Consider the following 57,169-nt stretch of genomic DNA (forward strand, 5'->3'; position numbering starts at 1 on the left):
TTCTATAAATATTGATAAGCCGCTTCATGGTCCACGACTCCTTCCAAGCGATGAAGTGGCACTTATCATGCATTTCGCGCATTTCCTTGTTCTCGGGAAGCGCAAGTTTGTGACAAAGCTTTAGGCGCCGCGGCTTTTCTGATTCCCTAAGAATATTGCCCTCGTTGTACTTAAACTCAACAATGCTAAATCTCATGTTGTCATGATAAAGATAATCAGCTCCAGCATCTCTATCTTGCCCGCCCAGCGCATAAGAGGCAACTTTATTGTTAGTTGCGGCGGCTTCTTTCTTAAATAATGCAGTAAAAGCTTCAGCGACGCTTGGTTCATGGCTGGTCATAAGGACACCTTCATAAAGGCAATCAACAGGGAACCGTTTGGGCGGCAAATGATTGGACGCGGCACGTGGCCGGTCACAAGCTTGCTTAAGAACGGTTTTCGCGAAGGTGTCTACTTAAAGAAGTCCCTCCCCGTCAACGTTACAAGCGAGCGTAAGTGCTGAAGAAAACTATGCACCCCGACACACCACGTCGGAAACTCGAACGAATCGCAAGAGGTTAGCTTGGCAAGCATCGTGAACACAATGCACGCCCTTGCGTGGCGGCTTTCACACTCGAGTCAGCAAGTGAAAACCAGCTCAGGGCGCCGCTGTCGGGCATGTTCCTCGACCTTACCGCCGCTGTGCTGGAAAAGTCCCCAGGGTTATAGGAGGCGGAGTAGTAGGATGCTGAACGGAACAGAAGGTGTCGACCTGTCCTGTATGACACCTTGAGGCCGGCTGTCACCACAGGCTATGTAATACAGGCTGTCATACAGGGGATGCCAGATGCCGACACCTCCGATGTCCCTCCGCGTATCTCCAGAACATCAAGGGCTTGTCCGAGACGTGGCGGCCCGGCTGAAGGCCGATCCCGGCTTTGCTGACGCGCTGCGCGCCGCGCTGGGGGAGGGTGTGACACAGCCTGTCACTACAGCCTGTGTTACGGCTTGGATCGCGGGGTGTGTTACAGGCCGCAACACAGGTGGACGGCCAGCCCGCGCACCAGATCCAGCCCGATCCCACACCCGAAGGCCAGCCCGATCCCGCGGCCGGCGCCATAGCCGATGTCCTGCGCCGTGTGGAGGTGCTGGAGGCGCATGTCGCCGACCTCCGGGGCAAGGCCGGGCCGGCAAGCCAAGTGGCCAGTCAACAGCAAAGGCTGATCGCCGCCGCGGACCTGGAAGGCGTCATGACCCGCCTCCAGTACGCCGCGCACATCGGCGTGTCCAACCCGACGCTCACGCGCTGGGTGAAGCGGGGAATGCCGGTGCGGGACGATGGGCTTCTCGATGTCGAGGCGGTGGAGAGCTGGCGGAAGGCGAACGAGTCCCGACTCCTGGCGGAGAGGGTGAAGGGGTAGGGGAGGTTCGGGCCGGCGACACCGGCCCGAGCCTCCACAGCGCCGACGGGGGGCGGGAAGGGTTATATTCGAAGAAATACACTCGCCGTTCCTGCCTGACAAGCTCATGTCTTTCCATTTTTTGTGCAATTCCGCAATATTTGAATTCATAGTAAGCAACAACCGGAGATGATGGCTCCTCAATCTCGTAAGCTTCTAAATATTCATTCATCCTCATTAGAAGACTTGATATTTCGCTAAGTATTTTGTAATTACTATTTTTTTCAATATTTGCTCCGGCTTTCTTGCAAGTTTCCATGAATAAAAGAGCGCTTTCCATTGAATCGGAATAATTTGCAAATCCGTCAAATTTGCAACCTAAAAGAGTCTGTATATCAGTGTCAAGAAGGCCAATAACTTTCAAAATGCTGTTTTTCCGGGATTCGGTCTCAGTATGGCCTAGTTGTTTTTTGACTAGTTTCTCTACTTTGAGCTAGTTCGTCTTTCGTTGCGGCAAGAGTCTCGTTGGAGATGCGCAACTCTTCTGCCTGCATCGCAGTTGTGTAAAGCACGGCGATCAACGTTATGAAGTTGAGAAAAGGCCCAACCACACCGCCTAGGAAGCCACCAGCCTCGTTCATGGCGGTGGTACCGGTGCCCCATCCCCATCCGAACCGGTATAGAGCATAGGCGTTGAAGGCCAAACAGATCGCGCCAGCTGCTACGGCCAGCCATGTGAGTTTGGTTTTCGTCTTCATGGTAGGCTTCTCTGCACGTATGTGAGTGGTTGGCATGATCATATTCAACCAGTTTAAGAGGTGCAGCCGGTTTGTGGAGCCGTGCCGGCGCGCGCAGAGTGTCCGCCCTCCGGTCAATGACGATCCAAACCCGTTAGCTCAAGCCCGGCGGCTTGTGGATGGCTTCTGGGGAGGTGAGCGCTACCAGAGGCCCGTTCGGGTTCGTTGCGCTCTTCGGCCTTCTGGCGCGCTTCCCCGGATGGGGCTGGCCTGCGGTTCCGCCGCCGGCCAGCGGCATCGAGGGGAGGGGATCGGGCCGGCGCTGCGCCCGGCTGGACCGCTGCTTGGTGAGCTGGTGGCCGCGGTGGTGGCTATTGCGCCTGTGGCTGGAAAGGGCAGAACCTGTGCCCACCTTCTCTGGTACGGTGTCAGGTGCCTGGGCGTCCTATCATCGCCTGTGCATTGAGGGAATCTTGCGAGTGTGCTTCAGTCGAGTGTTTGTATTCTACAGATCGTTTTAACTTAGGGGTGTAATATGGCCAAAAAAAAACAAACGTGAAGAAAAAAAATTGAAATCAGACATCAAACGAGAAATGAAAAAAGTGCCTTTAGGTATGATAATCTCTGTTAATTATGATATCGGAAGTAAGAAATGGATATCAACATATCGAGTATATGACGGCTCTCTTCATGAGGGTGTTGGAAATACGGAAAATTTATCGAGGCTGATTGCAATGTTGAAAGCCGCAGATTATGCAGAAAATGGATATCAAACAATAACTCCTGAATTTGAGGACGGAGAAAAAAAGTATCTTCGGTGGAAAAATGAGTTAAGGTACATCTTAGATCAACAGAGGCAGTTAATTGACTATCTTATTCATAATCTTGCTGGAAATGATATCGGCTCATATGCAAATTTTGAAAAGATAAAAGGCAATACCAATGTCATTAGGTCTCTGCTCCTTATGATTCAAGCTGTCGGCGTATCGGAAAGCTCTATATATCAGCTATCTTCTTACACAAGTATGAATATTAGAGATTGTTATTCTATAGGCAGGTCTATATTAGAGACTTGTGTTAATATTTGCCTTCTGCATACATTGGGAATTGATGCGGTTAATAGAGCCGAACGGCACGCTCTTCAGAAATACTTTAGGGACCTAGATAGAAAAGTTCATTTAACTAACGTCAAAGTCAATTTGAAGAGTGAACTAGCCAGTAAGATTGATCCTTCTACAATTCCTGGCCTTAATGAGGCAATAAAAGAATTCTCAAGAAAAGATGGGAGCGAAGTTAGGGACTGGATAGATATGAGTATCGATAAAAAAATAGACATAATAGCTGAATCGCATCCTATTCATTTAGGAACAACTCTTGCTGCGGCAAGGATGTCTCTGTACAGGCATTCCTCAGAGATACTGCATGGGACTTTATTTGGTGTTAGGTACTTTTTCGCGCCTAATATTTTTGTAAGAGGTCCTGCTTCTTCAAGAGAGGAGATGATTGAGAACTTGTATGAGCACTTCCTTTCGTGTTTTACGGCAATTTACTTTTCGATTGATGTTATGATTGAAATGCTCAGTGTTGAGTACGGACTGAATGGCGTTAAGGAACGCCGCTCTGCTCTTTTAAAGCGGTTGCTGAAACTTGAATTCATAAAAGCCGCTGAGAAGGCCGAATAGAATTCAGATAGGCTTTCCCTTCGGATGTCAAATCATTCCCGCTTTACTACCTTGTCGCCGTCCAGCCCGTAGGGGGGCGACAACCCCGATCCCATCGGGTCACTCACCCGCCGGCCTGGAGCTGCTCACCTGCATGGTGATGATCGCCACGCAGCTCGCCAGCCGGGCGGGGAGGGGCGTTGTGCCCCTCTGGCGCTAGGGGGCACCGCGACCGGTGCACCGCTGGCGGATGCCCGACAGATCGCACTCTGGTGGCCTGTGGGTGCGGTCTGCGGGGAGGGGCTAATGTGTGGCCCCTCCACCTGGGTGTGCTCGGTGGCTGAGCGTCAGGCGCGGGCCACTAGCTTCGTTTGGCGCAGGTAAAAAGTGCATTCCAGCGTCGTAGGGCGCCTAGGGCATGCTGGTGAGCTTCCTTAACGTCGATTAGCGTAGCCGGTGAGGCGCATAGATCCTGGATAGCTGGGCTGCGTCGGTGCGGATGTCGTTGTCGGCATGGGAACTCGCCGAAAACTGCCAAAGCGGCAGTCCGTCTTTTTCACCAATGAGGACGGGAGGCGAAACTGAAAGACCGCCGGCGCATGCCGCGAGGGTAAGTAGGCCGACCGCAGAGAGGATGGGGCGATACATTGATGCCTCATAAATGATAAAGGTATCCACTGTTATGGGTAAGCCAGATTGCAATCTAGAGCAATCCCGCATTGAGCAAAATCGCTGAGGGAATTCCCGTCGGCGCCGTTTTGTAATTCGCTGCGTGTTATCACTGGGCGCGTATTGGCACTCTTCTCGACGCATTTCGGCCAGACTACTTACGATCAGCTAGTTATGCATGCTACTGGTGCCTGCCGAACAGATCGTGTCGTTTGTAGAACTGCATACTCTGTATGCTTCTGCCCACTAAGTCTTGATGATACTGTCGGCCAACGACGGCACAGACCGGTCATCATCCTTCGCCGCCCTTCCTCAACCGTACCCCCGCACCCCCGCCATTCTCCGGGATGAACTCAACGCCAGCCGCTTCCATGGCCGTGCGGATAGCGTTGAGGGTGCGCGGCTGAGGTGCTGTATCCCCTTTCTCAAACCGGACAAGGGATCGCTTCGCAACCTCTCCGTTGGTTGCTTCGGCAAGCTCATCTTGACTCCAGTTCAAGAGTCCCCTGGCCGCACGGCATTGGGCTGGTGTTATCGACATGGCACTTTTAGTGACATTCATTGTTGACCGATGTCGTCACGATATGGCACTTTTAGTGACATAGCAAGCGCGGCCGAACCGGGTGTTGGGAGCATCCGGCCCGGCCTGACCACAATCGAGCTGCATGGAGCTACGGATCATGGCTGATTCCGTCAATACCACACCTTTGCCCGGCGCTGGCCGCCGGAAATCGGCTGGCGCCCTGGTGCCGACCAAGCCCGCCGACTTGCCGCCCCTGACCCCCGATCAATTGAACGACCAAGACGGCGAGCCGCGGGTGCTCGACCTGACGATTGCTGAGCGGTTGGGGATGGCTGACCGTCACAAGATTCGCTCCCTCATCGTGAAGAACCGCGCCGAGCTGGAGAGCTACGGCCCGCTCGTCGAGGTGGATGGGGTTTCCGCTCGCCAAGCGGAAACCTACGGGGAGGTTCGGGACACCGTGTCCCAAACCTCCGACAAAGGAGGCCGCCCCGGCAAAGCCTACTACCTGAACGAAGGCCAAGCGCTGGTCATCTGCGCCCTGTCCCGCACCCCGCAAGCCGCCCTGGTGCGCCGGCAGATCATCGAGGTGTTCTTGGCTTACAGGCGGGGCGTGCTGCCCGTGGCCGAGGAACAGCAACAGACCATCGCCCACCTCGCCGCGGAGCTGGCCGACCTGCGCCAGCGCGTCGCCCTGATCGGCGCGGCCCCGCACATCCGGGCGATCTTCAAGGGCGGCTTCCTGCCGGGCTCCACCGCCCTGACGGTGCAGGACATCAGCATGGAATGGGACGAGCCGCGCATCTCCGACCAGCGGCTTGCGGTCCAGCTCGGGCTGCCGGACATGCACACCGTGCGCAAGCTGATCCGTTCCCACCGGAGCCTGTTGGCTGGCCTGGGCCGGATCGTGAACGTCCCGCAGGCGAAGGAGACGGTAGGGAAGGGGGATGCACCGGGCGTCTTCTGGCTGACCGAGTTGCAGTCCCTGGCCGTCTGCGGGCTGGTGAGCGGCAATGTCGCGTCGGCGAACTGTGGGCGCGGCACGGCTGACGTGCGTTTCTCTTTGTCATGGACAAGAACCGGCGTTCGGAGTCCAGTCGCAAAACCTTCATTCCACGGGACGCGTCTGTTCTTCGTCCGTTTTGAATTGTATTCCAATATTGGAGCGGAGAAGGTGCGCCACCTTCTCCGTCACCAGATTACACAGTCACAAACCAGGAGCTTGAGACCGCGGTGATTTGCACACCGACCAAAGTGACCGTATCCGAAGCGCCGAAAACGATCTGTACGTTGCCGCTCACATCGGCGGCCAATGTGTAGGTTTGACCTTCCGCCAAACCGATGAGATCGCCTTGCCCGGCGTTGAAATCTCGCAGGATGTCGTTGCCGCCGCCGTTGGAGAAGACGAACAGGTCGGCACCGCTTCCGCCAACCAACGAGTCGTCGCCGAAGCCACCGATCAACGTGTCGTTTCCGCTGCCGCCGGATAGGGTATCGTTTCCGCCCCCTCCCAAAAGCCAATCGTTCCCGTTGCCGCCGGACAGGGTGTCGTTTCCGTCCCCGCCGTCCAACCAGTCGTTGCCGTTGTCACCGCGTAGGCTGTCGGCATAGGCACCACCCGTGAGCGAGTCGTCGCCATCCCCACCGATCAGTTCCACCGCGGCGGAGGCATTGACCGCCGTCACGGTGTCGCTGCCGACGCTGCCGCTGAACAGTTCGATGGAGGCTGAAAGGTCCAGCGTCACGCCACCGGAGTATCGGGCATAGACCGTGTCATTACCGGCACCGCCATCCAAGGATGCGGTCTGGGTATCAACATACAGGCGATCATCACCAGCGCCTCCGAACAGCACGTTGTCGCCGCTGCCGCCAACCAGCACATCGTTTCCGTCGCCGCCATAAAGCGTGTCGTTGCCAGCGTCACCACGCAGCGTGTCGTCAAAGGCGCTGCCAACGAGCAGGTCATCGCCCGCGCCGCCGTTGATCTCCACCAGCGTGACGGAGCCAGTAGCGGTCAGGATGTCATTGCCGGAGCCGCTGAACACCCGCTCGATGCCGCTGGCGGTAAGGTCCAGGGTGAGGTTTCCGTCCCCCTGGACATAGACGGTGTCGAACCCGGCCCCGCCACTCACCAGAGCATCGTCCGCGTCGATGTACAGCACATCATCGCCGTCTCCAGCGATTAGGGTGTCGCTGCCATTGCCGCCGGTCAATGTGTCGTTGAAAGCGCTACCAAGGATGAGGTCGTCGCCGTCACGCCCGTTGATCGCAAGGCCGAGGAGGGCGCCGGTGCCGATCAGGCTGTCGTCTCCGCCTCCGCCATAGGCCTGTTCAATGCTGCACGCTGCCAGATCGAGACTGGCGCCGACGCTGCCTTGAACGACGGCGGTATCGAAGCCGGCACCACCCTGCAATGGCGCGTCGGCATCGTCGAAGTAGAAGCGGTCGTCGCCATCGCCTCCGATCAGCGTATCAGCCCCTGCTCCACCGGTCAGCGTATCGTTGCCTGAACCACCGACGATCATGTTATCCAGCGTGTTTCCGGTACCGGCGAAGTTACCGGTACCAATGAAGGTCAACCGCTCCAGGTTGGCACCAAGAGTGTAACTGTTCAGCGAGGTCCGCACCTCGTCCACGCCTTCGTTGACCAATTCCCGAACCACGTCACGCACGTTGTCCACAATGTAGACGTCGTCACCGGCACCGCCGCTTAACGTATCCGCCCCTTCGCCGCCATCGAGAGTGTCTCGGGACGTCGAGCCCGACAGCTTATCGTCGCCCTCATATCCGAGGATGTGGTTTTGCAATGGAGTGCCGGTCAGCACATCGGCCCCTGGCGTTCCATGAATCGTGATGAATTCCGGCATGGCTTCTGCCACGGTGAAGCGGCGCTGCATGACGTCGAGGGTGCCGGTGGCCGGGTTGTAACCGCTCCAGGTGGCGATCCAGCCGCCGTCGGCGGTGGCGGCGAAGGCCGGCTCCGCCTGATCGCCCAGCGTCGCCTGGGTGACGGCGATCTCGCCGCCCACCCGGTTGCCCACCGCGTCGAAGCGCTGGGCGTAGATCCCCAGCCCGCTGCCGTCCTGGTTGGCCGACACCCAGCCCACCAGATAGCCGCCGTCGGCCAGGGCGATGACGTCCGGCGCGGTCTGGGCGCCGGCGGTGGTGGTGTTCACCACGACCTCGCCGCCCACCGCCTGGCCCAGCGCGTCGTAGCGTTGCAGGACGATGCCGGAGCCGCTGCCGTCCTGTCCCGCCGACTGCCACGCCACCACCAGCCCGCCGTCGCCGAGCACCGCGACCGCCGGCTGCGACTGATCGCCCGCGGTGGTCGTGTTGATGCGGAACTCCGGCTGCGCTACTCCGGCCGCGGTGTAGCGCCGGGCGTAGAGGCCGTAGCCGCTGCCGTCCTGGCCCTGCGACTGCCACAGCACCAGAAACCCGCCGTCGCCCAGGGCGATGACTTCCGAGTTGTCCTGGTTGCCGGCGGTCGTACCGTTGACCAGGACGTCCCCGGTCACCGCGTTGCCAAACGCGTCGAAGCGCCGCAGATAAACGTCCGAGGTGCTCTGCAGGTACAGGCCGTGCGTCCAGGTCACCACGAAGCCACCATCAGCGAGGCCGGCCATGCTCGGCAGGTACTGGTTGTCGGGGGTGCCGGCGTTGACGCGGAACTCGCCACCGACCCGTGTGCCGTCGGCGGCGAAGCGTTGGCCATGGGTGCCCCAGACGGAACCGTCCTGGCCCTCGGAATGCCAGACGATGAGGAAGCCCCCGTCGGGCAGCGCCGTCACCCGCTCCCCGTGTTGAGCGTTGGCTGTATAGCTGTTCACCCGAACCTCGCCGTCGACCGGAGTCCCATCGGCGCGGTAGAGCTGCGCGTATATGCCATAGCTGGAGCCATCCTGCCCCAGCGAGTGCCACGTCACGACGTGGTTGCCGTTCGGCAGCACCGTCACGTCCGGCGCCCCCTGGCTGCTCGGCGTGTGCGTGTTCACACGGGACTCGGCACCGGCCACCACCGTCGCCCGCGGCGCCGTGGCCGCCAGGGCCGCCGTGTCCTCCGCCCAGGACGTGCCGTCGAAGGCGCGCACACGGATGGTGTCGTGGCCGCCCGTGGTCGCGTTCGCCACATACGTCAGGCGGTGCAGCTGGTCGCCGGCCAGCACGATCGGCGTGTTGGCGGCCTGCGTCACGCCGTCCAGCAGGAAGTGCCCGCCGCCCACGCTGAGATCCGTGAACTCATAGCTCTGGATCACCACGCCCGTGCCGGCGGGCGCGTCGGACGCCACCGAGAACAGCGTCGCGGCGGCGACCGGCTGGCCAACGGCCAGAACCCGGTCGGGCGCGGTCACCGTCACCGTGACCTCCGCCACCGTGAAGCGGCGCTGCATGACGTCGAGGGTGCCGGTGGCCGGGTTGTAACCGCTCCAGGTGGCGATCCAACCGCCGTCGGCGGTGGCGGCGAAGGCCGGCTCCACCTGATCGCCCAGCGTCGCCTGGGTGACGGCGATCTCGCCGCCCACCCGGTTGCCCACCGCGTCGAAGCGCTGGGCGTAGATCCCCAGCCCGCTGCCGTCCTGGTTGGCCGACACCCAGCCCACCAGATAGCCGCCGTCGGCCAGGGCGATGACGTCCGGCGCGGTCTGGGCGCCGGCGGTGGTGGTGTTCACCACGACCTCGCCGCCCACCGCCTGGCCCAGCGCGTCGTAGCGTTGCAGGACGATGCCGGAGCCGCTGCCGTCCTGTCCCGCCGACTGCCACGCCACCACCAGCCCGCCGTCGCCGAGCACCGCGACCGCCGGCTGCGACTGATCGCCCGCGGTGGTCGTGTTGATGCGGAACTCCGGCTGCGCCACCCCGGCCGCCGTGTAGCGCCGGGCGTAGAGGCCGTAGCCGCTGCCGTCCTGGCCCTGCGACTGCCACAGCACCAAAAACCCGCCGTCGCCCAGCGCGACGACCTTCGAATTGTCCTGGTTGCCGGCGGTCGTGCCGTTGACCAGCACGTCCCCGGTCACCGCATTGCCCAGCGCGTCGGCACGCCGCAGATAGACGTCCGTTTGGCTCTGTGGGTTCAAACCGTGCGTCCAGGTCACCACGAAGCCACCGTCAGCCAGAGCAGCGACATCCGGCAAATACTGATTGTCATAGGTCGTGATGTTGATTCGGAATTCGGCACCGGCCCGCGCTCCATTGGCGGAGAAGCGCTGTGCGTACACCCCCCAAGCGTGACCATCTTGCCCTTCGGAATGCCAGACGATCAAATAGCCCCCGTCGGGCAGCGCCGTCACCCGCTGCCCCATCTGCATGTAAGGGGTGTAGGTGTTCACCAGCACTTCGCCACCAATCGGTGTGCCATCGGCGCTGTACAGTTGGGCATAGACACCGCTGGACACGTAGAGCTTGACTGGATTGTCCTGATCCAGCGAGTGCCACATCACGACATAGTTGCCGTTCGGCAGCACCGTCACGTCCGGCGCCCCCTGGCTGCTCGGCGTGTGCGTGTTCACACGGGATTCGGCACCGGCCACCACCGTCGCCCGCGGCGCCGTGGCCGCCAGGGCCGCCGTGTCCTCCGCCCAGGACGTGCCGTCGAAGGCGCGCACACGGATGGTGTCGTGGCCGCCCGTGGTCGCGTTCGCCACATACGTCAGGCGGTGCAGCTGGTCGCCGGCCAGCACGATCGGCGTGTTGGCGGCCTGCGTCACGCCGTCCAGCAGGAAGTGCCCGCCGCCCGCGCTGAGATCCGTGAACTCATAGCTCTGGATCACCACGCCCGTGCCGGCGGGCGCATCGGACGCCACCGAGAACAGCGTTGCGGCGGCGACCGGCTGGCCAACGGCCAGAACCCGGTCGGGCGCGGTCACCGTCACCGTGACCTCCGCCACCGTGAAGCGGCGCTGCATGACGTCGAGGGTGCCGGTGGCCGGGTTATAGTCGCTCCAGGTGGCGATCCAGCCGCCGTCGGCGGTGGCGGCGAAGGCCGGCTCCGCCTGATCGCCCAGCGTCGCCTGGGTGACGGCGATCTCGCCGCCCACCCGGTTGCCCACCGCGTCGAAGCGCTGGGCGTAGATCCCCAGCCCGCTGCCGTCCTGGTTGGCCGACACCCAGCCCACCAGATAGCCGCCGTCGGCCAGGGCGATGACGTCCGGCGCGGTCTGGGCGCCGGCGGTGATGGTGTTCACCACGACCTCGCCGCCCACCGCCTGGCCCAGCGCGTCGTAGCGTTGCAGGACGATGCCGGAGCCGCTGCCGTCCTGTCCCGCCGACTGCCACGCCACCACCAGCCCGCCGTCGCCGAGCACCGCGACCGCCGGCTGCGACTGATCGCCCGCGGTGGTCGTGTTGATGCGGAACTCCGGCTGCGCCACTCCGGCCGCCGTGTAGCGCCGGGCGTAGAGGCCGTAGCCGCTGCCGTCCTGGCCCTGCGACTGCCACAGCACCAGAAACCCGCCGTCGCCCAGGGCGATGACTTCCGAGTTGTCCTGGTTGCCGGCGGTCGTGCCGTTGACCAGGACGTCCCCGGTCACCGCGTTGCCAAACGCGTCGAAGCGCCGCAGATAAACGTCCGAGGTGCTCTGCAGGTACAGGCCGTGCGTCCAAGTCACCACGAAGCCACCATCAGCGAGGCCGGCCATGCTCGGCAGGTACTGGTTGTCGGGGGTGCCGGCGTTGACGCGGAACTCGCCACCGACCCGTGTGCCGTCGGCGGCGAAGCGCTGCCCATGGGTGCCCCAGACGGAACCGTCCTGGCCCTCGGACTGCCAGGCGATGAGGTAGCCCCCGTCGGGCAGCGCCGTCACCCGCTGTCCGTTCTGATTGTTGAGTGTGTAGCTGGTCACCAGCGCTTCGCCACCGATCGGCGTGCCGTCGGCGCGGTAGAGCTGGGAATAGACGCCGTACTTGGAGCCATCCTGATTCAGCGAGTGCCACGTCACGACGTAGTTGCCGTTTGGCAGCACCGTCACGTCGGGCGCCCCCTGGTCGCTCGGCGTGTGCGTGTTCACACGGGACTCGGCACCGGCCACCACCATCGCCCGCGGCGCCGTGGCCGCCAGGGCCGCCGTGTCCTCCGCCCAGGACGTGCCGTCGAAGGCGCGCACACGGATGGTGTCGTGGCCGCCCGTGGTCGCGTTCGCCACATACGTCAGGCGGTGCAGCTGGTCGCCGGCCAGCACGATCGGCGTGTTGGCGGCCTGCGTCACGCCGTCCAGCAGGAAGTGCCCGCCGCCCACGCTGAGATCCGTGAACTCATAGCTCTGGATCACCACGCCCGTGCCGGCGGGCGCATCGGACGCCACCGAGAACAGCGTTGCGGCGGCGACCGGCTGGCCAACGGCCAGAACCCGGTCGGGCGCGGTCACCGTCACCGTGACCTCCGCCACCGTGAAGCGGCGCTGCATGACGTCGAGGGTGCCGGTGGCCGGGTTGTAACCGCTCCAGGTGGCGATCCAACCGCCGTCGGCGGTGGCGGCGAAGGCCGGCTCCACCTGATCGCCCAGCGTCGCCTGGGTGACGGCGATCTCGCCGCCCACCCGGTTGCCCACCGCGTCGAAGCGCTGGGCGTAGATCCCCAGCCCGCTGCCGTCCTGGTTGGCCGACACCCAGCCCACCAGATAGCCGCCGTCGGCCAGGGCGATGACGTCCGGCGCGGTCTGGGCGCCGGCGGTGGTGGTGTTCACCACGACCTCGCCGCCCACCGCCTGGCCCAGCGCGTCGTAGCGTTGCAGGACGATGCCGGAGCCGCTGCCGTCCTGTCCCGCCGACTGCCACGCCACCACCAGCCCGCCGTCGCCGAGCACCGCGACCGCCGGCTGCGACTGATCGCCCGCGGTGGTCGTGTTGATGCGGAACTCCGGCTGCGCCACCCCGGCCGCCGTGTAGCGCCGGGCGTAGAGGCCGTAGCCGCTGCCGTCCTGGCCCTGCGACTGCCACAGCACCAGAAACCCACCGTCGCTCAGCCCAACGACTTCTGAGTTGTCCTGATGGCCGGCGGTCGTGCCGTTGACCAGGACGTCCCCGGTCACCGCATTGCCAAACGCGTCGAAGCGCCGCAAATGGATGTCCGTGTGGCTTTGCGGGTTCAAACCATACGTCCAGGACGCCACGAAGCCACCTCCGGCCAAGCCGGCCACGCTCGGCAGGTACTGAGTATCAGGAGCATTGGCGTTGACGCGGAATTCGTCACCGATCCGCGAGCCGTCGGCGGCGAACCGTTGGCCGTAGGTGCCCCAGCCCGAACCATCCTGGTTCTCGGATTGCCAGACGATGAGGTAGCGGCCATCGGATAGTGCCGTCACGCGTTGCCCATACTGGGCGTAGAGGGTGTAGGTGTTCACCAGCGATTCGCCGCCGATTGGCGTGCCGTCGGCGCGGTAGAGCTGGGAATAGACACCGCAGGATGTGTTGGGGTTGACCGTGTTGTTGTCCTGCCCCAGCGAGTGCCACGTCACGACGTAGTTGCCATTCGGCAGCACCGTCACGTCCGGCGCCCCCTGGCTGCTCGGCGTGTGCGTGTTCACACGGGATTCGGCACCGGCGACAATCGCGTTCATGACTGATCCTCAATAATTTCTAATATATCAAGAAAATGATACGTTAAATCAATCAGCAATTGCAAAAATTTAAAGCATGTTTGTTTTTTGGTGCGCCGTTATGTCGCCATTCGCGTTCGGGAAGCGCTACGCGTCAATCGGCATTGCGACCGACCTCCAGTAGCCGGTCGAGTTTGGCTAGTTGCTGGTCAGTAGGGTTGGCAAGCAAAGCATCCTCCGCCCGCTTGCGGACGGGCGCGCCCGGCGGAGCCGGTGCGCTCAATCACCGCCAAATCAGGCAGGATGACGATTTCGGAGCGGAGACGATGGCGGTAACGATCGGTTTCGGCTTGCTCCTATTCCAGGCAGCCCGGTGTGTGCGCTGCGCTGAATGGCTGATCGCGACGAGAACTTCCCCACCGCAGCGCGACGCATGGGGCTGCCCTGGTAGGAATGTCGCGAAGGGGCTCGCTTCACGACGGGTAGAACTGGTCGGTTGCAGCACACAACGCGCCAGACCGGGACAGCGCGCAAAGTCCGACGTTCGGTCTGTAGCCTTCGCTGCTTAGAGCGCCTAACAGAACCATCTTTGGACGAAGCGCCAGCAGATGAGGCTGGCGGCGATGTGGTGAAAGGCGGTGAAGATGTCGGCGCGCCGTTCGTATCGGACGGCGATGCGGCGGAAGCGGGCGAACCATGCGAGCGTCCGCTCGACCACCCATCGGTGTCGGCCAAGACGCTCGCTGCTCTCGACGCCACGCCGGGCGATCCGCGGAATGATCGCTCGTTGGCGCAGCGCCCGCCGGCAGTGTGCAAAGTCGTAGCCCTTGTCGGCGTGCAACTTGGCCGGGCGGCGCCGTGGCCGGCCCGCACACTGGCGGATCGCCGGCACGGCATCGACCAGCGTCTCCAGCAGCTTGCTATCGTGCCGGTTGGCCGGCGAAATCTTCAGGGCGAGTGGGATGCCATTGGCATCGACGAGGATGTGACGCTTGGAGCCCGGCTTGCCGCGATCCGTCGGGTTCGGGCCAGTCTCCTCGCCCCCCTTTTTGCTGGAACGCTGGCGCTGTCCACCGCCGCCCGATCCCAGTTGATGGCGTTGGCATAGCCGAGCCGGTCGAGCAGCACGCGATGCAGTCGCTCCCATACCCCGGCCCGATGCCACTCGTGCAGACGCCGCCAGCAGGTCATCCCCGAGCCGCAGCCCATCTCCACCGGCAGAAGCTCCCAAGGGATGCCCGTGCGCAGCACGAACAGGATGCCGGTCAGCGCCGCACGATCGTCCAACCGGGGCCGTCCGCCTTTTGGCTTGGGCGGCTCCGGCGGGATCAGCGGTTCGATGATCGCCCACAAGGCGTCGGAAACAAGAGGGGCTGCCATGCCCCTACCAACCGTTCCTGGCCGGTTTTGTTACGCACTCTTATAAGGCATAGGATTTGTTCTCGCGCAATGCACGCATTGCGTTTGCCAAAACCCGCACCGCCGATGACTTTCAGAGGGTTTCGGTGATGTCCGGCGGCTTCGGGGATCGGTTTGCTAAACTGTTCAGCGGTGACCGGTTTGCCCAAAGAAGGCTATTCCGGTGCTCACCTCCCGAAGGGCCTTGATGGACGCGGCGTTTGCACTGACGCCAACTGCTCAACAGGGTGGCGATGAGGGAATTCCTTGATCCGGCTTCCGACTGGAGGGGCTTCCAAGTTTCCCACCTCCATTGCAAGTCATTGATATTCCATACGTGCACGAACACAGAACAAGTGGGAAAAGCCTTGGATTTCCAACAATGTCATAGTTTTCGTAATCAGTAGGTCCGGGGTTCAAATCCCTGCTGCGGCACCAGTTTTCCCACCGCCCTTCCCATCCGTTTCCCACTAGCGAACGGTCGGAAGGGCGGTGGCACCCTCCCAAGCCCGTCTGATCAGCGCTTCGGCTTGCTAAGCCGCTGGCGCTTTTTTTGTGCCGACTCCGCCATTCGCCCATCGGGCTGTACATAGACGGCCACCACTCCACGCGATCTGTGCCCGGTGACGGATCGGATCTCGTCATCGGTAGCGCCGGCAGCGCCCAGTTCCGTCGCCGCCGTCCGCCGCAAGTCGCGGAACTGGAGATCGGTCGGCAGCCCCGCCAGGGCGCGCACGCGCGAAAATTCGTGTACGAAATGAAATTTGGCGTAGGGCCGCCCGGTCGCTTCCGACACGATGACCTGCACAGCGTCCCGCTTCACGGTCGACAGGAGCTTCTGCATCTGCGCCGTGACAGGAACCCTCACCGGCTGCTTCGTCTTCCCCTGCACGATCGCGAAGGCCGTGCCGTCGTAGTCGCTCCACTTCAGCGCCAGGATGTCCCCCTGCCGCTGGCCGATGTCGAGGGCCAGCCGCACGGCGAGCGCCAAGGACGGCCGGCCGTGCTTCTCCGCCGCCGCGCAGAACGTCTCCACCTGGTCACGGGTCCACACCTGGGTTCGAGCCGCGGTGCCGATCAGGCGCATGCCGTCGGCCGGCGAGAAGTCAATCATGCCGCGGTCGCAGGCGTGCCCCAGCAAAATCCGCCAGACCCGCATCACGGCGTTCGCCGTCGCCAGCCCGGATTTGCCCTGAACCACTTCATAGCCCTGCACCAGCCACGCGCGCGTGATTGAGCTGACCAGCTTCGACCCCGCGACCTTCTCAATTCTGCGGAGCAGCAGCCGGTAATCCTGTTTGGTTTTCGGCGCCAGCTTCGCGAACTGTGGCGAAGCTTCGTATTTGCCAATCAGCTCCGCCACACTGCCGGGAATGATGGAGGGCTCCAGGCCGGCACGCCGCGTGCGTTCGGCCTCGACCTGTGCGTTCAGGTCCCGCGCTCGGGCGATCGCTTTTTCGGTGTCGTCGCCGAGTGGCTCGTCACAGAAGCCAAGCGCTTTCACGGTCGGGGTGGTGCGCCAGTACCACCGCCCGGCCACTCGCTTCATGCGAGGGACGTTCAACTCCACTTTGCCCATTCCGACGTGCCCGCTCCCGCCGCCGGCATGGATTGTTGCACAAGGCCGCTGCGTTCGTCCTGCCACTTGTCGAGTAGCACGCGGTCCCAAAGGATTCGGCCGCCGCGCGTCTCGCCGGATGGCCAGATCCCGTCGGCCACTTCCTGATCGAACTTGCCAGGACTCACACCGACATACGCCGCTGCCTGATCCCTTGAGAGGCAGCGCGGCCAATCTGGCAGGCCGGCCATGTCGCTTAGCCTTGCAGCCATGCTCACCTCCGCCCCTGCCCTTGATCCAGTTCGTCAACCGCGACTCGGTGGCCATGCTCAAGCACACCACGAGCCTTCAGGCGTTCGTATAGGACGAGATCCTGGACGTCGGCGACATAGGGCAGGGTCACCGGCAGGAAGGGCCGGCGCGATGCCCGCGCCCTCTCCCGCATGTGTTCGTCGGGATGGCTCTCCACCGTGGGCGGCAGGTCCACCAGCTCGGCGGGGCGATAGGTCTCCTCCGCCTCGTTCCAGCGGTACAGCCGGTACCGGACCACCTCCGGATACGCGACGCGCCCGTCGGCCCGGCGCACGGCCCGGATGCGCCGGGCGCCGGGTGGTGGAGCCATGGTCGCGCAGGCATCGCGGTGGCGGGCGGCGTGGCAATCCGGAAGGCGGATGGTTGCCGATCCGGCGGCAATCGGCACGGGTGGGTGCGCCATGCTGTGTGTGATGGATGTCATACGTCGACTCCGCAGGATTTCAGAGCACGCAGGGCGCGCCGGGAGGCATGGGGAGCGGTACGGCACGAGATGGAGGACAATCCGACGGCGGAGACTGCCGCGGAAGGATCGGGCGTTTTCAGCAGCGGCCCGGCCTCGCCTTCGATCTGCACGACGAAGAGGCCTTCGCGTGGCTGAAAGCCGAGCAGCACGCGGGGTAATTGGTCGCTCATGCTGCCCTGGCCCCGCTGTTCAGGTGGCTCATATCCGGGAGGCGGATGCCCTCATTCGGCAAGACCGGGCTGGCCGACATCCGCTCCAAGCCGATGCGGGTGCGTTGGACAGATGGATTGGCGCAAGTCATACTTAGAGACCGGAGGGTCTTCCCATGCCTGATACACGGCTCTACGACAGCGACTTCTTTGCCTGGACGCAGGATCAGGCCGGTCGGCTTCGGCGGCTGGCCGCGGAGCGCAGCAATGTCGATCTGGACCTGGAGAACCTTGCCGAGGAGATCGAAAGCATGGGGCGGAGTGAGCAGCAACAACTGGAGAGCCGGTTGACCGTGCTGTTGCTCCATCTGCTGAAATGGCGTTTCCAGCCCGGCCTCCGGGGGAACAGTTGGCGCCTGACGATCAAGGAGCAGCGCAACCGGATCGAGCGCCACCTTCGGAAAAATCCAAGCCTGAAGGCCATGCTCGACGAAACCATCGTCGATGCCTACAGCGACGCGCTGATCGGCGCGGAGCGGGAAACCGGTCTGCCGGAAACGACGTTTCCAAAGGATTGTCCGTGGTCGTTTGATCAGATGATGGACGACGGATTCCTGCCCGAAGCGTGAACCGGCGTCCCCGGCTCCGTTTTCTCTTCCGTCGCTCGAACAGCGCAGGGCAGCGAGGGCGTTCCTAACATCGTCCGCATCGATCTGACCGGCTGCATGAGCGACATGCAGCCGGTCCACGAGGCTATCCAGATCGTCCGTTAAGGCGGTGAAGTCGGAGCAGTGCATAGAGTCTAAGGGGAGAGGCATGGTCGGACCTTCCTCAAACCGGCATCGGGCGACGCGCTCTTACAAGCGCCTCCAATGAGCGGTACATTATGTATCGTCTCATATCAATACATAATGTACTGTTCCCGCGCAAGCCGCTAAGCTCATCGGCGCAGCACGAGGTTGCCGCATACGGAGGTATGCAACCCTATGCTTTTCCGTACCTCCGCACCTACAACTAGATAGTATACGGCAACCAAAGGTTAAGATAATTTGTTTCCGGTTCGTTCCTATTTGGGCTTGCGGTTCAAACAAACGCGGATGTAAACGCGGTGCAGCGAGAAAGGGGATGCCGGTGCGCGGACGTGAGTTGGCTGAAGCGGAGCAGATCTTGCGAAGCCTCCCCGATCACGTCAGAAAGCGAATGCTCAACGTGATTCGGGAGTATGCTGCTGATCTTCCTGAGCCAATTCCGCCTCAGTCCGGAGCATCTGAAGAATTGCAGCTCGGCGCCGCGGGTGAAGCGTCTTCAAGTATTCGACAGCCTCGGCATACTCGGCCTCAGGATGCTTATCGTCACCGAAATAAAGCCACTGCCAAGTAACACCAAGTTGTGTAGCGAATAGTTTTGCGTTGCGAACTGTGAGGGGGCGGTTACCATTCTCGGCGCTACGCACCGTGGCGGCCGAAAAGCCATGCGTCTCTGCAAATTTCTCCGCAGAGCTGTATCCAGCCTTCTTTCGTATGGCTCTCAGGCGTTCGCCTCTGGCCTTTTCATCCTTCATGTGCGGAATTGTATCGTTACGCGACGCGACGGTCCGGTACAAAGCGTATTGCAAGGCGACAGTACATGATGTACTGTTTTGACCATGGATGACCTCGACACATTTTCCAACGTCATTGATCTTTGGCCGAATGCCGTTGCAATGGGCAATGATGTCGGCGAGACCGGATTGACGGTACGCGCTTGGAAGCGCAGAAACTCGATACCCGGCGAGAAGTGGCTGAGAGTTGTCGAGGCAGCCCGACGTCGCGGATTTGAGAACGTAACTCTGGAGCGTCTTGCAAAGATCGCCCAGTCTCGCAAGACCCCGGATTCAATCACCGCCATACCAGATGAAATGTCTGCTGAACTCATTGGCCATCCCGCATAGCCGGGGCGCCAGTGGCAGAGCGTAACCGCGCCAAGCGGGTGGCGGTGAAGAAGGGGAAGCAGCATGCGCAAGAACTCACATCTGTCGCGTTCGGAAGCATCGCTCGCAAGGCGTGAGCTGGGCAACAGCCATGGCTGAGGGGAAGGGAGAGGCGATGGACGTAGGCAAGACGGCGGAGGGAAATGCTCTGTTGCGAAGGGAGCCAGCATGATGGCGCCATTCGCCCACGATTCATCTGGGACGCCATACGATGCTTCCACCCTGACTGGGCATCAGCAGGCAGTACTCGCGCTGTGGCCGGAATTCCAGGCAGCCGCCGCGATGCGATGGACGAGCCTGGACCAAGTGGTGCGCGCCATCTTCCATGATCGCACCGGCCTGGCCGATCTGCCCGACGACGAGGCCGACCAGTTGGAAGCCTTGCTGAAGACGGCCATCACCCGCCTGCACATGGTCGCGCCGGCACGGCGCCGTCCGACTCTTTCCCGGAACTGCGGGCGAGGCTCGGCATGAGGTCGACTCGCTGCCACCCCACGGCACCGAGCACTCAACAAGATTCGAAATCCGACTCCTACCTCTGGCTTCGCTGCGCGCTCCGCGGCGCCGTCTCCGGCTGCCCGCGCGCTGCCACGTCATACCGTGCCCGTGCGGGCGCGGTGCATCCCTGACACCGATCGGAGGGCCATCGATGCCACGCGCTCCCCCCAGTTCCCCCCGAGGCTGATCGCCTGATCATTCCTGCGCCTGTGCGCCGCTCACCCCATGAGCGGAGCAGAGAGGTTTTCTGCCGCAGCCGCGTCCCAACGTGGCTGTGAACGGAGAAGATCTGCGCGCGGAATGATCCGGGGCCGATCACCTCGAATCGCGGCCGCTCGTCCGGCCAGCATCGTCCAGGGCACTTGAATCCCACGTCGGTCGGCTGGCCGGCGCACGGAAAGACTTGTGTCCTCATCAACAACACGGCTGCGCAGGGCGTGGCCGTGAACGGGAGGGCTTTCGCTTTGACGACACCAAGGGCACCGCCCTGAGCTGGGGCGGCCTTGCGACCGGCCGCCCCAGGACTGCGCTCAGGAACCGTTCAGGCGCCCGGCCTTGACCACCGGTGCGAACGGGGACGTGTGCGCCGTCATCATACTTCAACCGCGACTTGATTGCGACTCGATTGCCGTCATTTCCGGCCACGGATGCGTGCGCCTTGATGACGGCTGAACCGCCGGCTGGTCACGGGATCGCCGGAGACGGGACAGGTGCGCCATGAGCGAAGCGAACGTAGAATTTCGCAGAATCGTTGGACGGTTTCAGGCGGCGATTCGCGCCAATCCACGGCTCAAGCTGCGCGACAAGGTGGTGGCGTGGGCGATGCTGGATCGCCTCGACCGGCAGGCCTTCGCCGCCAGTGGCGAGCTGACGGTGTGGGATGCCGTCGGCGTCGAGGCCCTGGCCGCCGACACGTCGCTGTGTGAGCGCGACGTGGTGCGGGCACGGGCGGCCCTGCGCCAGGAACGCGTGATCGAAGACGTTGGGAGGCCGGCGAAGGGACGCCCCACGCAGGTTCGGTTCAACCGGGCCTGGCTGGAACGCCGCGAGGTCGCCGAAGCGGCAACGGAGGACACGGGTGTCCCGGACTCCGGAGTCCTCGGTGCCCATGAACGGAGGACTCCAGCGCCGGCAACGGAGGACAAAACCCCCGCCCAACGGAGGACACCGGAGTCCTCCTATCCTTGTAACCTTGGAATCAACCTGGGGCGCGCAGGCACGCCGGCACCCGCACGCACACGCGAAGGCGCCCTGGCCGCGGTGCTGGCCGTCCACTTCTCGCCGACCGAAATGCGATGGTTCGAGGGGGTGGCCATCGAGCTTGACGGTGGCTCGGCGGTGCTGTGGGTGCCCAACGCTTTCCAACGGGATTGGATTGATGCGCGGCTCACCGACCGGCTGAAGAGCGCGCTCGGCATCTACAGCCTCGAGGTGCGCGTGGGCGCTCCGCCGGCGATGTCCCCGGCCAGAACGCGACCGACGCTGCATGCCGTCGCCGGGGGGAGGGCATGAGCCACGGCGAGATTGTTCGCATACGAACTGGTCGGGAGTGGCTGAAGGCTTGGCGCGCTCTCCTCGCTGGGGCGCGCTTCGATCCCCGTGTCGCCGCCAGCCTCATCCACAGAACCGGGAGCCAGCCCGCCGCGGCGTTGCAGTCACCGCGGCGGGCCTCCACCCCTCAGCATAGGGACATGAAGATGCCAAAGGACGGAAATCTATTAGATAGGTTGCCGGTTGGCCGGTGCACATGCGTGGTCGAACGGCAGGTCATCCAGCACATCGTTGGGCATTCGGCAAACCGTTCACCGGTGAACGGTTTGGGCGGGAGGGCAGGACGGTGAGAAAGGTTCTGGTCACCCAAGGCAAGGGCGGCGGCCCGAAGACCGCCACCGCGCGCAACCTGGCCGTCGCTGCCGCCGTAGCCGGTCAGCGGGTCGCCACGCTGGACACTGACCCGCAGGGCTCCCTGACCTACTGGCACAGCCGGCGCCCCCAGGAAGCGACGCCGATCGAGGCCGATCAGGTCCCCCTGCCCCGGATCGTCGGCGCTCCGATGCCCATCGCCGGCATCGATCTGCTGATCATCGACACGCCGACGGCGGTGGAGTTCTTCCCCGAGGCGACCGCCATTCTGTTCGACTGCGCGGATCTCGTCCTGGTGCCGGTGCGGCCCGGCCCGGAGGACTTGGTCAGCATGGAGGGCATGATGCCCTACATCCGGTCGCGGCGCCGGCCGACGCGCCTCCTCCTCAGCCAGACCTCCCGGAGCCGCCAGACGGCCGACGCGCGCGAACGGATCAAGGATTTCGGCGCGCCGGCGCCGGTGGAGATCCCACACTTGGCGGAGGTGCCCGCCAGCTTCAGCCGCAGCCTGGGCACGGTGGAAATCTCCGGGACGCGCACCGGCCCGCTGTTCTCGGACCTCTGGACCTACGTTGCCGACACCATGGGGGTGACTCGATGACCATGTTCGCAAAGTCGGGCAAGTCCGCCGCCGCCAACACCCGCTTGGCCATGCTGAACGTTCGCCGCGAGCTGTCCACGCGGGTGGAGTTCGCTGCCGAGATCAACCGGCTGGTGGGCCAGGGCCTGGAGACGATGGTGGAGGCCGGGCGGCGCCTCACCGAGGCCAAGGCCGCTCTGCCCCATGGCGAGTTCGAGGCCATGCTGCGGGAGGACCTGGATCTGGACCCCTCCGCGGCCTACCGGCTGCGCTTCGTGGCGGAGTTCGTGGAATCCGGTGCGGTACCGAAGGAGGACCTGCCCGGGCACTACAGCAAGATCTTCATCCTGGCGACACTGACACCGGAGCAGCTGGGGGCAGCGCGCAGCCGCGACTTGGTGAGCCCGAAGGCGGCAAAGCGCCAGTTGGAGGCGTTCAAGAGTGGTTGCGAGGGCAAGGGGGTGCCGGCCATCGAGGACGCCGGCATCGGCCTGCTGATCGCCGCGCCCAGCGCGGAAGCGGCCCCGGCTGCGCCCGACGCGAGGGCTCCGGATCCGGAAGAGCCGCTCCCGCCGATAATGGTCGCCGAATCGATCCCGCTAGCACCGGCAGACTCGGCTTCCCTGTTTGCCAAGCTGGACGAGCAGAAGGACCGGCTGACGGATGCGTCGCAGCCGTCTGCCAACCAGCGGCCCACACATACCAAACAATGCCGACGAGCGGGGGCAGATGGCGAATGCGCTGATAGGTGCATTGGTCAAAGGAGCGCAGCACGGGCCGAATCGAGGGAGCGGTGGCGGCGGCTATGGCCGTGGGCCGCATCCTGGCCGACGACACCGGTCCCAGCATCTACAGCACCGAGGAACGCCGTGACGGGCTGCTGATGATCTGAGGTGGACCATGGCCGCGAGAATGAAGCTTCCCCCGCCGCGCCCGCTGTTGCTGATCTACGCCGCCGACGCGACACCCGAGGAGGCCGTGCACCTCCGCCGGATTCTGCCCTCCCTGGTACGGGCGTTGAACTCCGGGGAGCCGATAGAGGGAATGCTGCGGCATGTCCGCGAACAGGTGGCGATCCTCGACGCGGCCGAGGGGGAGAGGGCTGCAGGCAACGACACCAGCACCGTCACGGTGCGGCTGGACGGCGTGAGCACCGCGGCGGCTATGTAGGGTTCGGCAGGAGCTGGGCCGAAGGAGAGGGGCGGGACTGCGGTTCTGTCCCTCCCCAGTTTCGAGTCAATATTATATCGGTGGCTGAATTATGCTTGAAAGATAGTTGTTGCGCTTATCAATAAAGGCATCGTATGCGTCCTTTATGCTGCTGTACTTTAGAAGGTCGAAGTCTTCCGTATCTTCGTCAAATGTCATTAATATTAAGTCTCCGGTGGAGCTGTCGCTTGTACATTTTAGAACCCATTCCATATAGCTAGAAAATTCATGAACATCCAAGGTATAATCTTTGGTAAGTTGTAAAAAATTCCTGATGAACGCGCCGTCTTTTGTGCGACTCCCTTTATATGGCTCAGCATCAGATAGGCCGCAGCTATCACCAAATATCGAGGTATTACACACCTCATTTCTATAAATATTGATAAGCCGCTTCATGGTCCACGACTCCTTCCAAGCGATGAAGTGGCACTTATCATGCATTTCGCGCATTTCCTTGTTCTCGGGAAGCGCAAGTTTGTGACAAAGCTTTAGGCGCCGCGGCTTTTCTGATTCCCTAAGAATATTGCCCTCGTTGTACTTAAACTCAACAATGCTAAATCTCATGTTGTCATGATAAAGATAATCAGCTCCAGCATCTCTATCTTGCCCGCCCAGCGCATAAGAGGCAACTTTATTGTTAGTTGCGGCGGCTTCTTTCTTAAATAATGCAGTAAAAGCTTCAGCGACGCTTGGTTCATGGCTGGTCATAAGGACACCTTCATAAAGGCAATCAACAGGGAACCGTTTGGGCGGCAAATGATTGGACGCGGCACGTGGCCGGTCACAAGCTTGCTTAAGAACGGTTTTCGCGAAGGTGTCTACTTAAAGAAGTCCCTCCCCGTCAACGTTACAAGCGAGCGTAAGTGCTGAAGAAAACTATGCACCCCGACACACCACGTCGGAAACTCGAACGAATCGCAAGAGGTTAGCTTGGCAAGCATCGTGAACACAATGCACGCCCTTGCGTGGCGGCTTTCACACTCGAGTCAGCAAGTGAAAACCAGCTCAGGGCGCCGCTGTCGGGCATGTTCCTCGACCTTACCGCCGCTGTGCTGGAAAAGTCCCCAGGGTATAGGAGGCGGAGTAGTAGGGATGCTGAACGGAACAGAAGGTGTCGACCTGTCCTGTATGACACCTTGAGGCCGGCTGTCACACAGGCTATGTAATACAGGCTGTCATACAGGGGATGCCAGATGCCGACACCTCCGATGTCCCTCCGCGTATCTCCAGAACATCAAGGGCTTGTCCGAGACGTGGCGGCCCGGCTGAAGGCCGATCCCGGCTTTGCTGACGCGCTGCGCGCCGCGCTGGGGGAGGGTGTGACACAGCCTGTCATACAGCCTGTGTTACGGCTTGGATCGCGGGGTGTGTTACAGGCCGCAACACAGGTGGACGGCCAGCCCGCGCACCAGATCCAGCCCGATCCCACACCCGAAGGCCAGCCCGATCCCGCGGCCGGCGCCATAGCCGATGTCCTGCGCCGTGTGGAGGTGCTGGAGGCGCATGTCGCCGACCTCCGGGGCAAGGCCGGCCGGCAAGCCAAGGTGGCCAGTCAACAGCAAAGGCTGATCGCCGCCGCGGACCTGGAAGGCGTCATGACCCGCCTCCAGTACGCCGCGCACATCGGCGTGTCCAACCCGACGCTCACGCGCTGGGTGAAGCGGGGAATGCCGGTGCGGGACGATGGGCTTCTCGATGTCGAGGCGGTGGAGAGCTGGCGGAAGGCGAACGAGTCCCGACTCCTGGCGGAGAGGGTGAAGGGGTAGGGGAGGTTCGGGCCGGCGACACCGGCCCGAGCCTCCACAGCGCCGACGGGGGGCGGGAAGGGTTATATTCGAAGAAATACACTCGCCCGTTCCTGCCTGACAAGCTCATGTCTTTCCATTTTTTGTGCAATTCCGCAATATTTGAATTCATAGTAAGCAACAACCGGAGATGATGGCTCCTCAATCTCGTAAGCTTCTAAATATTCATTCATCCTCATTAGAAGACTTGATATTTCGCTAAGTATTTTGTAATTACTATTTTTTTCAATATTTGCTCCGGCTTTCTTGCAAGTTTCCATGAATAAAAGAGCGCTTTCCATTGAATCGGAATAATTTGCAAATCCGTCAAATTTGCAACCTAAAAGAGTCTGTATATCAGTGTCAAGAAGGCCAATAACTTTCAAAATGCTGTTTTTCCGGGATTCGGTCTCAGTATGGCCTAGTTGTTTTTGACTAGTTTCTCTACTTTGAGCTAGTTCGTCTTTCGTTGCGGCAAGAGTCTCGTTGGAGATGCGCAACTCTTCTGCCTGCATCGCAGTTGTGTAAAGCACGGCGATCAACGTTATGAAGTTGAGAAAAGGCCCAACCACACCGCCTAGGAAGCCACCAGCCTCGTTCATGGCGGTGGTACCGGTGCCCCATCCCCATCCGAACCGGTATAGAGCATAGGCGTTGAAGGCCAAACAGATCGCGCCAGCTGCTACGGCCAGCCATGTGAGTTTGGTTTTCGTCTTCATGGTAGGCTTCTCTGCACGTATGTGAGTGGTTGGCATGATCATATTCAACCAGTTTAAGAGGTGCAGCCGGTTTGTGGAGCCGTGCCGGCGCGCGCAGAGTGTCCGCCCTCCGGTCAATGACGATCCAAACCCGTTAGCTCAAGCCCCGGCGGCTTGTGGATGGCTTCTGGGGAGGTGAGCGCTACCAGAGGCCCGTTCGGGTTCGTTGCGCTCTTCGGCCTTCTGGCGCGCTTCCCCGGATGGGGCTGGCCTGCGGTTCCGCCGCCGGCCAGCGGCATCGAGGGGAGGGGGATCGGGCCGGCGCTGCGCCCGGCTGGACCGCTGCTTGGTGAGCTGGTGGCCGCGGTGGTGGCTATTGCGCCTGTGGCTGGAAAGGGCAGAACCTGTGCCCACCTTCTCTGGTACGGTGTCAGGTGCCTGGGCGTCCTATCATCGCCTGTGCATTGAGGGAATCTTGCGAGTGTGCTTCAGTCGAGTGTTTGTATTCTACAGATCGTTTTAACTTAGGGGTGTAATATGGCCAAAAAAAACAAACGTGAAGAAAAAAAATTGAAATCAGACATCAAACGAGAAATGAAAAAAGTGCCTTTAGGTATGATAATCTCTGTTAATTATGATATCGGAAGTAAGAAATGGATATCAACATATCGAGTATATGACGGCTCTCTTCATGAGGGTGTTGGAAATACGGAAAATTTATCGAGGCTGATTGCAATGTTGAAAGCCGCAGATTATGCAGAAAATGGATATCAAACAATAACTCCTGAATTTGAGGACGGAGAAAAAAAGTATCTTCGGTGGAAAAATGAGTTAAGGTACATCTTAGATCAACAGAGGCAGTTAATTGACTATCTTATTCATAATCTTGCTGGAAATGATATCGGCTCATATGCAAATTTTGAAAAGATAAAAGGCAATACCAATGTCATTAGGTCTCTGCTCCTTATGATTCAAGCTGTCGGCGTATCGGAAAGCTCTATATATCAGCTATCTTCTTACACAAGTATGAATATTAGAGATTGTTATTCTATAGGCAGGTCTATATTAGAGACTTGTGTTAATATTTGCCTTCTGCATACATTGGGAATTGATGCGGTTAATAGAGCCGAACGGCACGCTCTTCAGAAATACTTTAGGGACCTAGATAGAAAAGTTCATTTAACTAACGTCAAAGTCAATTTGAAGAGTGAACTAGCCAGTAAGATTGATCCTTCTACAATTCCTGGCCTTAATGAGGCAATAAAAGAATTCTCAAGAAAAGATGGGAGCGAAGTTAGGGACTGGATAGATATGAGTATCGATAAAAAAATAGACATAATAGCTGAATCGCATCCTATTCATTTAGGAACAACTCTTGCTGCGGCAAGGATGTCTCTGTACAGGCATTCCTCAGAGATACTGCATGGGACTTTATTTGGTGTTAGGTACTTTTTCGCGCCTAATATTTTTGTAAGAGGTCCTGCTTCTTCAAGAGAGGAGATGATTGAGAACTTGTATGAGCACTTCCTTTCGTGTTTTACGGCAATTTACTTTTCGATTGATGTTATGATTGAAATGCTCAGTGTTGAGTACGGACTGAATGGCGTTAAGGAACGCCGCTCTGCTCTTTTAAAGCGGTTGCTGAAACTTGAATTCATAAAAGCCGCTGAGAAGGCCGAATAGAATTCAGATAGGCTTTCCCTTCGGATGTCAAATCATTCCCGCTTTACTACCTTGTCGCCGTCCAGCCCGTAGGGGGGCGACAACCCCGATCCCATCGGGTCACTCACCCGCCGGCCTGGAGCTGCTCACCTGCATGGTGATGATCGCCACGCAGCTCGCCAGCCGGGCGGGGAGGGGCGTTGTGCCCCTCTGGCGCTAGGGGGCACCGCGACCGGTGCACCGCTGGCGGATGCCCGACAGATCGCACTCTGGTGGCCTGTGGGTGCGGTCTGCGGGGGAGGGGCTAATGTGTGGCCCCTCCACCTGGGTGTGCTCGGTGGCTGAGCGTCAGGCGCGGGCCACTAGCTTCGTTTGGCGCAGGTAAAAAGTGCATTCCAGCGTCGTAGGGCGCCTAGGGCATGCTGGTGAGCTTCCTTAACGTCGATTAGCGTAGCCGGTGAGGCGCATAGATCCTGGGATAGCTGGGCTGCGTCGGTGCGGATGTCGTTGTCGGCATGGGAACTCGCCGAAAACTGCCAAAGCGGCAGTCCGTCTTTTTCACCAATGAGGACGGGAGGCGAAACTGAAAGACCGCCGGCGCATGCCGCGAGGGTAAGTAGGCCGACCGCAGAGAGGATGGGGCGATACATTGATGCCTCATAAATGATAAAGGTATCCACTGTTATGGGTAAGCCAGATTGCAATCTAGAGCAATCCCGCATTGAGCAAAATCGCTGAGGGAATTCCCGTCGGCGCCGTTTTGTAATTCGCTGCGTGTTATCACTGGGCGCGTATTGGCACTCTTCTCGACGCATTTCGGCCAGACTACTTACGATCAGCTAGTTATGCATGCTACTGGTGCCTGCCGAACAGATCGTGTCGTTTGTAGAACTGCATACTCTGTATGCTTCTGCCCACTAAGTCTTGATGATACTGTCGGCCAACGACGGCACAGACCGGTCATCATCCTTCGCCGCCCTTCCTCAACCGTACCCCCGCACCCCCGCCATTCTCCGGGATGAACTCAACGCCAGCCGCTTCCATGGCCGTGCGGATAGCGTTGAGGGTGCGCGGCTGAGGTGCTGTATCCCCTTTCTCAAACCGGACAAGGGATCGCTTCGCAACCTCTCCGTTGGTTGCTTCGGCAAGCTCATCTTGACTCCAGTTCAAGAGTCCCCTGGCCGCACGGCATTGGGCTGGTGTTATCGACATGGCACTTTTAGTGACATTCATTGTTGACCGATGTCGTCACGATATGGCACTTTTAGTGACATAGCAAGCGCGGCCGAACCGGGTGTTGGGAGCATCCGGCCCGGCCTGACCACAATCGAGCTGCATGGAGCTACGGATCATGGCTGATTCCGTCAATACCACACCTTTGCCCGGCGCTGGCCGCCGGAAATCGGCTGGCGCCCTGGTGCCGACCAAGCCCGCCGACTTGCCGCCCCTGACCCCCGATCAATTGAACGACCAAGACGGCGAGCCGCGGGTGCTCGACCTGACGATTGCTGAGCGGTTGGGGATGGCTGACCGTCACAAGATTCGCTCCCTCATCGTGAAGAACCGCGCCGAGCTGGAGAGCTACGGCCCGCTCGTCGAGGTGGATGGGGTTTCCGCTCGCCAAGCGGAAACCTACGGGGAGGTTCGGGACACCGTGTCCCAAACCTCCGACAAAGGAGGCCGCCCCGGCAAAGCCTACTACCTGAACGAAGGCCAAGCGCTGGTCATCTGCGCCCTGTCCCGCACCCCGCAAGCCGCCCTGGTGCGCCGGCAGATCATCGAGGTGTTCTTGGCTTACAGGCGGGGCGTGCTGCCCGTGGCCGAGGAACAGCAACAGACCATCGCCCACCTCGCCGCGGAGCTGGCCGACCTGCGCCAGCGCGTCGCCCTGATCGGCGCGGCCCCGCACATCCGGGCGATCTTCAAGGGCGGCTTCCTGCCGGGCTCCACCGCCCTGACGGTGCAGGACATCAGCATGGAATGGGACGAGCCGCGCATCTCCGACCAGCGGCTTGCGGTCCAGCTCGGGCTGCCGGACATGCACACCGTGCGCAAGCTGATCCGTTCCCACCGGAGCCTGTTGGCTGGCCTGGGCCGGATCGTGAACGTCCCGCAGGCGAAGGAGACGGTAGGGAAGGGGGATGCACCGGGCGTCTTCTGGCTGACCGAGTTGCAGTCCCTGGCCGTCTGCGGGCTGGTGAGCGGCAATGTCGCGTCGGCGAACTGTGGGCGCGGCACGGCTGACGTGCGTTTCTCTTTGTCATGGACAAGAACCGGCGTTCGGAGTCCAGTCGCAAAACCTTCATTCCACGGGACGCGTCTGTTCTTCGTCCGTTTTGAATTGTATTCCAATATTGGAGCGGAGAAGGTGCGCCACCTTCTCCGTCACCAGATTACACAGTCACAAACCAGGAGCTTGAGACCGCGGTGATTTGCACACCGACCAAAGTGACCGTATCCGAAGCGCCGAAAACGATCTGTACGTTGCCGCTCACATCGGCGGCCAATGTGTAGGTTTGACCTTCCGCCAAACCGATGAGATCGCCTTGCCCGGCGTTGAAATCTCGCAGGATGTCGTTGCCGCCGCCGTTGGAGAAGACGAACAGGTCGGCACCGCTTCCGCCAACCAACGAGTCGTCGCCGAAGCCACCGATCAACGTGTCGTTTCCGCTGCCGCCGGATAGGGTATCGTTTCCGCCCCCTCCCAAAAGCCAATCGTTCCCGTTGCCGCCGGACAGGGTGTCGTTTCCGTCCCCGCCGTCCAACCAGTCGTTGCCGTTGTCACCGCGTAGGCTGTCGGCATAGGCACCACCCGTGAGCGAGTCGTCGCCATCCCCACCGATCAGTTCCACCGCGGCGGAGGCATTGACCGCCGTCACGGTGTCGCTGCCGACGCTGCCGCTGAACAGTTCGATGGAGGCTGAAAGGTCCAGCGTCACGCCACCGGAGTATCGGGCATAGACCGTGTCATTACCGGCACCGCCATCCAAGGATGCGGTCTGGGTATCAACATACAGGCGATCATCACCAGCGCCTCCGAACAGCACGTTGTCGCCGCTGCCGCCAACCAGCACATCGTTTCCGTCGCCGCCATAAAGCGTGTCGTTGCCAGCGTCACCACGCAGCGTGTCGTCAAAGGCGCTGCCAACGAGCAGGTCATCGCCCGCGCCGCCGTTGATCTCCACCAGCGTGACGGAGCCAGTAGCGGTCAGGATGTCATTGCCGGAGCCGCTGAACACCCGCTCGATGCCGCTGGCGGTAAGGTCCAGGGTGAGGTTTCCGTCCCCCTGGACATAGACGGTGTCGAACCCGGCCCCGCCACTCACCAGAGCATCGTCCGCGTCGATGTACAGCACATCATCGCCGTCTCCAGCGATTAGGGTGTCGCTGCCATTGCCGCCGGTCAATGTGTCGTTGAAAGCGCTACCAAGGATGAGGTCGTCGCCGTCACGCCCGTTGATCGCAAGGCCGAGGAGGGCGCCGGTGCCGATCAGGCTGTCGTCTCCGCCTCCGCCATAGGCCTGTTCAATGCTGCACGCTGCCAGATCGAGACTGGCGCCGACGCTGCCTTGAACGACGGCGGTATCGAAGCCGGCACCACCCTGCAATGGCGCGTCGGCATCGTCGAAGTAGAAGCGGTCGTCGCCATCGCCTCCGATCAGCGTATCAGCCCCTGCTCCACCGGTCAGCGTATCGTTGCCTGAACCACCGACGATCATGTTATCCAGCGTGTTTCCGGTACCGGCGAAGTTACCGGTACCAATGAAGGTCAACCGCTCCAGGTTGGCACCAAGAGTGTAACTGTTCAGCGAGGTCCGCACCTCGTCCACGCCTTCGTTGACCAATTCCCGAACCACGTCACGCACGTTGTCCACAATGTAGACGTCGTCACCGGCACCGCCGCTTAACGTATCCGCCCCTTCGCCGCCATCGAGAGTGTCTCGGGACGTCGAGCCCGACAGCTTATCGTCGCCCTCATATCCGAGGATGTGGTTTTGCAATGGAGTGCCGGTCAGCACATCGGCCCCTGGCGTTCCATGAATCGTGATGAATTCCGGCATGGCTTCTGCCACGGTGAAGCGGCGCTGCATGACGTCGAGGGTGCCGGTGGCCGGGTTGTAACCGCTCCAGGTGGCGATCCAGCCGCCGTCGGCGGTGGCGGCGAAGGCCGGCTCCGCCTGATCGCCCAGCGTCGCCTGGGTGACGGCGATCTCGCCGCCCACCCGGTTGCCCACCGCGTCGAAGCGCTGGGCGTAGATCCCCAGCCCGCTGCCGTCCTGGTTGGCCGACACCCAGCCCACCAGATAGCCGCCGTCGGCCAGGGCGATGACGTCCGGCGCGGTCTGGGCGCCGGCGGTGGTGGTGTTCACCACGACCTCGCCGCCCACCGCCTGGCCCAGCGCGTCGTAGCGTTGCAGGACGATGCCGGAGCCGCTGCCGTCCTGTCCCGCCGACTGCCACGCCACCACCAGCCCGCCGTCGCCGAGCACCGCGACCGCCGGCTGCGACTGATCGCCCGCGGTGGTCGTGTTGATGCGGAACTCCGGCTGCGCTACTCCGGCCGCGGTGTAGCGCCGGGCGTAGAGGCCGTAGCCGCTGCCGTCCTGGCCCTGCGACTGCCACAGCACCAGAAACCCGCCGTCGCCCAGGGCGATGACTTCCGAGTTGTCCTGGTTGCCGGCGGTCGTACCGTTGACCAGGACGTCCCCGGTCACCGCGTTGCCAAACGCGTCGAAGCGCCGCAGATAAACGTCCGAGGTGCTCTGCAGGTACAGGCCGTGCGTCCAGGTCACCACGAAGCCACCATCAGCGAGGCCGGCCATGCTCGGCAGGTACTGGTTGTCGGGGGTGCCGGCGTTGACGCGGAACTCGCCACCGACCCGTGTGCCGTCGGCGGCGAAGCGTTGGCCATGGGTGCCCCAGACGGAACCGTCCTGGCCCTCGGAATGCCAGACGATGAGGAAGCCCCCGTCGGGCAGCGCCGTCACCCGCTCCCCGTGTTGAGCGTTGGCTGTATAGCTGTTCACCCGAACCTCGCCGTCGACCGGAGTCCCATCGGCGCGGTAGAGCTGCGCGTATATGCCATAGCTGGAGCCATCCTGCCCCAGCGAGTGCCACGTCACGACGTGGTTGCCGTTCGGCAGCACCGTCACGTCCGGCGCCCCCTGGCTGCTCGGCGTGTGCGTGTTCACACGGGACTCGGCACCGGCCACCACCGTCGCCCGCGGCGCCGTGGCCGCCAGGGCCGCCGTGTCCTCCGCCCAGGACGTGCCGTCGAAGGCGCGCACACGGATGGTGTCGTGGCCGCCCGTGGTCGCGTTCGCCACATACGTCAGGCGGTGCAGCTGGTCGCCGGCCAGCACGATCGGCGTGTTGGCGGCCTGCGTCACGCCGTCCAGCAGGAAGTGCCCGCCGCCCACGCTGAGATCCGTGAACTCATAGCTCTGGATCACCACGCCCGTGCCGGCGGGCGCGTCGGACGCCACCGAGAACAGCGTCGCGGCGGCGACCGGCTGGCCAACGGCCAGAACCCGGTCGGGCGCGGTCACCGTCACCGTGACCTCCGCCACCGTGAAGCGGCGCTGCATGACGTCGAGGGTGCCGGTGGCCGGGTTGTAACCGCTCCAGGTGGCGATCCAACCGCCGTCGGCGGTGGCGGCGAAGGCCGGCTCCACCTGATCGCCCAGCGTCGCCTGGGTGACGGCGATCTCGCCGCCCACCCGGTTGCCCACCGCGTCGAAGCGCTGGGCGTAGATCCCCAGCCCGCTGCCGTCCTGGTTGGCCGACACCCAGCCCACCAGATAGCCGCCGTCGGCCAGGGCGATGACGTCCGGCGCGGTCTGGGCGCCGGCGGTGGTGGTGTTCACCACGACCTCGCCGCCCACCGCCTGGCCCAGCGCGTCGTAGCGTTGCAGGACGATGCCGGAGCCGCTGCCGTCCTGTCCCGCCGACTGCCACGCCACCACCAGCCCGCCGTCGCCGAGCACCGCGACCGCCGGCTGCGACTGATCGCCCGCGGTGGTCGTGTTGATGCGGAACTCCGGCTGCGCCACCCCGGCCGCCGTGTAGCGCCGGGCGTAGAGGCCGTAGCCGCTGCCGTCCTGGCCCTGCGACTGCCACAGCACCAAAAACCCGCCGTCGCCCAGCGCGACGACCTTCGAATTGTCCTGGTTGCCGGCGGTCGTGCCGTTGACCAGCACGTCCCCGGTCACCGCATTGCCCAGCGCGTCGGCACGCCGCAGATAGACGTCCGTTTGGCTCTGTGGGTTCAAACCGTGCGTCCAGGTCACCACGAAGCCACCGTCAGCCAGAGCAGCGACATCCGGCAAATACTGATTGTCATAGGTCGTGATGTTGATTCGGAATTCGGCACCGGCCCGCGCTCCATTGGCGGAGAAGCGCTGTGCGTACACCCCCCAAGCGTGACCATCTTGCCCTTCGGAATGCCAGACGATCAAATAGCCCCCGTCGGGCAGCGCCGTCACCCGCTGCCCCATCTGCATGTAAGGGGTGTAGGTGTTCACCAGCACTTCGCCACCAATCGGTGTGCCATCGGCGCTGTACAGTTGGGCATAGACACCGCTGGACACGTAGAGCTTGACTGGATTGTCCTGATCCAGCGAGTGCCACATCACGACATAGTTGCCGTTCGGCAGCACCGTCACGTCCGGCGCCCCCTGGCTGCTCGGCGTGTGCGTGTTCACACGGGATTCGGCACCGGCCACCACCGTCGCCCGCGGCGCCGTGGCCGCCAGGGCCGCCGTGTCCTCCGCCCAGGACGTGCCGTCGAAGGCGCGCACACGGATGGTGTCGTGGCCGCCCGTGGTCGCGTTCGCCACATACGTCAGGCGGTGCAGCTGGTCGCCGGCCAGCACGATCGGCGTGTTGGCGGCCTGCGTCACGCCGTCCAGCAGGAAGTGCCCGCCGCCCGCGCTGAGATCCGTGAACTCATAGCTCTGGATCACCACGCCCGTGCCGGCGGGCGCATCGGACGCCACCGAGAACAGCGTTGCGGCGGCGACCGGCTGGCCAACGGCCAGAACCCGGTCGGGCGCGGTCACCGTCACCGTGACCTCCGCCACCGTGAAGCGGCGCTGCATGACGTCGAGGGTGCCGGTGGCCGGGTTATAGTCGCTCCAGGTGGCGATCCAGCCGCCGTCGGCGGTGGCGGCGAAGGCCGGCTCCGCCTGATCGCCCAGCGTCGCCTGGGTGACGGCGATCTCGCCGCCCACCCGGTTGCCCACCGCGTCGAAGCGCTGGGCGTAGATCCCCAGCCCGCTGCCGTCCTGGTTGGCCGACACCCAGCCCACCAGATAGCCGCCGTCGGCCAGGGCGATGACGTCCGGCGCGGTCTGGGCGCCGGCGGTGATGGTGTTCACCACGACCTCGCCGCCCACCGCCTGGCCCAGCGCGTCGTAGCGTTGCAGGACGATGCCGGAGCCGCTGCCGTCCTGTCCCGCCGACTGCCACGCCACCACCAGCCCGCCGTCGCCGAGCACCGCGACCGCCGGCTGCGACTGATCGCCCGCGGTGGTCGTGTTGATGCGGAACTCCGGCTGCGCCACTCCGGCCGCCGTGTAGCGCCGGGCGTAGAGGCCGTAGCCGCTGCCGTCCTGGCCCTGCGACTGCCACAGCACCAGAAACCCGCCGTCGCCCAGGGCGATGACTTCCGAGTTGTCCTGGTTGCCGGCGGTCGTGCCGTTGACCAGGACGTCCCCGGTCACCGCGTTGCCAAACGCGTCGAAGCGCCGCAGATAAACGTCCGAGGTGCTCTGCAGGTACAGGCCGTGCGTCCAAGTCACCACGAAGCCACCATCAGCGAGGCCGGCCATGCTCGGCAGGTACTGGTTGTCGGGGGTGCCGGCGTTGACGCGGAACTCGCCACCGACCCGTGTGCCGTCGGCGGCGAAGCGCTGCCCATGGGTGCCCCAGACGGAACCGTCCTGGCCCTCGGACTGCCAGGCGATGAGGTAGCCCCCGTCGGGCAGCGCCGTCACCCGCTGTCCGTTCTGATTGTTGAGTGTGTAGCTGGTCACCAGCGCTTCGCCACCGATCGGCGTGCCGTCGGCGCGGTAGAGCTGGGAATAGACGCCGTACTTGGAGCCATCCTGATTCAGCGAGTGCCACGTCACGACGTAGTTGCCGTTTGGCAGCACCGTCACGTCGGGCGCCCCCTGGTCGCTCGGCGTGTGCGTGTTCACACGGGACTCGGCACCGGCCACCACCATCGCCCGCGGCGCCGTGGCCGCCAGGGCCGCCGTGTCCTCCGCCCAGGACGTGCCGTCGAAGGCGCGCACACGGATGGTGTCGTGGCCGCCCGTGGTCGCGTTCGCCACATACGTCAGGCGGTGCAGCTGGTCGCCGGCCAGCACGATCGGCGTGTTGGCGGCCTGCGTCACGCCGTCCAGCAGGAAGTGCCCGCCGCCCACGCTGAGATCCGTGAACTCATAGCTCTGGATCACCACGCCCGTGCCGGCGGGCGCATCGGACGCCACCGAGAACAGCGTTGCGGCGGCGACCGGCTGGCCAACGGCCAGAACCCGGTCGGGCGCGGTCACCGTCACCGTGACCTCCGCCACCGTGAAGCGGCGCTGCATGACGTCGAGGGTGCCGGTGGCCGGGTTGTAACCGCTCCAGGTGGCGATCCAACCGCCGTCGGCGGTGGCGGCGAAGGCCGGCTCCACCTGATCGCCCAGCGTCGCCTGGGTGACGGCGATCTCGCCGCCCACCCGGTTGCCCACCGCGTCGAAGCGCTGGGCGTAGATCCCCAGCCCGCTGCCGTCCTGGTTGGCCGACACCCAGCCCACCAGATAGCCGCCGTCGGCCAGGGCGATGACGTCCGGCGCGGTCTGGGCGCCGGCGGTGGTGGTGTTCACCACGACCTCGCCGCCCACCGCCTGGCCCAGCGCGTCGTAGCGTTGCAGGACGATGCCGGAGCCGCTGCCGTCCTGTCCCGCCGACTGCCACGCCACCACCAGCCCGCCGTCGCCGAGCACCGCGACCGCCGGCTGCGACTGATCGCCCGCGGTGGTCGTGTTGATGCGGAACTCCGGCTGCGCCACCCCGGCCGCCGTGTAGCGCCGGGCGTAGAGGCCGTAGCCGCTGCCGTCCTGGCCCTGCGACTGCCACAGCACCAGAAACCCACCGTCGCTCAGCCCAACGACTTCTGAGTTGTCCTGATGGCCGGCGGTCGTGCCGTTGACCAGGACGTCCCCGGTCACCGCATTGCCAAACGCGTCGAAGCGCCGCAAATGGATGTCCGTGTGGCTTTGCGGGTTCAAACCATACGTCCAGGACGCCACGAAGCCACCTCCGGCCAAGCCGGCCACGCTCGGCAGGTACTGAGTATCAGGAGCATTGGCGTTGACGCGGAATTCGTCACCGATCCGCGAGCCGTCGGCGGCGAACCGTTGGCCGTAGGTGCCCCAGCCCGAACCATCCTGGTTCTCGGATTGCCAGACGATGAGGTAGCGGCCATCGGATAGTGCCGTCACGCGTTGCCCATACTGGGCGTAGAGGGTGTAGGTGTTCACCAGCGATTCGCCGCCGATTGGCGTGCCGTCGGCGCGGTAGAGCTGGGAATAGACACCGCAGGATGTGTTGGGGTTGACCGTGTTGTTGTCCTGCCCCAGCGAGTGCCACGTCACGACGTAGTTGCCATTCGGCAGCACCGTCACGTCCGGCGCCCCCTGGCTGCTCGGCGTGTGCGTGTTCACACGGGATTCGGCACCGGCGACAATCGCGTTCATGACTGATCCTCAATAATTTCTAATATATCAAGAAAATGATACGTTAAATCAATCAGCAATTGCAAAAATTTAAAGCATGTTTGTTTTTTGGTGCGCCGTTATGTCGCCATTCGCGTTCGGGAAGCGCTACGCGTCAATCGGCATTGCGACCGACCTCCAGTAGCCGGTCGAGTTTGGCTAGTTGCTGGTCAGTAGGGTTGGCAAGCAAAGCATCCTCCGCCCGCTTGCGGACGGGCGCGCCCGGCGGAGCCGGTGCGCTCAATCACCGCCAAATCAGGCAGGATGACGATTTCGGAGCGGAGACGATGGCGGTAACGATCGGTTTCGGCTTGCTCCTATTCCAGGCAGCCCGGTGTGTGCGCTGCGCTGAATGGCTGATCGCGACGAGAACTTCCCCACCGCAGCGCGACGCATGGGGCTGCCCTGGTAGGAATGTCGCGAAGGGGCTCGCTTCACGACGGGTAGAACTGGTCGGTTGCAGCACACAACGCGCCAGACCGGGACAGCGCGCAAAGTCCGACGTTCGGTCTGTAGCCTTCGCTGCTTAGAGCGCCTAACAGAACCATCTTTGGACGAAGCGCCAGCAGATGAGGCTGGCGGCGATGTGGTGAAAGGCGGTGAAGATGTCGGCGCGCCGTTCGTATCGGACGGCGATGCGGCGGAAGCGGGCGAACCATGCGAGCGTCCGCTCGACCACCCATCGGTGTCGGCCAAGACGCTCGCTGCTCTCGACGCCACGCCGGGCGATCCGCGGAATGATCGCTCGTTGGCGCAGCGCCCGCCGGCAGTGTGCAAAGTCGTAGCCCTTGTCGGCGTGCAACTTGGCCGGGCGGCGCCGTGGCCGGCCCGCACACTGGCGGATCGCCGGCACGGCATCGACCAGCGTCTCCAGCAGCTTGCTATCGTGCCGGTTGGCCGGCGAAATCTTCAGGGCGAGTGGGATGCCATTGGCATCGACGAGGATGTGACGCTTGGAGCCCGGCTTGCCGCGATCCGTCGGGTTCGGGCCAGTCTCCTCGCCCCCCTTTTTGCTGGAACGCTGGCGCTGTCCACCGCCGCCCGATCCCAGTTGATGGCGTTGGCATAGCCGAGCCGGTCGAGCAGCACGCGATGCAGTCGCTCCCATACCCCGGCCCGATGCCACTCGTGCAGACGCCGCCAGCAGGTCATCCCCGAGCCGCAGCCCATCTCCACCGGCAGAAGCTCCCAAGGGATGCCCGTGCGCAGCACGAACAGGATGCCGGTCAGCGCCGCACGATCGTCCAACCGGGGCCGTCCGCCTTTTGGCTTGGGCGGCTCCGGCGGGATCAGCGGTTCGATGATCGCCCACAAGGCGTCGGAAACAAGAGGGGCTGCCATGCCCCTACCAACCGTTCCTGGCCGGTTTTGTTACGCACTCTTATAAGGCATAGGATTTGTTCTCGCGCAATGCACGCATTGCGTTTGCCAAAACCCGCACCGCCGATGACTTTCAGAGGGTTTCGGTGATGTCCGGCGGCTTCGGGGATCGGTTTGCTAAACTGTTCAGCGGTGACCGGTTTGCCCAAAGAAGGCTATTCCGGTGCTCACCTCCCGAAGGGCCTTGATGGACGCGGCGTTTGCACTGACGCCAACTGCTCAACAGGGTGGCGATGAGGGAATTCCTTGATCCGGCTTCCGACTGGAGGGGCTTCCAAGTTTCCCACCTCCATTGCAAGTCATTGATATTCCATACGTGCACGAACACAGAACAAGTGGGAAAAGCCTTGGATTTCCAACAATGTCATAGTTTTCGTAATCAGTAGGTCCGGGGTTCAAATCCCTGCTGCGGCACCACTCTAAGGCCCTGGAAGGTAACGCCTTCCGGGGCCTTTCCATATGTGGCATGACTCATCGCGCCCTTTTCCCAGCAAGGCCGATGCCCCAACCGCCCGCCCCTTCCCTCCTCGCCGACCTCACCGCCGCGTTGCGCCGGCCTGTGACGAACGGCCACGACCTGAAAGCCATCGAAACCCTCTGCGCGGCCTTTCTTGACCGGCCCAAGGCGGAGCGGGCGCAGGCGGCGCGGGAGTTGCCCCGGCTGGCGCCGGGGGCCGACACGGTCCTGCTGCTGTCGGCCATGGCCGCCGTCTCGGGCGATCTGCGCTATTACGACGAACTGCTCGACGCGGTGGAGGCCAACATCGTGCAATCCGGGCTGGAGGGGCTGCTGCACATCCACGCCGGCATCGGACGCCAGCTCTTTTTGATGCGCATGAACCCGGCGAGCCGCCCCGGCTTCTTCGAGGAGCGGCAGTTCCCCTTTTACCGCCGCATCCTCGACGAGATCCGCCGCCGTCAGGCCATCGTCCCGGCCATCCGCCGGGCCGGGGGAGCAGACACCGGGCGGGTCGTGCTGGTGACCAACCAGTTCCTCTCGCTGCGCCACCAGCCGTCGCGCGACCTGCTGTCCTACGCCGCCTTGCTGGAGGACCGCTGCGGGCGGGAGGTGGTGATTCTCAACACCAACATCATGCCGACGGAGGTGCACAGCCTGTTCGTGCCCTCCTTCGCGGCGTCGGTGGAGCCCACCCTCTCCGGCGATCAGCGGATCGAGGCGGACGGGCGTATCTACCGGATGCTGTCCTCGGTCGAACCCTGCGTCAGCCCCGGCAAGATCGGCTGGTTCCTGGAGGCCATCGCGGCGCTCGATCCTGATGTGGTGCTGTCGCTCGGCGGGTCCTGCGTCGTGGCCGACCTGATGGCCGGAACGCGCCCCACCCTGTGCATCCCCACCACCACCGGGGCCACCCTGTCGCTGGCCGACATCGTGCTGGATTTCGGCGGAGGCGCGGCACCCGCCCACGGGCCGCTGGCCCGGTCCTGGCGGCCCTTCCGCTTTCTGCATTCGCTGGCCGGGGCCACCCCGAGGAAACAAGGATCGCGCGCCGCCTTCGGGCTCGATGACGGCGCCTTCGTCTGCGCCGTCATCGGCAACCGGCTGGACGATGAGGCGGACGGCGCCTTCCTCGCCATGCTGGAGGCGCTGTTCGACCGCGCGCCGCGCGCCGTCGCCGTCTTCGCCGGACACGCCGACGCCCTGCCCCGGCGGCTGGCCGTGTCACCCCATGCGGCACGGCTGCAATGCCTGGGCTATGTGTCGGACATGGGCGCCCTGCTGGCGGTCTGCGACGCCTATGTGAATCCCCTGCGGACCGGCGGGGGCGCCAGCGCCGCCGAGGCCCTGGCCGCCGGGGCGGTGCCGCTGTCGCTTCCCGGCGGCGACGTCGCCAGCGTCGTCGGCCCGCGCTTCACCCACCCCGACTACGGCGCCTTCGTCGAGCGGCTGGCCGCCCTGGCTGCCGACCCCGCCGCCCTGGCCGCCGCCGCCGCGGAGGCCCGTGTCCAAGGGTCGCGCCGCGCCGGACCGACGGAGGCCGCCGCCGACCTGTCGCGCTATCTCGACGAGGCGGCGGCGCTGTTCCGCAGCCGGCGGTCGCCCGCGGAGTGATCGGTGCGGAGTGATCCGGGCCGCCGCCGTCAACCGCTTTATCGCACAGGCGGAGCAAACTCCCGGCTTGCTTTGGCGCCGGTGCCTTTCCAATATTCCGCGCTCCCCGACCGGGCGTCCGCTGGGACGCCGCGGCGGGTGTCTTATTTTCTGCAACGAGGACCTTTTCATGCGCGCCTTCGACGGCCAGCATTCCGACAACGTCGCCATCAAGCGCACGCGGGAGCAGAAGCAGCTTCAGCTCCAGCAGTTGAAGGAGCAGCTCGCCACCCTGAAGTCCCACGCGGCCCCGGCGATCCGTGAAGCGCTGGTGAAGCGCATCGCCGAGCTGGACGCGGAGATGCGCCAGCCGCCGAAGCCGCCGCGCGAAGGCCGCGGCGACGGTCCCCGTGGCGAGGGGCGCGGCCCCCGTGGCGATGGTCCCCGTGGTGACGGCCCCCGGGGCGACCGCCCGCGCCGCGAGGGCTTCTCCCGCAGCGAGAGCTTCCGGTCGGACGGTCCCCGTGGTGACGGTTCGCGCGGCGAGGGCTCTCGTGGCGACGGCCCCCTTTCCCCCTTCGCCTCCCCGCGCCGCCGCGGCTGAGCCGCGGAACCCACCTTGAGGCGTCCAGTCCGATGAGTTGCCAGCCGTGAGCGAAAACGCCACCCCCGCCCGCCGCCGCCTGTTCGATCAGGCGTGGCTTCTGATGATGTTGCCGCCGCTGTTCTGGGCCAGCAACGCCGTCCTGGGCCGCGCGGTGTCGGGCGAGGTGCCGCCGGTCGGGCTGGCCTTCTGGCGCTGGACGCTGGGGATGCTGCTGGTGCTGCCCTTCGCGTGGCGGCACCTGCGGCACGACGCGCGGGCGCTGGCCGCCCAATGGCCGGTCGTGCTGCTGCTGTCGGCGCTGGGCATCGCGGTCTTCAACACCTTCCTCTATGTCGGGCTGCACACCACCACGGCGCTGAACGCGGTGATGATGCAGTCCTCCATGCCGGTGCTGATCGTGCTGATGAGCCTGGCGCTGTTCGGCGACCGGGTGACCCCGCTGCAGGGGGTGGGCATCGCCGTGTCGCTGGCCGGCGCCCTGACGCTGATCGCGCGGGGCGACCCGGCGGTGCTGATCGGGTTGCAGCTCGCCGCCGGGGATTTGTGGGTGCTGGCGGCGGTGCTCGGCTACGCCGCCTACACCGCCCTGCTGCGCCGCCGCCCGGCGGTGCACGGCCTCAGCTTCATCGCCGTCACCTTCGCGGGCGGGGCGGCGATGCTGCTGCCCTTCTATCTCTGGGAAAGCGTCGGCGGGAACCCCATGCCGATCACCCCGACGGCGCTGGGGGCGGTCGCCTATGTGGCGCTGTTCCCGTCAATCGCCGCCTATCTCTGCTTCAACCGCGCCGTGGCCCTGGTGGGCGCCAACACGGCGGGGATGTGCATCCATCTGATGCCGGTGTTCGGAAGCATCCTTGCCATCCTGTTCCTCGGCGAGCAGCCCCACCTCTACCACGCCGCAGGCATCGGGTTGATCGCGGCGGGCATCCTGCTGGCGACCCGCCGGAAGGGCTGAGGCGGGGACGCGCAAGGCGCCCCCGCGTCCGTCACCCTCAGTAGCCCAGGCTGCGCGGCAGCCAGAGCGCCAGCCCGGGGAAGACCACCACCGCGGCCAGCGCCAGGAACATCGCCAGGATCAGCCAGCCGACCCAGCGCACCGTGGCTTCCATGGTGGTGCCGGCGATCTTGCAGGTGACCATCAGGTTGACGGCCATCGGCGGCGAGAACTGGCCGATGGCCAGCTTCATCGTCAGGATCACGCCGAACCACACCAAGTCCCAATTGAAGTGGTTGGCGATGGGCACCAGGATCGGCAGCAGGATCAGGAAGGTGGACACCCCGTCCAGGAACATCCCGATCACCACCAGCGCTGCGATCAGCAGGGCGAGAACGCCGTACTGCCCGATGCCGAGATCGACGATCCCCCGGGCGATGGGGTCGATGACGCCCAGCGTCCCGGTCGCCCAGGCGAAGACGCCGGCCAGCGCCACCACCATCAGGATGATCGCGGAGATCTCCGCCGACTCCACCAGCACGTCGTAGACCATGCGCAGGGTCAACGTCCGGTAGATGAAGAAGCCGACGAACAGGCCGTAGACCGCGGCCACCACCGCCGCCTCGGTCGGGGTGAACAGGCCCGCGCGCATGCCGCCCAGGATGACCACCGGCGCCATCAGGCCCCAGATCGCCTCCTTGAAGGCCTTCCAGATCGACGGGCGCGTCTCGCCCTCCCGCGCGACCTCGCCGAAACCGTTGCGGCGCGACATCCAGACCGCCGGAATGACCAGGGCCAGACCGGCCAGGATGCCGGGGATCATGCCCGCCGCGAACAGGGCCGGCACCGACGCCTGCGGCACCATCACGCTGTAGATGATGAAGGCGATGGAGGGCGGGATCAGGATGTCCGTCGCCGCCGCCGCGCCGATGACGCTGGCGGTGAAGGCCCGCGGATAGCCCTCGCGCAGCATGGCCGCGGTCATCACCGCCCCCACCGCGGCGGAGGTCGCCGGGCCGGAACCGGAGATGCCGCCCATGAACATCGCCACGATGATGGCGACTGCCGGCAGGGCGCCCTGCCGCTTGCCGATCACGGCCAGCGCGAACTTCACCAGACGCTCCGCCACGCCCGACCGCTCGAAGATCAGGCCGGTCAGGACGAACATGGGAATGGCAAGCAGCGGGTATTTTGCCATGCCGGTGTAGACGGTGGTCGGCAGCGACATGATGCCAAGGCCGGCGACACCGATCACCACGGCCCCGGCGAGCGCCAGCGCCGCGCCGATGGGCACGCCGGCGATCAGCAGCGCGAAGAATCCGCCGAACAGCAGCGCGGTGATCATGGCTCGTTCCCCCGCGCGACGCGGATGCCGCGGCCCAGCGCCCGCAGCACGATGACCACCGACAGGACCGGCAGCCAGATCGAGTAGATCCACTGCGGCACGCCCAGGCCGGGCGACGTCTCCTCGAACCGGTACTCGTCCCAGACCATCCGCGCGCCGTAGACGGCCAGCCCCAGGAAGACCAGCGCCGTGATGGCGATGGCGAACAGCTCGGCCCGGCGGCGCAGGACCGGGCGCAGCCGGTCCACGAAATAGGTGATGCGGATGTGATGGTTGCGCACGACCGCGACCGAGGCGCCGAGCATGGTCATCACAACCATCAGGGCGATGGCGTATTCCTCCGTGAAGGCGAGCGAGATGTTGGTCAGATAGCGCGTGATCACGTTGGCGAAGGTGATCACCCCCATCGCCGCGATGGCCAGCGCCGCCAGCGCCTCCTCGATCCGGATGGGAACGCGCGGGCGCGGCTCTTCGCGCGGCGTCAGTTCGGGGTCTTCGGTCATGAACGGGTTCTCTGGACGGGGACGGGCGGGCTGGAACGGACTTTGAAAAGGAAGGGCACCCGTCCGCTCGCCACGGGGGCGGAAGCGGACGGGCGCCGGACGGGCTTAGTTGCGGCCGGCAACCGAGGTCTCGGCGGCCTTCACGAGGTCGGGGCCGATGGTCTTGGCCCACTTGTCGTAGACGGCGCGGGTCGCCGCCTGGAAGGCCTTCTGCTGCTCGGGCGTGAGCTGCACGACCGCCACGCCCTGGCCGGCCAACTCCTTCAGCAGGCTGTCGTCCTGGGCGGTGATGCCCTTGCGGGCGATGGCGACCTCCTCCGCGGCGGCCTGGACGGCGGCGGCGCGCACCGCCTCCTGGTCTTCCTTGGACCAGCTGTTCCAGACCTCCTTGTTGACCACGAAGATCAGCGGGTCGGCGACGTAGCCCCACAGGGTCAGGTGCTTCTGGCCGAGCGTCGGCAGCTTGGCGGCGGTGAAGACGGCGACCGGATTCTCCTGCCCGTCGACGGCGCCGGTGGACAGGGCGGGCTGCGCGTCGGCCCAGCTCATCTGCGTCGGGTTGGCACCCAGCGCGGTGAAGGTGTCGAGGTAGAGCGGCGAGCCGACGACGCGGATCTTCAGGCCCTTCAAATCCTCCGGCTTGCTGATGGCGTGCTTGGAGTTGGAGACCTCGCGGAAGCCGTTCTCGCCCCAGGCCAGCGGCACCACGTCCTTGGTGGCGAGCAGGTCGAACAGCTGCTTGCCGACCGGTCCCTGGGTCAGCGCGTCCATCGCCTTGTGGTCGGGCATCAGGAAGGGCAGCGAGAAGAGGTTCAGTTCCTTCACCTGCGGCGACCAGTTGATGGTGGAGCCCACCGCCATGTCGATCACGCCCTGGCGCAGCGCGGTGAATTCCTTGGTCTGGTCGCCGTTCACCAGGGCGGAGCCGGGATACATCTTCACATTGATGCGCCCGTTGGTCTTTTCCTTGACCAGCTCGGCCCAGCGGTCGCCGCCGATGCCCCAGGGGAACGGCTTGCCCAGCACGGTGGACAGCTTGTACTCGGCCTTGTAGTCCGCCGCCGCCGCGCCGTTGGCGACCACGCCCGGCAGAACCATGGCGGCCAGAGCCAGACCGGCGAACAGCGCCTTCATCGACTTCATTCTTGTTTCCTCCCGCATACCGCAAACGAAAGATCGGACCGGGATCGTACAGAGGCACGCACGACTGTTCCACGCGGAATTTGACGGCCCGCCCCCAAGCCTGGGACAATGCGGGCATGCAAATGCGGATGTTCCCAACAATCGGGTTTTTGGCCTTGGGGCTTCTCGGGGGGGGCTGGCCTTTCCCACGGGGCCGGCCCTGGCGCAATCGGCGGCGCCCGCCGTCCCGCTCGGTCCCAACCCCAGCGAATGCGAGATCCAGGCCGCCCTGTTCGGCGCCGCCGGACCCGGCTGCCCGCCCATCGTGATGAAGCGCCCGCCACCGCCGCCCGTCGCGGCGGCATCGCCCACGGCTCCCGCACCGGCTCCCGCCGCGGTGTCCGTGCCCGCCCTGCCGGGGCCGCCGCCGGACCCGCCCGTCGCGGCGCTGAAGGCCGGGCTGCGCGCCGCCTTCCGGATCGGCTTCGACTTCAACTCGGCGCGCATCCGCCCGGAATCGCGGGCGGTGCTCGACCGCATCGGCGCGGTGATGACGGCGCCGGAGACGGCGAAGGCCCGCTTCCGCATCGTCGGCCACACCGACGCGGTGGGCGGCGATGCGGCCAACCGGGCGCTGTCGCAGCGCCGGGCCGACGCCGTGGCGGATTATCTGGCGGAACAGCACGGTGTGCGCCGCGACCGGCTGGACACCGCCGGGATGGGCGCGCGGGAACCGCTGCTGCCCAAAAAGCCGAAGGCCGCGGAGAACCGGCGGGTGGAGATCGTCAATCTGGGGGGATAGGGAGAGGTGGTTGCGCTGGGCCCCCCTCCCAACCTCCCCCCGCTTCGCAGGGGGAGGAGAAGAGCCCTCCCCTGCGAAGCGGGGGAGGGTTGGGTGGGGGCCCGACGCGACAACTTTAGGGGACAAACACAACCACCCCCTACCCGTCGAGATCGTCCCAGCCCCGCCGCTCCCAGGCGCCGTCGATGAAGGCGGCGGCGCGGGACGAGCGCGGCAGGCCGCAGCAGGTCAGCACCGAGGGCGGAACCCGCCCGCCGCCGCGGCTCCACCACAGGCTGGCGCGGGGTGGCAGCGGGCCGACGCGCTCCTCGACCACGGTGGCGACGGTGGGGTCGGCGCCGTTGGGCTCCGGGCGGCCCAGGATCGCCATGCGGGCGGGCAGCGCGTCCACGTCGGCCCCCGCGCGGCAGGCGTCGGCGGCGATGGATTCCGCGCGGGTGAACCAGTGCAGGCAGGCCACCGGCACCACCGCGAGGTCGGTGCCGTAGGGCAGCGTGCCGACGATGGTGAAGGGGTATTGCCGCCCCACCCGGTCGGCGCTGGGCATCATGATGCCGGCCAGCGGCGGCTCCCCGCACAGGCCGGGGGACAGGGCGAAGCGCCAGACCGGGGCCGACTGGAACAGCCGCTCCCAGGGCGAGCCGAGCTGGCGCACCGCCGCGTCCAGAACCTCCGTCAGCCAGGCGTCCCAGGGAAGCAGCACGCCGCGCGGCAGGCCGTAGCCGACAAAATCACCGCGCGCCGGCACCTTCCCGTGGAAGCCCACCGCGAAACCGGGGCTCATCAGCCAGCCCCGCCGTTGTTGGGAGTGCGGGGCATCGGCGCGGTCGGCTGGCCCAGCACGTCGAGGACGCGCGACACCAGCGCCTCGTCCGGCGGCACCGGGGCGAAGCCGGCTTCGACCAGAGCGGCCAGATGGTCGCCGAGCGCCCGGCGCTCCGCCTCATGGGCGGCGCCGGGAAGCGTGCGCTGCCAGTCGGCGGCCAGCCATTCGGCCAGAACCGCCGGGTCCAGCGGCTCCCGCCCGCCGATCATGGCGTAGGCGCGCAGGCTCTGCCGCAGCAGGTCGGGCCGCGCCCAGCCGGTGCGCAGCTGCTCCTCCAACCGCAGCACGATGCGCGACAGGAACACGCTGCGCAGCGCCCGCCGATAGACCTCCTCGGCGGGCAGGCCGACGCGCTCCCCCTGCGACAGCCCGAAGCCGAGCAGGGACGCCCGCCGCTCCGCCCGCTCGGTCCAGCCGGCGGGCAGGGCGCGCAGCGCGTCGAGCGCCGGCAGGACGGCGAGGAAATCGGAATCCTCCACCCGCGTCAGCGAGCGCGGCGGGGTGTCGAGGACGCGCAGCCGCTCCTCCGCCACCGCCACGGCGGCCTCCGCCCGCGCCAGCAGCGCCTCGTTGGCGCGGTGGCTGCTCAGCCCGGCCAACCCGAGCAGCAGGCCAGCCGCCGCCGTCCCGCCGAGCGCCCAGACGTGACGCCGCCGCCGCGCCCGCTCCAGCGCGCGGTCGACCCCAACCATGTTGGCCTCGGGGAAGACCACCTCGGGCAGCAGACGCTCCAGGAAGAAGGTCTGGGCCGGCGATTCCGCGGAGGCGCCGGGCTGGGTGGCGCTGGTCAGGTAGATGCCGCGCAGCAGCGGCACCGCCTCCTCGGCCTCCGCGGTGAAGGCGGTGTCGACGAGGTCGGCCAAAGCCGCCTCGAAGCCCGCCATGCGCAGCGGGAAGGCGAAGGCGTCGCCGCGCCGCTGGATGTCCGGCTCCTGGTGCAGCCGTTCGGGCAGCCGCTCCTCCAGCCGGCGCAGCAGCGCCGCGTATTGCGCGTGGAAGCTGGCCAGCGGGCCGGGCGGCAGGTCCTCCACCGGGAAGGTGATGCCCCAGATCTGGGCGCGCTCCGCCCGGTCCAGCGGGTCGAAATAGGTGGTGAAGCCGTCCACGAGGTCGGCCTTGGTGCACAGCAGATAGACCGGCACGCGGATGCCGAGATGGGCGCGCAGCTCGCCCAGCCGCTGGCGGATGGTGATGGCGTGGTTGTGCCGCTCCGCGTCGCTCCAGCCGGCGAGATCGGTCAGGCTGATGGTCAGAAGCACGCCGTTCACCGGCTGGCGCGGGCGGTGCTCCTTCAGCAGGTCGAGCAGGCCGGACCAGACGCGCCCGTCGATGGCGCGGCGGCTGTCCTGGGTGGTGTAGCGGCCCGCCGTGTCGATCAGCACCGCCTCGTCGGTGAACCACCAGTCGCAGTTGCGCGTGCCACCCAGATTCTGCACCGGCATGCCGTCCAGACCGCCGCCCAGCGCCGCGCCCAGCCGGGCGTTGGCCAGCGCCGTCGTCTTGCCCGAGCCGGGGGCGCCGATCACCAGATACCAGGGAAGCTGGTAGAGATACTGGCCGCCCCAGCGCGCGCCGAAGCGCTGCGTCTTCAGCCGGTCGATCACCGCGTCCAGCCGCTCGCGCACCGTGCCCAGCTCGTCCAGCGACGCCTTCAGCTCGGGATCGCGGGACGCCGCCAGCGCCTCGACGAAGCGGGCGTTGGCCGCACTCTGCCGGCCGTCCTCGTGCCGGTTCAGCGCGTACCATAGGCCGAGCAGGACCAGCGCCGGCAGCAGGCGGGCCAGGCCGCCGAAGCCGAGCAGCGGCATCACCGCCCAGCCGAGCAGCCCGACCGACAGGGCGACCGCGAGCGTGGTCCACCAGCGCAGGCGCGGCGCCATCGCCGGATCGGCGCGGCGGACCCTGCCCTGGGACTTTTTGGAGCGGGTGTGCGGAGACGGTTCGCTCATGGACCGCGGCCTATTCGGGGTAGAGGCGGACATCGACGCGCCGGTTGGCGCCCCGGTTGGCCGGCGTGGTGTTGGGGGCCAGCGGTTCGTGCTCGCCCCGCCCTTCGGCGGTCAGGCGCTCGGCGCCCAGCGTGCGCTCCAGGATCTTCAGAACGGCCACCGCCCGCGCCTCGGTCAGCGCCTCCGGCGTCGGCAGCCCGCCGCCGCGCGGGGTCTGGTCGTCGGTGTGGGCGACCACCACCACGCGCCCCGCCTCGGGACCCAGCGCCTGCCCGACGCGGTCGACCACGGCGCGGTAGCGGGCGCGGATCGCGTCGCTGCCGGTGGCGAACATGCCCGCCCCCTCGATGCGGATCACCAGCGCCCCGTCGTCGCCGGCCAGCACCGCCACGGCGCCGGAACGGATCTCCGGCTGGAGCAGGGCGGTGACGCGGACGGCCAGCGCCGGACCCGCGCTGGGCGGCGGCGGCGGGACGGCGCGGACCAGCTCCAGCGGCCGGTCGGGAAGCAGCGCGCCCAGCCGGGCCACCACCGCGTCCGCCCGGCCGCCCAGCGAGGCCGACAGGGTCAGGAACAGCCCGCCGAGCAGCGTCGCCACCGCCACCGCGGCCAGCCAGGGCGGCAGGACGTGCCCCAGCGGGCGGAAGCGTTCGGCGACGCCCCGCCATTGCGGCGACAGCGCGCGCTCCCGCTCGCCGCGCAGGCGGCGCAGCACGCGGAACAGCTCGTCCCGCAAGTGGGCGAGGTCGTGGGCGCCGCGCGGCTTGTCGCGGAACTTGCCCTCGAAGCCCAGCGACAGGCAGGCGTAGAACAGCTCCAGCTCCAGCCGGTGCAGGCGCGGGTCGCTCAGCATGGTGTCGAGCAGGTCGAAGAAGCGGTCCGGCCCGCCGGCGCCGGGATCGACCACCACCGCCAGCCCCTCGCGCGCCCAGCGGCAGCGCGCGCCCCAGGGGGTCGCCCGCACCACGTCGTCCAGCATGGTGCACAGGGCGAAGCGGGCGACGCGCACCTCCTCCGGCGGGACGCCGATGGCGGCGGCCTCCTCCTCGAAGCGGCGGACCTCGGCGAGGATGACGTCGCGCAGTCCCTCCGGGTTCTCGTGCCCCGAGCGTTCGCGCAGCGACCCGGCGAGGTCGAGCAGCGGCCCGGCGGCGGCCAGCAGCGGATTCAGCGCCCCACGCAGCCGCGCCGGCTGATCCGGCGGCGCCTCCGCCGGCGGGCGGTCTTCCGGGGCCACGGCGGGCCCCGCCGCGAGGAAGGCCGGGAGCGCGCGCGGCCCACCGCCGGACTCCGCGGAAAACTCCCCGCCGTCCCGCAGGCCCGCCCCGCCGCCGAAGCGTCCGTCCGATTCCATGCCCCCGCCGCCGCTCTGCTGTATGATGATCCGTGTGATGGGAAATCCCCCGCCGGAGGAGGTATAGCAGGCCCAGCCGGATGGGGAAATCGGAGGGTTTGATGCAAATCGCGGAAGAGGTGCGCGGCGACGTGACGATCCTGCGCCCGGTGGGGCCGATCGACAGCGCCGCCGCCCCCCGGTTCGAGGCGCGGCTGTTCGCGGCGCTGGCCCCCGCCACCCCGGACCCCGCATCGGACGCGCCCGGAAAGACGCCGGCCGGGCTGGTGCTCGACCTGTCGGCAGTGACGCAACTGACCCCGGCGGGACTGCGCTCGCTGCTGCTGGCGGTGCGGCAGGCGCGGCCGGGCGCGGGAAGCGCAGGGGTGCGGTCCGGCGTGCGGATCGTGCTGGCGGCGGTGCCCGGTCCGATCCGCGGCGTGCTGGAGGAGGCCGGGCTGGCGGCGCTTCTGGAGAGTCACGGCGACCTTGAGGCCGCCGTGCGCGCCGCCTCACGACAATGAACTAATCCATATTGCGAAGACTGGAGTCGTAGAGCTGCTGCGCTAGGATAGTCTTCAGCAGCGCCTCGACGGTAACGCTCATGTAGCGCGCCTGCTGTTCCAGACGCCGATAGACGTCGAGCGGCAGATCAAGCGTAACGTTGACCCTGCTGGCGTGGGGAAACTCGGCCATATCCCCTCTCCATCTCTGTGAACCGCGTCGCGCGACGCCGGGCCACAGACGATAAGACTTCCCTTGGGCGCGGTCCATGGCGCAGTCCGCGAAGCGCGCTGTGCGGTTGCGCCGGGCCTCTCCCCCAATTTGGAGCGCGTCAGGCCGCGGCCCGCAGCGCCCCGTGGACCTCCGCCAGGATCTCGTAGGAGCGCACCCGTGCCGCGTGGTCGTGGATGGCCGAGGCCACCATGATCTCGTCGGCCCCGGTCTCGGCGAGGAAGGCCTCCAGCCCGCGCCGCACCGTCTCCGCCGAGCCGACGAAGGAGCAGGACAGCATGTTCATCGCCTGCGCCTTCTCCAACGGCGACCAGAAGCTCTCGATGTCGTCGATGGGCGGCGGCAATTGGCCGCGGGTGCCGCGGATCAGACGGGCGAAGCTCTGCTGGGCGGAGGTGAAGAGCCGGCGCGCCTCCGCGTCGGTCTCGGCGGCGACGACGTTCACCCCGACCATGGCGTAGGGCCGGTCGAGCTGCGCCGAGGGGGTGAAGTTCTCCCGGTAGACCTGCAACGCCCGCATCAGCGCGTCCGGCGCGAAGTGCGAGGCGAAGGCGTAGGGCAGGCCGAAGGCGGCGGCAAGCTGCGCGCCGAACAGGCTGGAGCCAAGGATCCACAGCGGCACGTTCGATCCGGCGCCGGGCACCGCCTGCACGCGCTGGCCCGGCTGGACGGGGCCGAGCAGGGCCTGAAGCTCCAGCACGTCCTGGGGGAACTGCTCCGCCACCGACGGGTCGCGGCGCAGGGCGCGCAGCGTCATCTGGTCGGTGCCGGGCGCCCGGCCCAGCCCGAGGTCGATGCGGCCTGGGAACAGCGCCTCCAGCGTGCCGAACTGCTCGGCGATGACCAGCGGCGAGTGGTTGGGCAGCATGATGCCGCCGGCGCCGACGCGGATGGTCGCGGTGCCCGCCGCGACATGGCCGATGACGACCGAGGTCGCGGCGCTGGCGATGCCGGTCATGTTGTGATGCTCGGCCAGCCAGTAGCGGCGGTAGCCCAGCCGCTCGGCGTGGCGGGCGAGGTCCAGCGTGTTGCGCAGCGCGTCGCCCGGCGTGCTGCCTTCCGGCACGGGGGCGAGGTCGAGGACGGAGATGGGGAAGCGGGATGTGTCGTCGGTCGGCATGACGGGGGTATCCAATGAAACGGGACGATCGGGGGAGGTGCAGGCTGTGCGAACCTTGGCCCCCTCCCCAACCCTCCCCCGCTGCGCGGGAGAGGGGGCCTTACGCGAAGGGGCGGCAGTCCCCTCCACCTCGTAGAGGGGGAGGGTTAGGGAGGGGGCGGAGGGGCCAAGCGTCTGCTAGAACGCCGCCCCCTCCTCCACCCAATCCTGAACGCTCCTCGCCAGCGGCTGCCCCTCGGGCAGGAAGGCCAGCGAGACGGAGTTGATGCAGAAGCGCATGCCGGTCGGCGGCGGGCCGTCCGGGAAGACGTGGCCCTGGTGGCTGCCGCAGCGGGCGCACAGCGTCTCCACCCGCACCATGCCGTAGCTGTTGTCCTGCACCAGCTTCAGATGCGCGTTCTCATAGGGCGCGGTGAAGCTGGGCCAGCCGGTGCCGGATTCGAACTTCGTCCCGGACCGGAACAGCGGCAGGCCGCAGAGACGGCAGGCGTAGGTTCCCGGCTTCTTGTTGTCGAGCAGGCCGCCGCAGAAGGGCGCCTCCGTCCCGTGGCTCAGCAGGACATGCCGCTCCTCGTCCGACAGGCGCTCCACCAGCACCGCGCGCTGCTCCGGTGTCGGCGGCGTCAGGTCGAAGGGTCCAGCGGTCGGGGAACGGTCGGCGGGGGCGGACATCGGGCGGCTCCAGTGACGGGGTGACGGTCCTAGGGGATATGGGCCAGTCGGTCGCGGATGACACCCGGCGTCAGGCTGCTATCTTCCCTGCACGGAACGAATGGAGGGAGAGACCAGCCATGACCGGAACGACCACCGGCTCGACCGGCGCCTGGACGCACCTGACGGCGTCCGATGGGCACCGGCTGACCGCCTACGAAGCCCGGCCCGTCGGGCCGGAGAAGGGGCGGCTTCTGATCGTCCAGGAGATTTTCGGGATCAACAGCCACATCCGCCGCGTCTGCGACGGCTACGCGGCGGACGGCTATCACACGCTGGCCCCCGCCTTGTTCGACCGGGCGCAGCGCGGGGTGGAGCTGCCCTACGACGAGGCCGGCGTCCAGCGCGGACGCGACCTGATGGGCGCGGTCAGCGTCGACGACGCGCTGACCGACGTGGCGGCGGGTCTCGCCCATCTCGGCGGGGCGGAGGGGGCGGCCGTCGCCGGCTATTGCTGGGGCGGCACCATCGCCTGGGCCGCCGCGTCGCGCCTGCCGGTCCGCGCCGCCGTCGCCTATTACGGCGGCGGCATCGGCAACCGGCTGGACGAGGCGCCGCGCGCGCCCGTGCTGCTGCATTTCGGCGAGACGGACCACGCCATCCCCCTGACGGTGGCCGAGGCGGTGCGCGAGCGCCATCCCAGCGCCATCACGCACCTCTACCCGGCCGGCCACGGCTTCAATTGCGACGAGCGCGCCAGCTACGACGCGGCCAGCGCCGCCCTGGCCAAGCGGCGCACGCTGGGCCTGCTCCAGGCGGTGTTCTAAAAAAGGAAAAGGCCCTTCCCCCAGCGTGGGAGGAAGGGCCTTCTTTCAGAACAAATCCTTAGGTGGCGACGTCCGGCTTGGTGCGCCCGGTGTGGCGCTCGATCCCGGCCAGCTCCGCCGCCAGATCGGCCAGCGGCTTCAGCGCGACCGGGGCGTCCAGCCCGTGCTCGCCGCCGACCGGCTCGTACCGCTCGAAATAGACGCGCAGCGTGGCGCCCGACGTGCCGGTGCCGGACAGGCGGTAGACGATGCGCGACCCGTCCTCGAACCCGACGCGCAGGCCCTGCCGCTCCGACCGGCTGCCGTCCACCGGGTCGGTGTAGGCGAACTCGTCCGCCGCCGCGACCGTGCGCCCGCCGAGGTCCGTGCCGGCCAGCGAGGACAGCGTGCCACGCAACTCGGCGATCAGGGCGTCGGCGGCCTCCTGCGGGATGGCCTCGTAATCGTGGCGGCCGTAATAGGTGCGCCCGTAGGTCCCCCAATGCTCGGCCATCAGTTCGGCCACCGACAGGCCGCGGGCGGCCAGCACGTTGAGCCACATCAGGACGGCCCACAGCCCGTCCTTCTCGCGCACATGGTCGGCGCCGGTGCCGAAGCTCTCCTCGCCGCACAGGTTGATGCGCCCGGCGTCGAGCAGCGTGCCGAAGAACTTCCAGCCCGTCGGGGTCTCGTAGCAGGAAATCCCCAGCTTCGCCGCCACGCGGTCCACCGCCCGGCTGGTCGGCATGGAGCGGGCGACGCCCGCCAGACCGCCCTTGAAGGCCGGGACATGGGTGGCGTTGGCCGCCAGCACGGCGAGGCTGTCGCTGGGCGACACGAAGACGTTGCGGCCCAGGATCATGTTGCGGTCGCCGTCGCCGTCCGAGGCGGCGCCGAAGTCCGGCGCGTCCGGGCCGAACAGCCGCCCGACCAGTTCCTCGGCGTGGGCGAGGTTCGGGTCTGGATGGTGCCCGCCGAAATCCTCCAGCGGCGTGCCGTTGATGACGGTGCCGGCGGGGGCGCCCAGGCGGCGCTCCAGGATCTCGGTGGCGTAGGGGCCGGTGACCGCGTGCATGGCGTCGAACACCATGCGGAAGCCCGACGCGAACAGCTTGCGGATCGCCGCCATGTCGAACAGCGATTCCATCAGCTCCGCATAATCGGCCACCGGGTCGATGACCTCCACCGCTATGCCGCCGAGCGCCGTCTCGCCGAGCCGGTCGAGATCGAGGTCCGGCGACTCCAGCGTCTTGTATTCGGTGATGGCCTTGGAGCGGGCGAAGAAGGCGTCGGTCATCGATTCCGGCGCCGGGCCGCCGTTGGCGGCGTTGAACTTGATGCCGAAATCGCCGTCCGGGCCGCCGGGGTTGTGGCTGGCCGACAGGATCACGCCGCCGATGGCGCCGCGCTTGCGGATGACGCAGGAGGCCGCCGGGGTGGACAGGATGCCGCCGCGCCCGACCACCGCGCGCGCGACGCCGTTGGCCGCGGCCATGCGCAGGATGGTCTGCACGGCGGTGCGGTTGTGATACCGCCCGTCACCACCGATCACCAGCGTGGCACCGGACAGGCCGTCGACGCAGTCGAAGATGGATTGGACGAAGTTTTCCAGATAGCGCGGCTGCTCGAAGACCTTCACGGCCTTGCGCAGCCCGGAGGTGCCGGGCTTCTGGCCGTCGAAGGGCGTGGTCGGACAGGTGACGGGAACCACTGGGCGTCCTTTCTTGATTCGGATCGGGCCGGGGCGGCGCGCCGTCGCACCGCCGTCCCGGCCCCGCCACGATGCGCGGCTTTGCGCCGCCGTTCAACCGAGCCGAACGACACCTTACCTTCGGTGGACCATCGTCAATGGACCGAGGCCTTACGCCTCCTCGACCGAGACGGCTTCCGGACCCTTGTCGCCCTGGCGGACGGAGATGCGGACGCGCTGGCCGTCGTTCAGACCCTGCAGGCCGGAGCGCTCCACCGCCTTGATGTGGACGAACACGTCCTGGCCGCCGCCGTCCTGGGCGATGAAGCCGAAGCCTTTGGTGGCGTTGAACCACTTCACGGTGCCCTCGGTCTGGGTGGCCGGGCCGCCCGCCGGACGGCGCGGGCCGCCGAAGCCGCCGCGGTCACCGCCACGATCGTTGAAGCCGCGATCGCCACCGCGGTCGTTGAAGCCGCGATCGCCGCCGCGATCGTTGAAGCCACGGCTGTCGCCCCGGCCACCGAACCCGCGATCACCGCCGCGATCCCCACCCCGGTCGTTGAAACCACGGTTGCCGAACCCGCGGTCGCCCCCACGGTCGTTGCGGTCGCCGAAGCCACCCCGCTCGCCGAACGACGGGCGCGGGCCCTGGGCACGGGCCGGGCGCGCCGGAGCGGCGGTGGAGGTGTCGACCGAATGCAGGGCGGAGACCTGGTTGCCCTTGCGCCCCTCGACGATGTCCACCACGACGGTGGCGCCGTCCGGCAGGGACTCGTGACCGGCGGTGGCGACGATGGCGGCGGGGATCAGGGCGTCGGGCGACCCGTCCTCGAACTTGACGAAGCCGAAGCCGCGGTTGGGATCGTACCACTTGACGGTGGCCTGAACCTGGGTGCCGAGGACGACGGGCTGGCGGTAGACGTGCTGGCGCGGGGGTTGACGGTGCATGAGACCCACTGAACTCCAAGAGGCGACTCGGCACCGACCTTCGGTGCCGAGAGAAGACATCGCCTTTCCCCGCGCGAATCACAAGACCGCAGGCGCACCGTTTCGCGCGCCCGCGGCCCTGGTGCCATTTTTCTCCCCGACAGGCGGGCTCAAACCAGCCGCTCGGGGTTGGGCGGCGGTTCCTCCGGGGGAACGGGGATGGCGTCCGGCGGCTCCTTGATCGGAGGCCGCGAAGGGTCGCCGGGCATGTCCGGCATGCCGGGCGGCGGCACCGGCATGTCGGGAGTCGGCGGGGAAGGAGGAAGGGGGCCGGCGACGCTGAGGTCGGCGGCCATCAGTTCGGCCATCATCCGCACCGTCGCCATCAGCCGCCCCCGCCCATCGTGCCACCCGTAGCACCCGGCGCGGCGCGGGTCAGGCCGCGCGCCTTGTCCAGGGAGTCCATGCAAAGCTGCTCGTTGCCGTCCTTCGCGGCGGAGCGCGCGGCGGTCACCAGCGATTCGATCTGGGCGTTGCGCGCCGCCTGCCCCATCGACCCGCTTTCCATCGAGGAGCCGCTGTTCGGCGCGGCGTCGGGCCGCACCGCCGGAGCGGTCGGCATGGGAGCGCCGGTGCGCGGCGGCTCGATCACCGCCTGATCGCCCGAGGCCGGCGGCGCCACCACCCCGCCCGAGCGGGCAAGCTGGTCCGGCGTCGCCCCGGAACTGCCATTCGGCAAGGCTCCATCCCCCGCGGTGGAGCCGGAGCTGCCCGGCGGCGTCGCGACCGGCGGCGGGCTGGCCGACAGGTTGTTCTCGGCGGCGAAGCGGTCGACCAGCGCGGCGCAGCTTCCCTGCGCCAGAGCGGGACCGGCACCGCACAGCACGAGGCCGGCGGCGAGCAAAAGGCCCTGTGGGATCGGATGTCGTGCCATCGGTTGCCTCCCCATCAGCAATACCACCCTCAACCGGTG

Annotated in this window: 47 protein-coding genes and 2 pseudogenes; 19 read left to right on the forward strand and 30 right to left on the reverse strand. The window is 65.4% G+C overall.

The annotated features are described in order from the left end of the window. Positions 1-340, reverse strand: a 340-nt coding sequence (locus tag Sp245p_RS00005) for a hypothetical protein (RefSeq protein ID WP_129557130.1), incomplete at its 3' end; no start/stop codon positions are given. A 664-nt stretch (positions 341-1,004) separates the two neighbouring features. Further along, on the reverse strand, positions 1,005-1,139 hold the full coding sequence (locus Sp245p_RS36180; protein WP_281291707.1) for a hypothetical protein: 135 nt from the start codon (positions 1,137-1,139) through the stop codon (positions 1,005-1,007). Between the two features lie 90 nt (positions 1,140-1,229). Here Sp245p_RS36180 and Sp245p_RS34710 point away from each other — a divergent pair, with 90 nt between their 5' ends. Next, positions 1,230-1,400 carry a hypothetical protein gene (locus Sp245p_RS34710; RefSeq protein WP_165359960.1) on the forward strand — a complete coding sequence of 57 codons (171 nt, stop codon included), beginning with the start codon at positions 1,230-1,232 and terminating at the stop codon, positions 1,398-1,400. Positions 1,401-1,828: 428 nt separating this feature from the next. Here the strand turns inward: Sp245p_RS34710 and Sp245p_RS00010 are convergent, their stop codons facing one another. Then, positions 1,829-2,137, reverse strand: a complete 309-nt coding sequence (locus Sp245p_RS00010; protein ID WP_129557131.1) for a hypothetical protein — start codon at positions 2,135-2,137, stop codon at positions 1,829-1,831. Between the two features lie 548 nt (positions 2,138-2,685). On the opposite strand from Sp245p_RS00010, the gene Sp245p_RS00015 reads away from it, so the two are divergent. After that, the gene (locus tag Sp245p_RS00015) at positions 2,686-3,798 is read left to right on the forward strand and encodes a hypothetical protein (protein ID WP_129557132.1); all 1,113 of its coding nucleotides are present in this window, start codon (positions 2,686-2,688) and stop codon (positions 3,796-3,798) included. A gap of 940 nt (positions 3,799-4,738) precedes the next feature. On the opposite strand, the gene Sp245p_RS00020 is transcribed toward Sp245p_RS00015, so the two are convergent. Next, positions 4,739-5,008, reverse strand: coding sequence for a helix-turn-helix domain-containing protein (locus tag Sp245p_RS00020; RefSeq protein WP_342799412.1), 270 nt, complete (start codon positions 5,006-5,008; stop codon positions 4,739-4,741). A 118-nt stretch (positions 5,009-5,126) separates the two neighbouring features. Here Sp245p_RS00020 and Sp245p_RS00025 point away from each other — a divergent pair, with 118 nt between their 5' ends. Further along, the gene (locus tag Sp245p_RS00025) at positions 5,127-6,206 is read left to right on the forward strand and encodes a hypothetical protein (protein WP_129557133.1); all 1,080 of its coding nucleotides are present in this window, start codon (positions 5,127-5,129) and stop codon (positions 6,204-6,206) included. Here Sp245p_RS00025 and Sp245p_RS00030 read toward each other — a convergent pair. The 6 genes and pseudogenes from Sp245p_RS00030 to Sp245p_RS00050 all read right to left on the reverse strand — a co-directional run bounded on the left by Sp245p_RS00030 (position 6,169) and on the right by Sp245p_RS00050 (position 17,407). After that, positions 6,169-13,524, reverse strand: a complete 7,356-nt coding sequence (locus Sp245p_RS00030) for a calcium-binding protein (protein WP_109138309.1) — start codon at positions 13,522-13,524, stop codon at positions 6,169-6,171. The genes Sp245p_RS00025 and Sp245p_RS00030 overlap by 38 nt on opposite strands. A gap of 553 nt (positions 13,525-14,077) precedes the next feature. Next, positions 14,078-14,883: pseudogene (locus Sp245p_RS00035) on the reverse strand (IS5 family transposase). Between the two features lie 535 nt (positions 14,884-15,418). Continuing rightward, positions 15,419-16,450 (reverse strand): tyrosine-type recombinase/integrase, encoded by a 1,032-nt coding sequence (locus tag Sp245p_RS00040; RefSeq protein ID WP_158310381.1) that lies wholly within the window; start codon positions 16,448-16,450, stop codon positions 15,419-15,421. 11 nt (positions 16,451-16,461) lie between these two features. Then, positions 16,462-16,731, reverse strand: a complete 270-nt coding sequence (locus tag Sp245p_RS34715; protein WP_186466524.1) for a hypothetical protein — start codon at positions 16,729-16,731, stop codon at positions 16,462-16,464. 2 nt (positions 16,732-16,733) lie between these two features. Beyond that, complete coding sequence (locus Sp245p_RS00045) at positions 16,734-17,195, reverse strand: hypothetical protein (protein ID WP_014239178.1); 462 nt, start codon at positions 17,193-17,195, stop codon at positions 16,734-16,736. Next, complete coding sequence (locus Sp245p_RS00050; protein ID WP_014239177.1) at positions 17,192-17,407, reverse strand: hypothetical protein; 216 nt, start codon at positions 17,405-17,407, stop codon at positions 17,192-17,194. The genes Sp245p_RS00045 and Sp245p_RS00050 overlap by 4 nt, the downstream gene beginning before the upstream one ends. Before the next feature lie 155 nt (positions 17,408-17,562). Here Sp245p_RS00050 and Sp245p_RS00055 point away from each other — a divergent pair, with 155 nt between their 5' ends. After that, the gene (locus Sp245p_RS00055; protein WP_014239175.1) at positions 17,563-18,015 is read left to right on the forward strand and encodes a DUF29 domain-containing protein; all 453 of its coding nucleotides are present in this window, start codon (positions 17,563-17,565) and stop codon (positions 18,013-18,015) included. A gap of 575 nt (positions 18,016-18,590) precedes the next feature. Here Sp245p_RS00055 and Sp245p_RS00060 read toward each other — a convergent pair. Continuing rightward, positions 18,591-18,947 (reverse strand): helix-turn-helix domain-containing protein, encoded by a 357-nt coding sequence (locus Sp245p_RS00060; protein WP_082188116.1) that lies wholly within the window; start codon positions 18,945-18,947, stop codon positions 18,591-18,593. Positions 18,948-19,031: 84 nt separating this feature from the next. Between Sp245p_RS00060 and Sp245p_RS00065 the strand changes: the two genes are divergently transcribed. The 6 genes from Sp245p_RS00065 to Sp245p_RS00090 all read left to right on the forward strand — a co-directional run bounded on the left by Sp245p_RS00065 (position 19,032) and on the right by Sp245p_RS00090 (position 23,466). Continuing rightward, positions 19,032-19,316 carry a hypothetical protein gene (locus Sp245p_RS00065; protein ID WP_129557134.1) on the forward strand — a complete coding sequence of 95 codons (285 nt, stop codon included), beginning with the start codon at positions 19,032-19,034 and terminating at the stop codon, positions 19,314-19,316. 207 nt (positions 19,317-19,523) lie between these two features. Beyond that, positions 19,524-19,829 (forward strand): hypothetical protein, encoded by a 306-nt coding sequence (locus Sp245p_RS00070; RefSeq protein WP_014239171.1) that lies wholly within the window; start codon positions 19,524-19,526, stop codon positions 19,827-19,829. A 741-nt stretch (positions 19,830-20,570) separates the two neighbouring features. Beyond that, on the forward strand, positions 20,571-21,365 hold the full coding sequence (locus tag Sp245p_RS00075; RefSeq protein WP_014239168.1) for a DnaA N-terminal domain-containing protein: 795 nt from the start codon (positions 20,571-20,573) through the stop codon (positions 21,363-21,365). A gap of 325 nt (positions 21,366-21,690) precedes the next feature. Next, entirely contained in the window at positions 21,691-22,317 is a 627-nt protein-coding gene (locus Sp245p_RS00080; RefSeq protein WP_014239166.1) for a ParA family protein, read from the forward strand. Further along, positions 22,314-23,180, forward strand: coding sequence for a DUF3102 domain-containing protein (locus Sp245p_RS00085; RefSeq protein ID WP_014239165.1), 867 nt, complete (start codon positions 22,314-22,316; stop codon positions 23,178-23,180). Before Sp245p_RS00080 ends, Sp245p_RS00085 begins: the two co-directional genes overlap by 4 nt. A gap of 28 nt (positions 23,181-23,208) precedes the next feature. Continuing rightward, positions 23,209-23,466 (forward strand): hypothetical protein, encoded by a 258-nt coding sequence (locus Sp245p_RS00090; protein ID WP_014239163.1) that lies wholly within the window; start codon positions 23,209-23,211, stop codon positions 23,464-23,466. A gap of 72 nt (positions 23,467-23,538) precedes the next feature. Here Sp245p_RS00090 and Sp245p_RS00095 read toward each other — a convergent pair whose 3' ends face one another. Continuing rightward, positions 23,539-24,213 (reverse strand): hypothetical protein, encoded by a 675-nt coding sequence (locus Sp245p_RS00095; protein WP_129557135.1) that lies wholly within the window; start codon positions 24,211-24,213, stop codon positions 23,539-23,541. A 662-nt stretch (positions 24,214-24,875) separates the two neighbouring features. After that, a complete protein-coding gene (locus Sp245p_RS36185) occupies positions 24,876-25,010 on the reverse strand; it encodes a hypothetical protein (protein ID WP_281291707.1) in 135 nt (44 codons plus the stop codon). 90 nt (positions 25,011-25,100) lie between these two features. On the opposite strand from Sp245p_RS36185, the gene Sp245p_RS34720 reads away from it, so the two are divergent. Then, positions 25,101-25,271: a hypothetical protein gene (locus Sp245p_RS34720; protein ID WP_165359960.1), complete on the forward strand. Its 171-nt coding sequence runs from the start codon at positions 25,101-25,103 to the stop codon at positions 25,269-25,271. Positions 25,272-25,333: 62 nt separating this feature from the next. Here Sp245p_RS34720 and Sp245p_RS00100 read toward each other — a convergent pair whose 3' ends face one another. Then, entirely contained in the window at positions 25,334-26,008 is a 675-nt protein-coding gene (locus Sp245p_RS00100; protein WP_129557136.1) for a hypothetical protein, read from the reverse strand. Positions 26,009-26,524: 516 nt separating this feature from the next. Here Sp245p_RS00100 and Sp245p_RS00105 point away from each other — a divergent pair. Further along, the gene (locus Sp245p_RS00105; protein ID WP_129557137.1) at positions 26,525-27,670 is read left to right on the forward strand and encodes a hypothetical protein; all 1,146 of its coding nucleotides are present in this window, start codon (positions 26,525-26,527) and stop codon (positions 27,668-27,670) included. Positions 27,671-28,612: 942 nt separating this feature from the next. On the opposite strand, the gene Sp245p_RS00110 is transcribed toward Sp245p_RS00105, so the two are convergent. Continuing rightward, the gene (locus Sp245p_RS00110) at positions 28,613-28,882 is read right to left on the reverse strand and encodes a helix-turn-helix domain-containing protein (RefSeq protein ID WP_342799412.1); all 270 of its coding nucleotides are present in this window, start codon (positions 28,880-28,882) and stop codon (positions 28,613-28,615) included. Positions 28,883-29,000: 118 nt separating this feature from the next. Here Sp245p_RS00110 and Sp245p_RS00115 point away from each other — a divergent pair, with 118 nt between their 5' ends. After that, entirely contained in the window at positions 29,001-30,080 is a 1,080-nt protein-coding gene (locus Sp245p_RS00115) for a hypothetical protein (RefSeq protein WP_129557133.1), read from the forward strand. Here the strand turns inward: Sp245p_RS00115 and Sp245p_RS00120 are convergent. Together Sp245p_RS00120 and Sp245p_RS00125 are read right to left on the reverse strand one after the other, a co-directional pair. Next, on the reverse strand, positions 30,043-37,398 hold the full coding sequence (locus Sp245p_RS00120; protein WP_109138309.1) for a calcium-binding protein: 7,356 nt from the start codon (positions 37,396-37,398) through the stop codon (positions 30,043-30,045). The two genes, Sp245p_RS00115 and Sp245p_RS00120, sit on opposite strands and share 38 nt — an antisense overlap. Before the next feature lie 553 nt (positions 37,399-37,951). Further along, a pseudogene (locus Sp245p_RS00125) lies at positions 37,952-38,757 on the reverse strand (IS5 family transposase). A gap of 538 nt (positions 38,758-39,295) precedes the next feature. On the opposite strand from Sp245p_RS00125, the gene Sp245p_RS00130 reads away from it, so the two are divergent. The 3 genes from Sp245p_RS00130 (at position 39,296) to Sp245p_RS00140 (ending at position 42,408) form a co-directional block, all read left to right on the forward strand. After that, the gene (locus Sp245p_RS00130) at positions 39,296-40,867 is read left to right on the forward strand and encodes a glycosyltransferase (protein ID WP_014239139.1); all 1,572 of its coding nucleotides are present in this window, start codon (positions 39,296-39,298) and stop codon (positions 40,865-40,867) included. Positions 40,868-41,036: 169 nt separating this feature from the next. Further along, on the forward strand, positions 41,037-41,450 hold the full coding sequence (locus Sp245p_RS00135; protein ID WP_014239138.1) for a hypothetical protein: 414 nt from the start codon (positions 41,037-41,039) through the stop codon (positions 41,448-41,450). A gap of 46 nt (positions 41,451-41,496) precedes the next feature. Further along, entirely contained in the window at positions 41,497-42,408 is a 912-nt protein-coding gene (locus tag Sp245p_RS00140; RefSeq protein ID WP_014239136.1) for a DMT family transporter, read from the forward strand. Positions 42,409-42,445: 37 nt separating this feature from the next. Here the strand turns inward: Sp245p_RS00140 and Sp245p_RS00145 are convergent, their stop codons facing one another. The 3 genes from Sp245p_RS00145 to Sp245p_RS00155 all read right to left on the reverse strand — a co-directional run bounded on the left by Sp245p_RS00145 (position 42,446) and on the right by Sp245p_RS00155 (position 45,378). Then, positions 42,446-43,732 carry a TRAP transporter large permease gene (locus Sp245p_RS00145; protein ID WP_014239135.1) on the reverse strand — a complete coding sequence of 429 codons (1,287 nt, stop codon included), beginning with the start codon at positions 43,730-43,732 and terminating at the stop codon, positions 42,446-42,448. Beyond that, positions 43,729-44,235 (reverse strand): TRAP transporter small permease, encoded by a 507-nt coding sequence (locus tag Sp245p_RS00150; RefSeq protein WP_014239134.1) that lies wholly within the window; start codon positions 44,233-44,235, stop codon positions 43,729-43,731. The genes Sp245p_RS00145 and Sp245p_RS00150 overlap by 4 nt, the downstream gene beginning before the upstream one ends. Positions 44,236-44,340: 105 nt before the next feature. Next, positions 44,341-45,378 (reverse strand): DctP family TRAP transporter solute-binding subunit, encoded by a 1,038-nt coding sequence (locus Sp245p_RS00155; protein ID WP_162471575.1) that lies wholly within the window; start codon positions 45,376-45,378, stop codon positions 44,341-44,343. A 307-nt stretch (positions 45,379-45,685) separates the two neighbouring features. On the opposite strand from Sp245p_RS00155, the gene Sp245p_RS35535 reads away from it, so the two are divergent. Next, complete coding sequence (locus Sp245p_RS35535) at positions 45,686-46,159, forward strand: OmpA family protein (RefSeq protein WP_246119780.1); 474 nt, start codon at positions 45,686-45,688, stop codon at positions 46,157-46,159. 139 nt (positions 46,160-46,298) lie between these two features. Here Sp245p_RS35535 and tagF read toward each other — a convergent pair whose 3' ends face one another. From tagF to icmH, 3 genes are read right to left on the reverse strand one after another with little or no spacing between them, the layout of a single operon-like run. Next, positions 46,299-46,943: a type VI secretion system-associated protein TagF gene (tagF, locus tag Sp245p_RS00165; RefSeq protein ID WP_014239131.1), complete on the reverse strand. Its 645-nt coding sequence runs from the start codon at positions 46,941-46,943 to the stop codon at positions 46,299-46,301. Beyond that, on the reverse strand, positions 46,943-48,934 hold the full coding sequence (tssM, locus tag Sp245p_RS00170; RefSeq protein WP_109138312.1) for a type VI secretion system membrane subunit TssM: 1,992 nt from the start codon (positions 48,932-48,934) through the stop codon (positions 46,943-46,945). Before tssM ends, tagF begins: the two co-directional genes overlap by 1 nt. A 10-nt stretch (positions 48,935-48,944) precedes the next feature. Beyond that, entirely contained in the window at positions 48,945-50,288 is a 1,344-nt protein-coding gene (gene icmH, locus Sp245p_RS00175; protein ID WP_109138313.1) for a type IVB secretion system protein IcmH/DotU, read from the reverse strand. A 101-nt stretch (positions 50,289-50,389) separates the two neighbouring features. Between icmH and Sp245p_RS00180 the strand changes: the two genes are divergently transcribed. Beyond that, positions 50,390-50,791 carry an STAS domain-containing protein gene (locus Sp245p_RS00180; protein WP_014239128.1) on the forward strand — a complete coding sequence of 134 codons (402 nt, stop codon included), beginning with the start codon at positions 50,390-50,392 and terminating at the stop codon, positions 50,789-50,791. Position 50,792: 1 nt separating this feature from the next. Here the strand turns inward: Sp245p_RS00180 and Sp245p_RS34725 are convergent, their stop codons facing one another. The 3 genes from Sp245p_RS34725 to msrB form a co-directional block, all read right to left on the reverse strand. Then, complete coding sequence (locus Sp245p_RS34725) at positions 50,793-50,963, reverse strand: hypothetical protein (RefSeq protein WP_014239127.1); 171 nt, start codon at positions 50,961-50,963, stop codon at positions 50,793-50,795. Between the two features lie 139 nt (positions 50,964-51,102). Next, on the reverse strand, positions 51,103-52,122 hold the full coding sequence (locus tag Sp245p_RS00185; protein WP_014239126.1) for an LLM class flavin-dependent oxidoreductase: 1,020 nt from the start codon (positions 52,120-52,122) through the stop codon (positions 51,103-51,105). Positions 52,123-52,299: 177 nt separating this feature from the next. Continuing rightward, positions 52,300-52,794 carry a peptide-methionine (R)-S-oxide reductase MsrB gene (msrB, locus tag Sp245p_RS00190; RefSeq protein ID WP_014239125.1) on the reverse strand — a complete coding sequence of 165 codons (495 nt, stop codon included), beginning with the start codon at positions 52,792-52,794 and terminating at the stop codon, positions 52,300-52,302. 119 nt (positions 52,795-52,913) lie between these two features. Here msrB and Sp245p_RS00195 point away from each other — a divergent pair, with 119 nt between their 5' ends. Then, entirely contained in the window at positions 52,914-53,600 is a 687-nt protein-coding gene (locus Sp245p_RS00195) for a dienelactone hydrolase family protein (protein ID WP_014239124.1), read from the forward strand. 58 nt (positions 53,601-53,658) lie between these two features. On the opposite strand, the gene Sp245p_RS00200 is transcribed toward Sp245p_RS00195, so the two are convergent. The 4 genes from Sp245p_RS00200 to Sp245p_RS00215 form a co-directional block, all read right to left on the reverse strand. Then, positions 53,659-55,290: an alpha-D-glucose phosphate-specific phosphoglucomutase gene (locus Sp245p_RS00200; protein WP_014239123.1), complete on the reverse strand. Its 1,632-nt coding sequence runs from the start codon at positions 55,288-55,290 to the stop codon at positions 53,659-53,661. Positions 55,291-55,440: 150 nt separating this feature from the next. Then, on the reverse strand, positions 55,441-56,217 hold the full coding sequence (locus Sp245p_RS36190) for a cold-shock protein (RefSeq protein ID WP_014239122.1): 777 nt from the start codon (positions 56,215-56,217) through the stop codon (positions 55,441-55,443). 149 nt (positions 56,218-56,366) lie between these two features. After that, a complete protein-coding gene (locus tag Sp245p_RS00210) occupies positions 56,367-56,582 on the reverse strand; it encodes a hypothetical protein (protein ID WP_014239121.1) in 216 nt (71 codons plus the stop codon). Next, on the reverse strand, positions 56,582-57,130 hold the full coding sequence (locus Sp245p_RS00215; protein WP_014239120.1) for a RodZ family helix-turn-helix domain-containing protein: 549 nt from the start codon (positions 57,128-57,130) through the stop codon (positions 56,582-56,584). Before Sp245p_RS00215 ends, Sp245p_RS00210 begins: the two co-directional genes overlap by 1 nt. Positions 57,131-57,169 lie beyond the last annotated feature (39 nt).

This window comes from Azospirillum baldaniorum (assembly GCF_003119195.2).
Taxonomy (GTDB): domain Bacteria; phylum Pseudomonadota; class Alphaproteobacteria; order Azospirillales; family Azospirillaceae; genus Azospirillum; species Azospirillum baldaniorum.

Bases quoted from the DNA above. Each gene is read 5' to 3' on its own strand.
- Sp245p_RS00145 (WP_014239135.1), bottom strand. From the start codon at position 43,732: ATGATCACCGCGCTGCTGTTCGGCGGATTCTTCGCGCTGCTGATCGCC.
- Sp245p_RS00110 (WP_342799412.1), bottom strand. From the start codon at position 28,882: ATGAATGTCACTAAAAGTGCCATGTCGATAACACCAGCCCAATGCCGT.
- Sp245p_RS00090 (WP_014239163.1), top strand. From the start codon at position 23,209: ATGAAGCTTCCCCCGCCGCGCCCGCTGTTGCTGATCTACGCCGCCGAC.
- Sp245p_RS00180 (WP_014239128.1), top strand. From the start codon at position 50,390: ATGCAAATCGCGGAAGAGGTGCGCGGCGACGTGACGATCCTGCGCCCG.
- Sp245p_RS00045 (WP_014239178.1), bottom strand. From the start codon at position 17,195: ATGACATCCATCACACACAGCATGGCGCACCCACCCGTGCCGATTGCC.
- Sp245p_RS00040 (WP_158310381.1), bottom strand. From the start codon at position 16,450: ATGAAGCGAGTGGCCGGGCGGTGGTACTGGCGCACCACCCCGACCGTG.
- Sp245p_RS00010 (WP_129557131.1), bottom strand. From the start codon at position 2,137: ATGAAGACGAAAACCAAACTCACATGGCTGGCCGTAGCAGCTGGCGCG.
- Sp245p_RS00060 (WP_082188116.1), bottom strand. From the start codon at position 18,947: ATGAAGGATGAAAAGGCCAGAGGCGAACGCCTGAGAGCCATACGAAAG.
- Sp245p_RS34710 (WP_165359960.1), top strand. From the start codon at position 1,230: ATGACCCGCCTCCAGTACGCCGCGCACATCGGCGTGTCCAACCCGACG.
- Sp245p_RS00195 (WP_014239124.1), top strand. From the start codon at position 52,914: ATGACCGGAACGACCACCGGCTCGACCGGCGCCTGGACGCACCTGACG.
- Sp245p_RS00100 (WP_129557136.1), bottom strand. From the start codon at position 26,008: ATGAAGACGAAAACCAAACTCACATGGCTGGCCGTAGCAGCTGGCGCG.
- Sp245p_RS34720 (WP_165359960.1), top strand. From the start codon at position 25,101: ATGACCCGCCTCCAGTACGCCGCGCACATCGGCGTGTCCAACCCGACG.
- Sp245p_RS00105 (WP_129557137.1), top strand. From the start codon at position 26,525: ATGGCCAAAAAAAACAAACGTGAAGAAAAAAAATTGAAATCAGACATC.
- Sp245p_RS36185 (WP_281291707.1), bottom strand. From the start codon at position 25,010: ATGCGCCTCCAGCACCTCCACACGGCGCAGGACATCGGCTATGGCGCC.
- Sp245p_RS34715 (WP_186466524.1), bottom strand. From the start codon at position 16,731: ATGGCTGCAAGGCTAAGCGACATGGCCGGCCTGCCAGATTGGCCGCGC.
- Sp245p_RS00135 (WP_014239138.1), top strand. From the start codon at position 41,037: ATGCGCGCCTTCGACGGCCAGCATTCCGACAACGTCGCCATCAAGCGC.
- Sp245p_RS00055 (WP_014239175.1), top strand. From the start codon at position 17,563: ATGCCTGATACACGGCTCTACGACAGCGACTTCTTTGCCTGGACGCAG.
- Sp245p_RS00185 (WP_014239126.1), bottom strand. From the start codon at position 52,122: ATGCCGACCGACGACACATCCCGCTTCCCCATCTCCGTCCTCGACCTC.
- Sp245p_RS35535 (WP_246119780.1), top strand. From the start codon at position 45,686: ATGAAGCGCCCGCCACCGCCGCCCGTCGCGGCGGCATCGCCCACGGCT.
- icmH (WP_109138313.1), bottom strand. From the start codon at position 50,288: ATGGAATCGGACGGACGCTTCGGCGGCGGGGCGGGCCTGCGGGACGGC.
- Sp245p_RS00130 (WP_014239139.1), top strand. From the start codon at position 39,296: ATGCCCCAACCGCCCGCCCCTTCCCTCCTCGCCGACCTCACCGCCGCG.
- Sp245p_RS34725 (WP_014239127.1), bottom strand. From the start codon at position 50,963: ATGGCCGAGTTTCCCCACGCCAGCAGGGTCAACGTTACGCTTGATCTG.
- tssM (WP_109138312.1), bottom strand. From the start codon at position 48,934: ATGAGCGAACCGTCTCCGCACACCCGCTCCAAAAAGTCCCAGGGCAGG.
- Sp245p_RS00030 (WP_109138309.1), bottom strand. From the start codon at position 13,524: ATGAACGCGATTGTCGCCGGTGCCGAATCCCGTGTGAACACGCACACG.
- Sp245p_RS36190 (WP_014239122.1), bottom strand. From the start codon at position 56,217: ATGCACCGTCAACCCCCGCGCCAGCACGTCTACCGCCAGCCCGTCGTC.
- Sp245p_RS00215 (WP_014239120.1), bottom strand. From the start codon at position 57,130: ATGGCACGACATCCGATCCCACAGGGCCTTTTGCTCGCCGCCGGCCTC.
- msrB (WP_014239125.1), bottom strand. From the start codon at position 52,794: ATGTCCGCCCCCGCCGACCGTTCCCCGACCGCTGGACCCTTCGACCTG.
- Sp245p_RS00115 (WP_129557133.1), top strand. From the start codon at position 29,001: ATGGCTGATTCCGTCAATACCACACCTTTGCCCGGCGCTGGCCGCCGG.
- Sp245p_RS00025 (WP_129557133.1), top strand. From the start codon at position 5,127: ATGGCTGATTCCGTCAATACCACACCTTTGCCCGGCGCTGGCCGCCGG.
- Sp245p_RS00070 (WP_014239171.1), top strand. From the start codon at position 19,524: ATGATGGCGCCATTCGCCCACGATTCATCTGGGACGCCATACGATGCT.
- Sp245p_RS00020 (WP_342799412.1), bottom strand. From the start codon at position 5,008: ATGAATGTCACTAAAAGTGCCATGTCGATAACACCAGCCCAATGCCGT.
- Sp245p_RS00085 (WP_014239165.1), top strand. From the start codon at position 22,314: ATGACCATGTTCGCAAAGTCGGGCAAGTCCGCCGCCGCCAACACCCGC.
- Sp245p_RS36180 (WP_281291707.1), bottom strand. From the start codon at position 1,139: ATGCGCCTCCAGCACCTCCACACGGCGCAGGACATCGGCTATGGCGCC.
- Sp245p_RS00050 (WP_014239177.1), bottom strand. From the start codon at position 17,407: ATGAGCGACCAATTACCCCGCGTGCTGCTCGGCTTTCAGCCACGCGAA.
- Sp245p_RS00150 (WP_014239134.1), bottom strand. From the start codon at position 44,235: ATGACCGAAGACCCCGAACTGACGCCGCGCGAAGAGCCGCGCCCGCGC.
- Sp245p_RS00155 (WP_162471575.1), bottom strand. From the start codon at position 45,378: ATGAAGTCGATGAAGGCGCTGTTCGCCGGTCTGGCTCTGGCCGCCATG.
- Sp245p_RS00065 (WP_129557134.1), top strand. From the start codon at position 19,032: ATGGATGACCTCGACACATTTTCCAACGTCATTGATCTTTGGCCGAAT.
- Sp245p_RS00120 (WP_109138309.1), bottom strand. From the start codon at position 37,398: ATGAACGCGATTGTCGCCGGTGCCGAATCCCGTGTGAACACGCACACG.
- tagF (WP_014239131.1), bottom strand. From the start codon at position 46,943: ATGAGCCCCGGTTTCGCGGTGGGCTTCCACGGGAAGGTGCCGGCGCGC.
- Sp245p_RS00075 (WP_014239168.1), top strand. From the start codon at position 20,571: ATGAGCGAAGCGAACGTAGAATTTCGCAGAATCGTTGGACGGTTTCAG.
- Sp245p_RS00210 (WP_014239121.1), bottom strand. From the start codon at position 56,582: ATGGCGACGGTGCGGATGATGGCCGAACTGATGGCCGCCGACCTCAGC.
- Sp245p_RS00095 (WP_129557135.1), bottom strand. From the start codon at position 24,213: ATGACCAGCCATGAACCAAGCGTCGCTGAAGCTTTTACTGCATTATTT.